Genomic DNA, 57,671 nt, shown 5'->3' on the forward strand with positions numbered 1-57,671 from the left:
ATGGCCTCCGAAAACAAAACACCCTGCGAAAGCGTAGCCCTCGCAGGGTGTGGGGGTGACCATCTCATTAAGCCGCCCGGACAAGGGGCGGCTTTTTCATTCGCTAAGCCTTACAACTGCGGCCCAGCAGCCTTGATCGCGTCGCTCACATCGAACTTCTTGAAGTTCTCGGTGAACAAGCCGGCCAGCGCCTTGGCAGCTTCATCGTAGGCAGCCTTGTCAGCCCAGGTATTGCGCGGGTTCAGCAAGCCAGTCTCAACGCCAGGAACAGCCAGCGGCACGTCCAGGTTGATGATGTCCAGGTGCTCGGTTTCAGCACCGATCAGCGCGCCGCTCTGGATGGCCGCGATCACCGCACGGGTGGTCGGGATGTTGAAGCGCTTGCCGACGCCGTAGCCACCGCCGGTCCAGCCGGTGTTGACCAGGTAGACCTTGGAGCCGAAGCCACGGATACGCTTGATCAGCAGCTCCGCGTACTCACCGGCAGGGCGCGGGAAGAACGGGGCGCCGAAGCAGGTGGAGAACGTCGACTTGATGCCGCTGCCCGAGCCCATTTCGGTCGAGCCCACCAGAGCGGTGTAGCCGGACAGGAAGTGGTAGGCGGCTTGTTCTTCACTAAGGATCGACACAGGTGGCAGTACGCCGGTCAGGTCGCAGGTCAGGAAGATCACGGCATTGGGCTCGCCGCCGAGGTTTTTCTCCGAACGCTTCTCGACGTGCTCCAGCGGGTAGGCGGCACGGCTGTTCTGGGTCAGGCTGCCATCGGCGTAGTCAGCCTTCTTGGCAGCATCCAGTACAACGTTTTCCAACACCGCACCGTGCTTGATGGCTTTCCAGATGACCGGCTCGTTCTTCTCGGACAGGTCGATGCACTTGGCATAGCAACCGCCTTCGATGTTGAACACCACGCCCTCGCCCCAACCGTGCTCGTCGTCACCGATCAGGTAACGGCTTTCATCGGCGGACAGGGTGGTCTTGCCGGTGCCCGACAAACCGAAGAACAGGGTAACGTCACCTTCTTCGCCGATGTTGGCGGCGCAGTGCATCGGCAGCACGTCGGCGGCCGGCAGCAGGAAGTTCTGCACGGAGAACATGGCTTTCTTCATTTCACCGGCGTAGCGCATACCAGCGATCAGCACTTTCTTCTGGGCGAAGTTGAGGATCACGCAACCATCGGAGTTGGTGCCGTCACGCTCTGGAACGCATTCGAAGTTGGCAACGTTGAGCACCTGCCATTCTTCACGGCCAGCCGGGTTGTACTGGGCCGGGTTGATGAACAGGCAACGACCGAACAGGTTCTGCCAGGCAGTCTGGGTGGTCATCTTCACGGCCAGGTAGTGCTCTTGGGCAGCACCTACATGCACATGGGAAACAAAATGCTCTTGCGCGTTGTTGAACGCCTCGACGCGAGCCCACAGGGCATCGAACTTGTCGGCCGGGAACTTGCGGTTGATCGGGCCCCAAGCGATAGCATCCTGGGTGGTTGGCTCTTCCACGATGAAACGGTCGACTGGCGAGCGACCGGTACGGTGACCGGTACGGACAACCAGCGCGCCAGTATCGGCAAGCTCGCCTTCACCGCGATTCAGGGCTTCTTTGACCAGTTCATCGACACTCAGATCGGTGTACACGGTGTTATTGGCTTGCGTCATGAGATTCCCCGTCGGCCCTTGGCCGAGTGCTCCAAACGTTTTGTAGTAGGAAGTCGCGCACTACTACCCGAAAAAAGTGGGCCGGATTATGCCAGAAACGCCCAAAAAAAGTAGGGCCCTCCCGTCAGTACGGCGTAAATCCGGCGTTTGACAGGAGATTTACCTGCGCTGAACCGTTTTAGTGACGAGTATCTGACGGTGCGTCGACACCCGCTCCGGCGAACAATTGAGCGACGTCCGCCGCATCGAACAGATAGCGCTCGTTGCAAAACTGGCAATCGATCTCGATGGCGCCGCCATGCTCGATCACCAGTTGCTGGGCATCTTCCCGCCCCAAACTGACCAACGCATTGCCAGAACGTTCACGAGAGCAACTGCATTGGAAGCGCAACGGCTGCCCATCGAACAGGCGAACGGCTTCCTGGTGGTAGAGGCGATGCAACACCGTTTCGTTGTCCAGGCCCAGCAGTTCATCGGCGCTCAGGGTGCTGGCCAGAGCGGTAACGTGTTGCCAACTGGCTTCACGTTCCTCGGGGTCACGCAGGCGTTCAGCGGGCAACTGTTGCAGCAGCAGGCCACGGGCGCGCCGTCCATCGGCGTAGAGCCAGAAGCCGGTGTTGGTCTGCTGGGACATGACGAAGTAATTGGTGAAGCATTCGGCGAGGGATGCACCGTCGAGATCGACGATGCCTTGGTAGCGCTTGCCGTGGGTCGGATCGACGGTCAGGGCCAACACGCCGTTGGGCATCAGCTCGGCCAGGGTCGCGTCCGGCGCGATCTGTTCGCCGTGATAACGGGCCAGGCCACGGATTTCACGCTCACTGGAGCACTCGATCATCAGCAGGGGCACCGGGCCTTCGGAACGTGCCTGGAGAATCAGCAAGCCATCGAACTTCAGGGTGCCGACCAACAACGCCGCGGCGGCCATCAGTTCGCCCAGCAACTGCGCAACAGGCTCCGGGTACGGGTGCTTGGCGAGGACCTCGGCGTAGCTACGCTCCAACGCAACCAGCTCGCCGCGCACGTCGCTGTCATCGAAGATGAAACGTTGGGTGTAGTCGGTGTCCGAAAAATCAGTCATAGAGTCTGGTATCTGAGGGGATGGCAAATGATGGCGCGCATTTTATGGGCATTCAGGGTGCGTTCCAAGCAAGGTGTGGGCTTGCCTGACGGGCAGGCGCTTACAACTCATCCGAATGGGTAGGCTGGCACATTGTGGCGAGGGCGCTTGTTCCCTCGCCACAGGAACGTCACTGGCCTCCAGCCAGCGATGCGCTACTCGCTGTTGCTGTCATGGAACTTGAACAGATCCCGGCGCTGCTTCTTGCTCGGCTTGCCATCGGTGCTGACACCCAGGGCACCGGCCTTGCGTTGCGCCGCCGCGGCTTCGCGCTTGGCAATGCTGGCTTCGGTTTCGCGATACAGGGCCTGTGCTTCGGGCGCGCCGCGACGCACGATCGACAATGCTTCAACCACCACGGTTTTCTCATCGAAACCGGTACGGATGACAAACTCATCGCCCACACGCGGTTCCTTGCCCGGCTTGCATCGCTCGCCCCGGTGATGGACCTTGCCGCTTTCGATGGCGGCCTTGGCGAGGGCACGCGTTTTGTAGAACCGCGCCGCCCACAGCCATTTATCAAGACGGACCTTATCGTCTTCTTCTTTTTTCTGCGCCACTGCACATCCTCTTTCTGCCAACCGTCAGAACTGTACTACCGTTTTTGTCGGGGGCACGAATCCGGTCCGACAGATAGAATGCCCGCCGAACCGCCTTCACCAGTACGGGTCGGCGCATCGAAGGTCACGAATGCAAACAGTCGAGTAGATAACTGTCGCCATTTTGTGATTATTCTGCGTGAATACCGCGACTCACGAAGTCCACGATCCGAAGTACCGATCGCAGGTTTTTTTCATTGAAGACTTTTGACCATCTGACCGTTGTCGGCCTACGCGAATGGGTGGCGCTCCCGGATCTGGGAGTTGCCGGCCTACGGGCAAAGATCGACACCGGTGCCAGCACCTCCAGCCTGCACGCCACCGACATCGAGCCGTTCGAGCGCGACGGGGAAAAGTGGGTGCGCTTCACAGCGCACCTCGGCACGGTGGTGCAATTGCGCCATCGCCGCTGCGAAGCCCCGTTGGTGACGCGCAAGACCATAAAAAGCTCCAATGGTCAGGCCCAGGTCCGCTACGTGATCAGTACCACGCTGGCACTGGGCGACCGGATCTGGCGAGTCGAGTTTACCCTTGCCTGTCGCAAATCCATGCGTTACCGCCTGTTACTGGGTTCCAAGGCTTTGATCGATGGCCAATTGGTGGTCAATCCAGGCGTCAAATATGTTCAAGACAAGCCGGTATTCCCGGTGTCCACTACCTCTGCCACAGGTGTTGCATGAAGATCGCTGTGCTGTCGCGTAATCCGCGTCTGTATTCCACTCGTCGCCTGGTTGAAGCCGGGACCGAACGTGGCCATGAAATGGTGGTGATCGACACCCTGCGCGCCTACATGAACATTGCCAGCCACAAGCCGCAGATCCACTACCGTGGCAAGCCGCTCGAGGGGTTCGACGCGGTGATCCCGCGGATTGGCGCATCGGTCACCTTCTACGGCTGCGCCGTGCTGCGTCAGTTCGAGATGATGGGGGTTTTTCCCCTCAACGAGTCCGTGGCCATCGCTCGTGCCCGGGACAAACTCCGTTCGCTGCAACTGCTGTCACGGCGCGGCATCGGCTTGCCGGTGACCGGCTTTGCCCACTCGCCCGACGACATCCCCGACCTGATCGCCATGGTCAACGGCGCGCCGCTGGTGATCAAGGTGCTGGAAGGCACCCAGGGCATCGGCGTGGTCCTGTGTGAAACCGCGACGGCAGCGGAATCGGTGATCGAGGCGTTCATGGGCTTGAAGCAGAACATCATGGTCCAGGAATACATCAAGGAAGCCGGCGGCGCGGACATTCGCTGTTTCGTGGTCGGCGACAAGGTGATTGCCTCGATGAAGCGCCAGGCCCGGCCCGGGGAATTTCGCTCCAACCTGCATCGTGGTGGCAGCGCCAGCCTGATCAAGATCACCCCGGAAGAGCGCATGACCGCCCTGCGCGCGGCCAAAGTCATGGGCCTGACCGTGGCGGGCGTGGACATCCTGCGCTCCAACCACGGGCCGCTGGTAATGGAAGTCAACTCCTCACCGGGCCTGGAAGGCATCGAGACCACCACGGGCAAGAACGTGGCGGGCATCATCATCGAGCACTTGGAAAAAAATGGCGGGCCGAACATGACTCGGACCAAGGGCAAAGGCTAAGAAGCAGCTGCCCCTAAACCGCATCCCGCGGCAGCATCAACCCCAACGGCAACCGCACCCGCGCTTCCAGGCCGCCACCGGCGCGGTTGCGCAGCTCGACGTTGCCGCCATGCATCGAGGCGATGCGCTTGACGATGGCCAGCCCCAGCCCCGTGCCCTTCCCGCCCCGGGCACGATCCCCCCGGGTGAAGGGGTTGAAAATGGCTTCCAACTCCGACGAATCGATTCCGGCACCCCGGTCCATGACGCTCAGCACCACATAAGGCGCATTGGTATCACCGGACACATACGCCGCCACTTCGACTCCCGTACCGGCATGGTTCAGGGCGTTGCCGATCAGGTTATTCAACAACCGCTTCATCGACACCCGGCGCAGTGGAAACGGCTGGATTGGCTCCAGGCGCAAGTGGACTTTTTCAGCATTCTGGTTGTAGGGCGCGACCACTTCCCGCACCAGTTCGCTGAGGTCCACCTCTTCGACGGACTCGTCACGGCCGTCACGAATGAACGCCAGGAACTGGTCGAGGATCGCATCCATGTCTTCAATGTCGCGGACCATGTCATCGGTCAGTTCGGTGTGCTCGCCCATCAGCTCCAGCGACAACCTCAGGCGGGTCAGCGGTGTGCGCAAGTCGTGGGAGACACCCGCCAGCATCAGTTCGCGCTCGCGCCCGGCCTGCTCGACGTCCTCGGCCATCTGGTTGAATGCGCGATAGACCTCGGTCATTTCGCTGGGCGTGTCGCTGATGGGCAGCCTCACGCTACGGCCCTGGCCCAGTTGACGGGCGGCGTAGACCAGGCGCTTCAAGGGCTGGTTGAGCTGGCTGACGAAGATCCACGCCGATGCCGTCGACAGCAGGCCGATGGCCAGGAACCAGCCGAGTACGTTCCAGATTTTCTGGCCGCGCAGCGGATGCGGGTACAACGGTACCTTCAGCCAGCCGTCCCCCAGACTTGGGGCCCGGACCCACAATGCGGGCGGTGAATGCATGCGCAGCCGGACCTCGGTATCGGCACCGAGCTCGGCCTGCATCTGGCGTTGGTAAATCTCGCTGTAGGGCCAGTGCTGCTCGCCTTCCGGCACACCGGCACCGACGACCCGGATCAGGGTCGCCGCTTCGGCGATCTTCGCCCGATTGTTCTCATCGGCAGCCCAATAGGCCCGCAGGGTCAAGGCAACACCATGGCTGTATTGCCGGTCCACCAGCACGTCTTCATTCATGAGCAGGTAGACGAGCGTCAGCGCCTTGGAGAAGAGCACGACGATCAGCACCAGCCAGAGGGTGCGGGAGAAGAAACTCTGGGGGAACCAAACCGGGGTTTTCATGAATAACCGCTACACACTTGCAGGAACGAGCGATGCTCGCACAATGACGGACTGCGAGTCGCCTGGAAGAAGGTTTTCACCCTCTCCCAAGCCACTCGCTCCTACAAATCGCCGATCATTTGCTGGCGGCGCCGTCCGGAACGAACACATAACCCACGCCCCAGACCGTCTGGATATAACGTGGCTTGGAAGGATCGGGCTCGATCATCCGGCGCAGACGGGAAATCTGCACGTCGATGGAGCGCTCCAGCGCATCCCACTCGCGACCACGGGCCAGGTTCATCAGCTTGTCGCGGGTCAACGGTTGGCGGGCGTTCATCACCAGGGCCTTGAGCACCGCGAACTCACCGGTGGTGAGCATGTGGACTTCATTACCGCGCTTGAGCTCGCGGGTGGCCAGGGACAGTTCATAGTCGCCGAAGGTCACGCTTTCATCTTCACTGCCCGGCGCGCCCGGTACCGGAGCCGACTGGCGACGCAGGACCGCCTTGACCCGGGCCATCAACTCGTCGGGGTTGAACGGCTTGGCCAGGTAATCGTCGGCGCCCAGTTCAAGGCCCTTGATACGGCTCAGTTCGTCGCCCTTGGCGGTGAGCATGATGATCGGGATCTGGTTGTTGGCGCCACGCAGGCGACGGCAGGCAGTGAGACCATCTTCACCGGGCAGCATCAGGTCGAGCACCACCAGGTTGAAGACTTCCCGGGCCAGCAGTCGATCCATTTGTTCGGTGTTCGGGACAGTGCGGGCGCGGTAGCCCTTGCTGACGAAAAAGCGCTCCAGCAGGCTGCTCAGCCCCGGATCGTCGTCAACGATTAGAATTTTTTCGCCTTCAGCAGTTTGTGCAGTGCTGCTCATAGGAAGCTCCTTTGATCTCGGCGCGCATTATGGCCTAGCTGCCGTTATACGCACCGTGTGCATTGTTAGCAGATTTTTCCTCTATCTCCATGAATTCGGGTATCTGGCCTACAGACCACGTCCCCCCCTCAAGACGGAACGCTGGTTATAATGCGCGGCCCTTTGTGCCAGGGAATACCGCTCCGTGCCGTCCCTGGCGTGCCAGTGCCTTGCGTTGGCCAGGCAGCACTTTTTGAATTTCGCAGGTCAAGGCAGCCTTTTGACCCAGGCAGCGGCGCGTGCCAGGCCGCTCAACCAGTCTCGCCGAGCCCCGTTCCCGCGGTGGCGAGCCTGATTTCACAATTTGTCAGGTGGTTTTATGGACAGCATCAACAGCCGCATTGCCGAAGAACTCGGCGTACGCCCACAACAGGTCGAAGCGGCCGTCGCGCTACTCGATGAAGGCTCTACGGTGCCTTTCATCGCCCGTTACCGGAAAGAAGTGACCGGCAGCCTCGATGACACTCAATTGCGTCATCTGGAGGAACGCCTGCGCTACCTGCGAGAACTCGACGAACGGCGCATCAGCATCCTGGCCAGTATCCAGGAACAGGGCAAGCTGACCCCCGCACTCGAACGCGACATCAAGCAGGCCGACACCAAGACCCGCCTCGAAGACTTGTACCTGCCCTACAAGCAAAAACGCCGCACCAAGGGTCAGATTGCCCTGGAAGCCGGCCTCGGCGAGCTGGCCGACGGCCTGTTCAACGACCCGACCCTGGCCCCGGAAACCGAAGCGACACGCTTCGTCGATGCCGAAAAAGGCGTGGCCGACGTCAAGGCTGCCCTGGAAGGCGCCAAGTACATCCTCATGGAGCGTTTCGCCGAAGACGCGAACCTGCTGGAAAAATTGCGCAACTTCCTCAAGCAGGAAGCCATCCTCAGCGCCCGCGTGATCGCTGGCAAGGAAGAGGAAGGCGCCAAGTTCCGCGACTATTTCGAACATGACGAACCGCTCAAGAGCGTGCCGTCCCACCGCGCCCTGGCGATTTTCCGCGGGCGCAACGAAGGCGTCCTCAGTTCTGCGCTGAAGGTTGGCGAAGAGTTGCCCGGCACCATGCACCCGTGCGAAGGCATGATCGGCCAGCAGTTCGGCATCCAGAACCAGAACCGCGCCGCCGACAAATGGCTGGGCGAAGTGGTGCGCTGGACCTGGAAGGTCAAGCTCTACACCCACCTGGAAACCGACCTGCTGGGCGAGTTGCGCGACAGCGCCGAGACCGAAGCGATCAACGTGTTTGCCCACAACCTGCATGACCTGCTGCTGGCCGCCCCGGCCGGCCCGCGCGCGACCCTGGGCCTGGACCCGGGCCTGCGTACCGGCTGCAAGGTGGCGGTGGTGGACTCCACCGGCAAGCTGCTGGACCACGCCACGGTCTACCCGCACGTGCCGCACAACAAATGGGACCAGACCCTCGCCGTGCTCGCTGCCCTGTGCGCCAAGCACTCGGTGGACCTGATCGCCATCGGCAACGGCACCGCCAGCCGTGAGACCGACAAGCTGGCCGCCGAGCTGATCAAGAAATACCCAGCGATGAAAATGACCAAGGTCATGGTCTCCGAGGCCGGCGCTTCGGTTTATTCCGCGTCGGAACTCGCCGCTCGGGAATTCCCCGACCTGGACGTGTCGATCCGTGGCGCGGTGTCCATCGCCCGGCGCTTGCAGGATCCGCTGGCGGAGCTGGTGAAGATCGATCCGAAGTCCATCGGCGTCGGCCAATACCAGCACGACGTTTCCCAATTGAAGTTGGCCCGTGGGCTGGATGCCGTGGTGGAAGATTGCGTGAACGCCGTGGGTGTGGACGTGAACACCGCTTCGGTGGCCCTGTTGGCACGTATTTCCGGCCTCAACGCCACCCTGGCGCAGAACATCGTCACCCACCGCGACGAGCACGGCGCCTTCAAAACCCGCGCCGCGCTGAAGAAAGTCCCGCGCCTGGGTGAAAAAACCTTCGAACAGGCCGCCGGCTTCCTGCGGGTCATGAACGGTGACAACCCATTGGACTCGTCCGCGGTTCACCCCGAGGCCTACCCGCTGGTGCAACGCATCGCTGCGCAGACCGACCGCGACATTCGCTCGCTGATCGGCGACGCCGCGTTCCTCAAGCGCCTGGATCCGAAGAAGTTCACCGACGAAACCTTCGGCCTGCCCACCGTGACCGACATTCTCCAGGAACTGGAGAAACCAGGCCGCGACCCGCGTCCGGAGTTCAAGACCGCCGAGTTCCAGGAAGGCGTCGAAGACCTCAAGGACCTGCAACCGGGCATGATCCTCGAAGGCGTGGTGACCAACGTCACCAATTTCGGTGCGTTCGTTGACATCGGTGTGCATCAGGACGGCCTGGTGCACATCTCGGCCTTGTCGGAGAAGTTCATCAAGGACCCGCGTGAGGCGGTGAAAGCCGGTGATGTGGTGAAAGTGAAGGTCATGGAAGTCGACATCCCGCGCAAACGCGTCGGCCTGTCGATGCGCATGAGCGACACGCCGGGCGAAAAAATCGACGGTGCCCGTGGCGCGCGTCCCGGCTCGACACCTCGTCAGCCGCAGAACAACGCACCACGCAAGGAAACCGCCACCGCAGCCCCAGCCAACAACGCCATGGCCTCGCTGTTCGCCAACGCCAAACAACTTAAGAAGCGCTGAGGCACGCGCCGGCCTGGTCATCCATCCGGGCCGGCGCACACAGGTGCTGATCCAAGACGACAAACTGGTCGCAAAAGCGCAAGGCACGTTCGCTGTCCTGTAGCTGCCTGTCATCGATTTGGGGTAATTTCGGTACAGTGGTGTCGCAACGCCCCACAAGGGAATTGCGGCGATCAATTCTTGCAGCAAAAACCAGGCGAAAACGCCAGTTTTAACTTCACCCTTGTAGACCGTCCTGCCCACCCCCATATTGGGGCGACTGACGCGTGAAGGAATTCAACTTGAGCGACCTTTTAAACCGCCGCCTGGCCCTGCTCGGCGAGCGCGCCAACCTCTCCCTGCTCGAACAATGCCTGCACGGCATCGAGCGTGAATGCCTGCGCGTCACGGCCACAGGGCGCTTGGCGCAGACTCCGCACCCGCAGGCCCTGGGTTCGGCGCTGACCAACGAGCAGATCACCACGGACTATTCCGAGTCGTTGCTGGAGTTCATCACCCCGGCCCTCGCCAACCCGGCCGACACCCTGCACAGCCTCGACAAGATCCACCGCTTTGCCTACAGCAAACTGGGCGACGAATACCTGTGGAGCCCTTCGATGCCGTGTCCGCTGCCGGCCGAAGAGGACATTCCGATCGCGTATTACGGCACGTCGAACATCGGTCGCCTCAAGTATGTCTATCGCAAGGGCCTGGCCCTGCGCTACGGCAAGACCATGCAATGCATTGCCGGGATCCACTACAACTTTTCCCTGCCGGAAAAGCTCTGGCCGCTGCTGCGACAGAACGAAGCCGCCGAGATGAGCGACCGCGATTTCCAATCGTCGGCCTACATCGCGCTGATCCGTAACTTCCGGCGCTACAGCTGGTTGCTGATGTACCTGTTCGGCGCCTCGCCAGCCTTGGATGTCGGCTTCCTGCGGGGGCGTGCGCACCAGTTGGAACAACTGGATCCGGACACCCTGTACCTGCCCTACGCCACCAGCCTGCGCATGAGCGACCTGGGTTACCAGAGCAACGCCCAGGCCGGCCTGACGCCGTGCTACAACGACCTGACCAGCTACACCGACAGCCTGCGCAAAGCGGTGGCAACGCCTTATGCGCCGTACGTCGAAATCGGCACGCACCAGGACGGCGAGTGGGTGCAGCTCAACACCAACATCCTGCAGATCGAAAACGAGTACTACTCCAATATCCGCCCCAAACGCGTGACCTACACCGGCGAGCGTCCGATCCAGGCATTGATGGCCCGGGGTATCCAGTACATCGAAGTGCGTTGCCTGGACATCAACCCGTTCCTGCCGATGGGCATCGACCTCACCGAAGCGCGGTTCCTCGATGCCTTCCTGCTGTATTGTGGCCTGAACGACAGCCCGCAGCTCGAAAACAACGAGTGCGGCAATGCCACAAGCAACTTCCTGAGCGTGGTCAAGGAAGGCCGCAAGCCGGGCTTGCAGTTGCAACGCGGGGGCGAATGGGTGGACATGCAGGCCTGGGCCACCGAATTGCTGGAGAAAATCGCACCGTTGGCCTCGTTGCTCGATCAAGCCCAAGGTGGCGACGCCCACCGCCAGGCGGTGGATGGGCAACTGGCGAAAGTCCGCGATCCATCCCTGACACCTTCCGCCCGGGTGCTCGCCGCCATGGCCGAGCACGGCGAAAGTTTCGCCCAGTTCTCCCTGCGCCAGAGCAAGGTCCACGCCGAGTTCTTCCGCGCCGAGCCTTTGCCCGCCCAGGACCAAACGGCGTTCGACGAAGCTGCCCGTGAGTCACTGGCCCAGCAAGCCGAGCTGGAGCAGAACGAGGTGGGTGATTTCGACGTGTTCGTGGGTTCGTATCAGGCGAGCATCCTGGCGATCAGTAACTGACGAGCTGTGGGAGCAAAGCTTGCTCGCGAAACAGGCACCTCGGTTTCTGAGAAACCGCATCGCCTCCGTCGCGGGCAAGCCTTGCTCCCACAGGCCGGAGACTTGAGCCTCGGACGATCGACGCGGCAAATTTTTCGCAGATAAGCTCATGCAAAAAAGTTATTTATTTTTTAATTCTTAGATCATTTAGTCTCCTCAAACGCCGACTTTCCGGCAGCCTGTTGAGGAGTCTTGCCATGACCTTGAGTTTCCCCCTTCGCCTTCTCGCGGCCGCCTCCCTGGCTGCCGCAAGTCTGTTTGCCCAGGCAGCCGACCTGACCGTCGCCTACCAGACCACCGTCGACCCGGCCAAAGTCGCCCAGGCCGACGGCGCCTATGAGAAAGCCACCCAGGCCAAGATCGACTGGCGCAAGTTCGACAACGGCGCTGATGTGATCACGGCCATCGCTTCGGGCGATGTGCAGATCGGTTACCTTGGTTCCAGCCCGCTGACCGCTGCCATCTCCCGCAAAGTGCCGGTGGAAACCTTCCTCATCGCCACCCAGATCGGCGCAGCCGAGGCCTTGGTGGTTCGCGACGGTGCCGGGATCAAGACTCCGCAAGATTTGATCGGCAAGAAAATCGCCGTGCCGTTTGTGTCCACCGGTCACTACAGCCTGCTCGCGGCGCTGAAGCATTGGAACATCGATCCCTCGAAAGTCACCGTCCTCAATCTCGCACCACCGGCCATCATCGCTGCCTGGAAACGCGGCGACATCGACGCCACCTACGTCTGGGACCCGGCCCTGGGCGTGGCCAAGGAAAACGGCAAGGTGCTGATCACTTCGGCAGAACTGGCCAAGTTCGGCGCGCCAACCTTCGACGCCTGGATCGTGCGCAAGGACTTCGCCCAGAAGCACCCTGAAATCGTCACGGCCTTCGCCAAGGTCACCCTCGACGCCTACGCCCAGTACCGCAAGGATCCGCAAGCCTGGCTGGCCAATGCGGCCAACGTCGACAAACTGGTCAAGCTCTCCGGAGCCAAGGCCAGCGATGTTCCCCTGCTGCTGCAAGGCAACGTCTTTCCCTTGGCGGCCGACCAGGTCGTGAGCCTCGGCGCACCCACCACCCAAGCCATCACTGACACCGCGGCGTTCCTCAAAGAGCAAGGCAAGGTCGAAGCCGTGCTACCGGACTACGCGCCTTACGTCAGCGCCAAGTACATCACTCGCTGATCAGCAAAGGGAGACACGCGATGGCCTTGCTACAACTGGAGCGCATCAGTGCCCAGTACCCCGGTGCGACGGAACCAGTGCTGGCGGATATCTCATTGAGCCTGGGCCCGAAGCAATTGCTGGTTGCCCTCGGCCCCTCCGGCAGTGGCAAGACCTCGCTGCTGAACCTGATTGCCGGATTCGTCGAGCCCAGCGCCGGGCACATCACCCTGGACGGCGTCCCCGTCAGCGGCCCAAACGCCGAACGCGGCGTGGTGTTCCAGGATGATGCGCTGTTGCCTTGGCAGGACGTATTGGCCAACGTTGGCTTTGGTCTGGAACTGGCCGGGATCCCCAGACAAGAGCGCGAGGCCCGCGCCCGGGAGATGCTGGCCCTGGTGGACCTGGCCGGTTTCGACCAGCGTCGCATCTGGCAGCTTTCCGGGGGGCAGAAGCAGCGTGTCGGCCTGGCCCGTGCGCTGGCGGCCGATCCGCGCGTGCTGCTGATGGATGAACCGTTCGGCGCACTGGATGCGTTCACCCGCGAACAAATGCAGGAGCTGTTGCTGCAAGTCTGGCAACGCACCGCCAAGCCGGTGTTCCTGATCACCCACGACATTGAAGAAGCCGTGTTCCTGGCAACCGACCTTATCCTGCTGGCGCCCAATCCGGGCCAGGTTGTCGAACGCCTGGCACTGGATTTCGGCCGACGCTACGGGGCCGGTGAGTCCGCACGGTCGATCAAATCCGACCCGCGCTTTATCGAAACCCGCGAGCATGTGCTCGCCAAGGTGTTCTCCCAACGCAGCACCACTCGGCCACAGGAGCGCCCATGAGCAGTTACGACATTCCAGTGGTGATCAGCGAGCCTGCGGCCAAGCGGCCCGCCGTCAACGCGAGACTCCACCTGAGCATCCGCGGGATCAGTGCCCTGACCCTGATCGTCTTGCTGGCCGTCTGGTGGGTCGTCACCGCCAGCGGCCTGATCGAGCCGCTGTTCCTGCCCTCGCCGTCCGCCGTCCTGCAAAAAGGCTGGCTGCTGGCAACCAGCGGCTATATGGACTCCACCCTCTGGCAGCACTTGGCCGCCAGCCTTGGGCGAATCGGCCTGGGCTTGTTGTTCGCGGTGCTGACAGCGGTGCCAGTGGGCATCGCCATCGGCGCCAACCGCATCGCCCGTGGCGTGCTCGACCCCTTGATCGAGTTCTACCGACCGATTCCACCGTTGGCCTACCTGCCGCTGATCGTGATCTGGTGCGGCATCGGCGAGTTGTCGAAAGTGCTGCTGATTTACCTGGCGATCTTCGCCCCGATCGCCATCGCCACCGCCACCGGCGTGCGCACCGTAGACCCGGCCAAGTTACGGGCCGCGCAATCGTTGGGCGCCACCCGGATCCAGCTGATTCGCCATGTGATCGTGCCCAGCGCCCTGCCGGACATCCTCACCGGCATTCGCATCGGCCTGGGCGTGGGCTGGTCGACATTGGTCGCCGCCGAACTGATCGCCGCCACCAGCGGCCTGGGATTCATGGTGCAATCGGCGGCGCAATTTCTCGTCACCGACGTCGTGATCCTCGGGATCCTGGTGATTGCACTGATTGCCTTCGCCATGGAAATGGGCTTGCGCGCCCTGCAACGCAAACTGGTGCCGTGGCACGGCCAGGTCCATTGAATGATCACGCCGAGGAATCGACGCCCAGGAAAAACCCGCTGCTGTCCGATCCAACGAACACACCACCCACCTGTGGCGAGGAGGCTTCGCTGGCCTGCAAAGCAGGCCCCTGCATGACGTCAGGCAGACCGAACCGGATTGTCGAGATGATCGTCAATTTCGTGGATCTGCGGCAGCGGCTCGCCGTCAGCTATCAGCCCCTCATAATGCAATGAGAGCGCTTCCTTCACATTCTCGAATGCCTGGCTCACGGTGCTGCCTGCGGAGAAACAATCCGGTACATCCGGGACAGTCACTCCGTATTCGGAATCGGCATCCTTGTGCAGAACGACCGGAAATTTCATGTGGGCGAATCCTTCCTCCAGATCCGGTAACCGCAGCGACAGCTCTGCCGGAAAACTCTAGCTGCGAAAGGTGATTTCGATACACACAATACACACCTTGAAAAAAGATTAGCGCATTTCAGCCTCCCGTCACCAACCGGTCATCGCGCCTGCGCAAACGCCTCCACTGGGCCCAGGCCGGCGATGGCCGAGGCGTTATTCCGATCAGCGCACTAAATGCAGGAACTGCATGTGTCGCTCGTACTGGTCGAGGATATCGTTGATGACCTGCTCGCGGCTGTAGCCCACCAGGTCGTAATCCTGGCTGCCCTCGCTCAAGTGCACTTCGGCACGGTAGTAACGACGGTTGTTCAGTTCCTTGGAACCCATGCCTCCCCGGGCGAACGACGGTGTGAAGTAACCGCACATCTGCACCTGGTAGATGAATGGATGCTGCTCGCCATGGCCGATCTCCAGGCTGACGCTGTCGTTGGCCGGGTCTGGCTGGGCGACCACCGTCAGGCCCTTCTCGACGAACACCGCCGTCACGTCTTCAATGGCTGGGCGCACCGTGCTGTCGAGGAAACGGTACACCTCGTCACGGGACGGAAAATGCACCGCCTGGCTCAAGCGCTGGCGCCAGCCACCCTTGCCCCGTCGCGACGCGGACACCGGCGCCAGGGAATGCATCTGCGCGATCCGCTTCTGGGATTCGAGATAGAACGCCTTGTGCAGGCCCCACATCATCAACAGCAGAATCAGCGAGAACGGCAGGGACGTCAGCACCACCGCCGACTTCAGGGCATCGATGCTGCCGGAGAACAGCAAGGCGCTGGTCACCAGGGCCGTCATCGCCCCCCAGAACACCCGCAGCCATTTCGGTCCGTCTTCATCAGGGTTGCCGCCCTTGGCCGACAGCGTCGAAAGCACCACGGTGCCGGAGTCGGCGGACGTGACGAAAAACACGAAGCTGATGAACACCGTGACGGCGATGACGGTCTTGCTCCACGGGTAGGTTTCCAGCAGCAGGTAAAGGCTCATCGACGGGTTATCCAGGGCGGACATGCCCAAGGCGCTCATACCGTGGTTCAACACCTGGTCGATGGCGCTGTTGCCGAAAATCGACATCCACGCCAGGGTGAAACCCAGGGGGATCAGCAGCACGCCAAAGACGAATTCGCGGATGGTGCGACCACGGGATATTCGCGCAATGAACAGCCCCACGAACGGCGACCAGGCGATCCACCAGGCCCAGTAGAACACCGTCCAGCCGCCCAGCCAGTCACTGGGTTCGTTGTAGGCGTACAGGTCGAAACTTTTCATCGGCAGGGCGCCGAGATAATCCCCGACATTCTGGATCAGGGTATTGAGCAAATGCTGGGTGGGACCTGCGAACAGCACGAACAGCAACAACGCACAGGCCAGCAGCATGTTGATGTCGGACATGACCCGCACGCCCTTGTCGACGCCGGCCACCGCGACGATGATCGCCGCCCCCATCATCAGCACGATCAAACCCACCTGGACCCACTGGGTGTGGTCGATGCCGAACAGATAATCGAGCCCGGAGTTGAGGTGCAGCACGCCAAAGCCCATGTCCGCGCCGAGGCCGAACACTGTCGCGATGATGCCAAAGCCGTCCACCGCGTAGCCGAGGGGGCCGTTGATGCGTTTGCCGATCAATGGGTACAGCGCCGAACGCAGAGCCAGCGGCAAATTGTGTCGATAGGCGAAATAAGCCAGGGCCATGCCGACGAAAGCGAACACGCCCCAGCCGTGCAGGCCCCAGTGCAAGAACAGAATCTGCATGGCCTGGCGTGCCGCCTGCGCGGTGCCGGCCTCGCCTTGGGGCGGCTGCACCATGTGGGTCAATGGTTCGGAGACGCAGAAGAAAAACAGCGTGATGCTGATCCCGGCGGCGAACAGCATGCCGGCCCAGGACAGGTAACTGAATTCGGGCTCGTCGTGGTCGGCACCGAGCTTGATCTTGCCGTAGCCGGACAAGGCGGTGACCACCACGAAGACCAGATACAGCGTCATCGCCAGCATGTAGTACCAGCCGACCGTATTGGCCGCCCAGTTCTGCGCCGCCAGCAACCACGCGCCGGCTTGCGTGGGCAGCATGATCACCACCAGGCCGAACAAGAGAATGAACGTCGCCGCGAAGTAGAACACTGGCCGGTTCATGCGGACCAGGCCGCTGGGAGGAAGGGACGAGGCATTCATGAACGAAGCACCTCGCAAAGCAACATCGGGACAATCGAAAACGGACTCGGCAAAGGCAAGCCTCCTGTTGTGAGCGGGCAGCAAACCAATGGTTTAACTTGAATGAGCGTTCAAGTTAAACATAGATAGGTGGCTAAGGACTAATCGCAAGGCTAGACGGTACGTTTCCTACGTCGACCTGCGGGAGGGTATGACGGTGCTGGGGAAGTATTCGTTCAGTTAGCGTAAAGCCCCTGGCCGAGCGAGCGGCTTCCACATGCCGGTTGCCCATGGATACCCACGTGCCTATAGTCCAGACATTTCCTACAACCAGTACGGACCCATGATCAAACAACAGCTGGCGCGTTTTAACCGTCTCGACCTGCTCGGCCACCCGACTCCCCTGGAAAAACTCGATCGTCTCTCTACCTGGCTCGGTCGCGACATCTACATCAAGCGTGACGACCTGACCCCGCTGGCGCTGGGCGGCAACAAACTGCGCAAGCTCGAGTACCTCGCCGCCGACGCCCTGGCCCAAGGTGCAGACACGCTGATCACCGCAGGCGCGATCCAATCCAACCATGTGCGCCAGACCGCTGCCCTGGCGGCCAAACTGGGCCTGGGCTGCGTGGCCCTGCTGGAAAACCCCATCGGCACCGAGGACAGCAACTACCTGGGCAACGGCAACCGGCTGTTACTGGAGCTGTTCGACGCCAAGGTCGAACTGGTGGAGAACCTGGACAACGCCGATGAGCAATTGCAGGCCCTGGCCAGTCGCCTGCGCAGCAATGGGAAAAAACCTTACCTGGTACCGATTGGTGGTTCGAATGCCTTGGGCGCGCTGGGGTATGTGCGCGCCGGCCTGGAGCTGGCCGAGCAGATCAAGGACACCGGGCTCGAATTCTCCGCCGTGGTATTGGCTTCGGGCAGCGCGGGCACCCACAGCGGCCTGGCGTTGGCCCTGAGCGAGACGCTGCCGCAGCTTCCGGTGATTGGCGTAACGGTTTCGCGCAGCGAGGAGGACCAGTTTCCGAAGGTCCAGGGTCTTGCCGAACGCATCGCCCAGTTGCTGGATGTGGCGCTCCCAGCCGCGTTCAAGGTCAACTTGTGGGACGAATATTTCGCGCCCCGCTACGGCGAGCCGAACGCCGGGACCCTGGCGGCGGTCAAGCTGCTCGCCAGCCAGGAAGGCCTGCTGCTGGACCCGGTCTACACCGGCAAGGCCATGGCCGGCCTGCTCGACGGCATCGGTCGCGACCGCTTCGACGACGGCCCGATCCTGTTCCTGCACACCGGTGGCGCGCCGGCGTTGTTTGCCTACAGCGCGGCGTTTTGAAAAGAGGGATGACTTCTTTAGTGGGAGCGAACAGGCTCGCTCCCACTAAAGAACGATAAATTCCATATTGGAATATAAGATTTAGTTAATATTATTTTCCAATCTATATCGGTCACCCTATAGTCTCGCCACAAGGCGCATTTGCCGCGAGACGCACGACCTGCTTTAAGGCAGGATGTGGCAATCTTTTCCAATCGCGGCTACGCCTTTCTATCCAGATAACGTCTTCATAAGAAAACACAGGGGCTTGTCATGAATTTTTCCGCATTACGTCGCAACCTGTTGGTGGGTTCGCTGGGCCTGGCATTGGGTGTCGGCTTGTTGGGGCAAGCGGTTGCCGGTGAGCAGCTGCAAACGATCAAAGACAAAGGCGTGATCAATATCGGCCTGGAAGGCACTTACCCACCCTTCAGCTTCGTCGATGCCGACGGCAAGCTGGCCGGTTTCGAAGTGGAATTCTCCGAAGCCCTGGCCAAGGAGCTGGGCGTGAAGGTCAAACTGCAACCGACCAAATGGGACGGGATTCTCGCAGCACTGGAATCCAAGCGCCTGGACGCGGTGATCAACCAGGTGACCATTTCCGAAGAGCGCAAGAAGAAGTATGACTTCTCCCAGCCCTACACCGTTTCCGGTATTCAGGCGCTGGTACTGACCAAGAACAAAGACACCTTCAAGACGGCTGCGGATCTGTCCGGCAAGAAGGTCGGCGTAGGTCTGGGCACCAACTACGAACAGTGGGTCAAAGCCAATGTACCCGGCGCTGACGTGCGTACCTATGAAGATGATCCGACCAAGTTCCAGGACCTGCGTGTCGGTCGCATCGACGCTATCCTGATCGACCGCCTCGCAGCACTGGAATACGCCAAGAAAGCCAAGGACACAACGGCCGCCGGCGAAGCGTTCTCCCGCCAGGAATCCGGTATCGCCCTGCGCAAAGGCGAGCCCGAGTTGCTGGATGCGATCAACAAGGCCATCGACAAACTGCGCGCCGACGGCACCCTCGCCAAGATCTCGCAGAAGTACTTCAACGCTGACGTCACGAAATAATGGAAGACGCTTTTCAACTTGCGCTGGACTCCGCGCCCTTCCTGCTCAAGGGCGCGTACTACACCGTCATCCTCAGCCTGGGCGGCATGTTCTTCGGTTTGCTGCTCGGGTTCGGCCTGGCGTTGATGCGTTTGTCACGCTTCAAACCGGTGAACTGGATCGCCCGCATCTACGTGTCGTTCTTTCGCGGCACACCGTTGCTGGTGCAGTTGTTCGTGATCTATTACGGGTTGCCGCAACTGGGCGTCGAACTCGACCCGCTACCGGCGGCCCTGATCGGCTTTTCGCTGAACATGGCCGCCTATGCGTGTGAAATCCTGCGGGCGGCCATCGGCTCCATCGAGCGCGGCCAATGGGAAGCGGCGGCGAGTATCGGCATGACCCGCGCCCAGACCCTGCGTCGGGCCATCCTGCCGCAGGCGGCGCGCACAGCCTTGCCACCGTTGGGCAACAGCTTCATCTCCCTGGTCAAGGACACCGCGCTGGCGGCGACCATCCAGGTGCCGGAGCTGTTCCGCCAGGCGCAGCTGATCACTGCCCGAACCTTCGAAATCTTCACCATGTATCTTGCCGCCGCGCTGATCTACTGGATTCTGGCGAGCGTGCTCGCGCATCTGCAGAACATCCTGGAAGCCCGGGTCAATCGGCATGACCAGGAGTCCTGACCCATGATTGTCGTGGAAAAACTGACAAAGCAGTTCAAGGGTCAGGTGGTGCTCAACGGCATCGACCTGAAGATCGAAGAAGGCGAAGTGGTCGCGATCATCGGCCCCAGCGGCTCGGGCAAGACCACGTTCCTGCGCTGCCTGAACTTCCTCGAAGAACCCAGCAGCGGCCGGATCAAGGTCGGTAACATCGAAATCGATGGCAGCCGCCCGCTGAACCAGCAGCAGGGGCTGGTGCGTCGCTTACGCCAGCAGGTGGGCTTCGTGTTCCAGAACTTCAACCTGTTTCCTCACCGCACCGCGTTGGAGAACGTCATCGAAGGTCCGCTGGTGGTGAAGAAAACACCGCGTGCCGAGGCCGAAAGCCTGGGCCGTAAGCTCTTGGCCAAGGTGGGCCTGGCCGGCAAGGAAGACGCCTATCCACGTCGCCTTTCCGGCGGCCAGCAACAGCGCGTGGCGATTGCCCGGGCGTTGGCGATGGAGCCTGCGGTGATCCTGTTCGATGAGCCGACCTCGGCCCTCGATCCGGAACTGGTGGGCGAAGTATTGGCGACCATCCGTGGGCTCGCGCAAGAGAAGCGCACCATGGTCATCGTGACCCATGAAATGGGTTTTGCCCGGGACGTGGCCAACCGCGTGGTGTTTTTTGACAAAGGCGTGATCGTCGAGCAAGGCGAAGCCAAGGCGTTGTTCGCCTCCCCCAAGGAAGAGCGTACCCGCCAATTCCTCAGCAAGTTCCTCTCGGCCTGATACGGCGTCGGGCAAATTATTGAGGGCGCTATCACTTCCAGGGATGGAAGTGAGGCAATGCGACCGTTATGGATATATCGCAACCTCCTCTTGCCTCGCGCTTCTGTGCGACCTGCACATATCTCCATAACAATTTCCCTTGTCCACGCTCGATCCAACTTCACTGACAGGCCTTTCGCTCAAAAGGCCTCACGCCTGGACGAGCCGAGGAAAAAGACGTTTGGCGCCGAGCATAATTAACGCCAGCGTGTAGGATATTTCTGAAGACTTGCACAATGTTTTATCCAGCAAGTGCCTCTATTGACACTGAAACTGTTGAGCCCTTATTTAAGGCCAACAGGCGATGCACATTATTTTTGTTCTGCGCGGCGGTCCACTGTCACCAAGGTTGATAACCGCGCAATTAAATATGTCGCGATGATTGAACGCCGTTGCTTTGCCCGAAATGGATTTCGCTTTCAAGCATCAAGGAGAACCGCATGACATGTACGTCGAACATCACCGCCCTGGCCGCACCCACCCTGGCCAATGCCCACCGCAGCGGCATCAGCATCAGCAGCGCCGCCCACCTGGAGGTCACCATCGCCGCCTATCCCGGCATGGACACAGGCGACTTGATCGAGCTGTTCTGGGACGACTGCTACGTCGGCTCGCACCTGGTGACGCCGCCGGATGTACAGGACAGCGTCACGTTACGAATACCGGAAAGCTTCATTGCCAACGGAACCTCATCCATCCATTACCGCGTAATGCAGGTCGGACGCGACCCCGCGCTGTCGGCCAAACGCCGGGTGCAGGTCAAGCTCGATTGCCCTGGCGGCCAGCCATCGGCCTTGAGTGGCGACGAGAACCAAGGGTTGGCACCCGTGCGGATTCCCGATGCCATTCGTCGCCATGGCGTGAACCCCAATCAGATCAAGCGCGGTGTACCGCTGACCATCGCCCCCTACCTGAACATGGCGGTTGGCGATGCGGTGACGCTGCGCTGGGGTGATGTGCGCATGGACCTGCCTGCGGTCACGACTGGCGAGGTCGGCCAGCCGATCAATATCTGGGTGCCGCCGGAGATCATTCTTGAAGCGGGAGAAGACCTGCGCCTGGAAGTGACTTACTGCATCCTCGACCGGGTGGGCAACAATTCCCAATGGGCGCCGCCGCGAACGTTGAAGATCGGTTGCGCCAATCCTTACCTCAAGAGCCGGTCGAAAGAGGCGCTCATGGTCGCCGAGCCGTACCGCACAAAAGCTTGATTGGGGCCCACTGCTGTTCATTCAAGAACAACGATGAACCTGTGGCGAGGGAGCCCCTCGCCACAAAGGCCTCTTCATCCCCATGAGCGCACAAAACCAACCTATTCATATTCCTAAAAGTTAGTTCAAAAACGGTTTATACACGTCTAGGGTATATACACCGGACCACCGGACATTCCTGTTTTTGTTCGCCGCAAAACGCGGCGTCTTAGAGATGTGAGGTGGGTATGGTACGGAACACGAACACCCCAGCGCAGGGCGCCAAGGCGCTGCCAGCAGCCATGGAGCGGCGGTGATGTCGGACTTGGCGCAAGCAAAGGTCCAGAGCGACCTGGACATCGCCCCGCTGTTGTTGCCAGCCCAGGTGCTGCGCAACGATGCCGAGGCCATCAAGGCCGCCCGGGAACTGGCGCAAGTGGCCCGCCAGCAAGCCGCGCGGCGCGACCAGCAGCGCAAGCTGCCCTGGTCGGAGATCGAGCAATTCACTCGTAGCGGACTGGGGAGCATCGCCATTCCCCGGGCATACGGTGGCCCGCAGGTCTCGTTCGTCACCATCGCCGACGTCTTCGCGATCATTTCCGCTGCCGACCCGGCCCTGGGACAGATCCCGCAAAACCAGTTTGGCATTCTCCAGCTGATCTTCGGCACAGGCACCGAACGGCAGAAAAAACTCCTCCTGCAAAGCGTGCTCGAAGGCTGGCGCATCGGCAATGCCGGGCCGGAACGTGGCGTTCGCAATACCCTTGAACTCAAGACCCGAATCACCGCCGACGGCGACAGTTTTGTCATCAATGGCCAAAAGTTCTATTCCACCGGCGCGCTGTTCGCCCATTGGGTGGCGGTCAAGGCGCTCAACGACGAGGGACGGCAAGTGCTGGCGTTCGTGCGTCGCGGTACACCGGGCCTGCGTATCGTCGACGACTGGTCGGGCTTCGGTCAGCGCACCACGGCCAGCGGCACCGTGTTGCTCAACAACGTGCGCGTCGACGCCGACCTGGTGCTGGATAACTGGCGCATCAACGAAGCGCCGAATGTGCAAGGCGCGATCTCACAGCTGATCCAGGCCGCCATCGACGCCGGCATTGCCCGGGGTGCCATCGACGATGCCATCGCCTTCGTTCGCGAACGCGCCCGACCGTGGATCGACGCCAAGGTCGACCGGGCCAGCGACGACCTCTACGTGATCGCCGACGTCGGCAAATTGAAGATCGAACTGCACGCCGCCGAAGCACTGCTGCGCAAGTCCGCACAAGTGCTGGACGAAGTCAGCGCCGCCCCCATCACCGAGCAGTCGGCTGCACGCGCCTCGATTGCCGTGGCCGAGGCCAAGGTGCTGACCACAGAGATCGCCCTGCAGGCCAGCGAGAAACTCTTCGAGCTGGCCGGCAGCCGTGCCACCCTCGCCGAATTCAACCTCGACCGCCACTGGCGCAACGCTCGGGTGCACACCCTGCACGACCCGGTGCGCTGGAAATACCACGCGATAGGCGCCTATCGCCTGAACGGCACCTTGCCGGCCCGGCATTCCTGGATCTGACGACCCGACCTCTGGAGCAGCACATGACGCTTTCCCAACACGTCGCGGTGATCGCCAGCGATGAACAAGCCCTGATCGTGGCCAGCGACCTGGCCGATGACTTCAAGCGCGACAGCGCCCTGCGCGACCGCGAGCGTCGCCTGCCGCGCCCGGAGCTGGAGGCCTTTTCCCGCTCCGGCCTGTGGGGCATCAGCGTACCCAAGGCCTACGGCGGTGCCGGCGTTTCCAACGTTACGCTGGCCAAGGTCATCGCGCTGATCGCCCAGGCCGACGGTTCCCTCGGACAGATTCCGCAGAACCACTACTACGCCCTGGAAGTGCTGCGGGTGAATGGCAGCGAAGCGCAAAAGCAGCGCCTGTACGCCGAAGTGCTGGCCGGACAGCGATTCGGCAATGCCCTGGCCGAGTTGGGGACCAAGACCGCCCACGACCGCACCACCCAACTGCGCCGTGACGGCGCGGGCTATCGCATCAACGGTCGCAAGTTCTACGCCACGGGCGCGATCTATGCCCAGCGCATCCCCACGTCAGTGGTGGATGAGCACGGCGTGCAGCAACTGGCATTCGTACCCCGCAACAGTAAAGGTCTGACGGTAATCGACGATTGGAGCGGTTTTGGCCAGCGCACCACGGGCAGCGGCTCGGTGGTATTCGAAGATGTCTACGTAGCCGCCGAAGACGTCGTGCCGTTCCAGAGCGCCTTCGAACGCCCCACGCCCGTCGGGCCGCTGGCGCAGATTCTTCACGCCGCCATCGACACCGGCATCGCCCGCGCCGCCTATGAGGACGCCCTGCATTTTGTCCGGACTAAAACCCGACCGTGGATCGATGCCACCAGCGACATCGCCACCGAAGACCCCCACACCCTCAAGAGCTTCGGCCAACTGAGCATCCGCCTGCACGCCGCCGAAGCCTTGCTGGAGCGCGCTGGCGAGTTTCTCGACCAGGCCCAGGCCGCCCCGGATGCCGACACGGTCGCCGCCGCCTCGATCGCCGTGGCCGAAGCCCGCGCCATCAGCACCGAAACTTCCCTGGCTGCCGGCACCACCCTGTTCGAACTGGCCGGCAGCCAGGCGACCCTGGCCGAACACGGCCTCGATCGTCACTGGCGCAACGCCCGGGTGCACACGCTGCACGACCCGGTGCGCTGGAAATACCACGCGGTGGGCAACTTCTATCTCAACGATGAAAAGCCGCCGCTGCGGGGGACGATCTGATGGCGGCCGGCAAGAAAAAGATCCTGCTCAATGCGTTCAACATGAACTGCATCGGGCACATCAATCATGGCCTGTGGACTCATCCGCAGGATACCTCGACCCAGTACAACACCCTCGAATACTGGACGGAGCTGGCCACATTGCTCGAGCGCGGATTGTTCGACGGGTTGTTTCTCGCCGACATCGTCGGGGTGTACGACGTGTATCAGCAGTCGGTGGACGTCACGCTCAAAGAGTCGATCCAGTTGCCGGTCAACGATCCGTTGCTGCTGGTCTGCGCGATGGCCGCCGTGACGAAAAACCTCGGCTTCGGCCTCACCGCCAACCTCACCTACGAGCCGCCCTACCTGTTCGCCCGTCGCATGAGCACCCTCGATCACCTGAGTCGCGGTCGGGTCGGCTGGAACATCGTTACCGGTTATCTGGACAGCGCGGCCAAGGCCATGGGCCTGACCGCACAAGTCGAGCACGATCGCCGTTACGACCAGGCCGACGAATACCTGCAAGTGCTCTACAAGCTCTGGGAAGGCAGTTGGGAAAACGACGCGGTGGTCAACGACCGTGCGCAGCGGATTTATGCCCGGCCAGAGAAGGTGCATAAGGTCCGCCACCACGGCGAGTTCTACCAGGTCGAGGGCTATCACCTTTGCGAACCCTCGCCCCAGCGCACACCGGTGCTGTTCCAGGCCGGCAGTTCGGAGCGCGGCTTGCTGTTCGCCGGGCGGCATGCCGAGTGCGTGTTCATCAGCGGCCAGAACAAGCTGGCGACCAAGGCCCAGGTGGACAAGGTCCGCGCCAGCGCCGCCCGAGCCGGGCGCAACCCCGGGGACATCAAGGTGTTCATGGGCCTGAACGTGATCGTCGGCGAGACCGAAGCGGCCGCCTGGGCCAAGCATGTCGAGTATCGGGGCTACGCCAGCGCCGAGGCTGGGGTGGCGCATTTCTCCGCCTCCACGGGCATCGATTTCTCCGCGTACGAACTGGACGAGCCGATCCAGTACGTCAAGAGCAACGCCATCCAGTCCGCCACCAAGACCCTGCAAAACAACGATTGGACCCGGCGCAGATTGCTGGAGCAACACGCCCTGGGCGGCCGCTACATCACAGTGGTCGGTTCGCCCGAGCAGGTGGCCGATGAGCTGGAGTCATGGATCGCCGAAACCGGCCTCGACGGCTTCAACCTGACCCGCATCGTCACGCCGCAAAGCTATGTGGATTTCATCGAGCTGGTGATCCCCGAACTACAACGGCGCGGCTCGTACAAGACCGAATACGACAGCGGCACCCTGCGCGAGAAGCTGTTTCACGCAGAAGCTCATCTACCCGGACAACACACGGGGTCGACCTACCGGCACTGACCCCTGTGGGAGCAAAGCTTGCTCGCGATGCAGACACCTCATTTTTTGAGAGACCGCATCAACTTCATCGCGGGCAAGCCTTGCTCCCACATAGCTCCCTCGCCACAAAAACCTGTGGACCACCCATAAATGACTGGAGTATCCGACATGACCAAGCAATTCCTGACCCTGCCAGTCAAAACACTGGCCCTGGCCCTCGGCCTGTTCAGCTCGGCGCTGTTTGCCGCCGACGCGCCCTTGAAAATCGGCACCACCGCCGCGTTTGCCATCCCCCTGGAAGCGGCGGTGCAGGAGGCCGACAAGCAAGGCCTGAAAGTCGAGCTGGTGGAATTCAGCGACTGGATCGCCCCCAACGTCAGCCTCGCCTCCGGCGACATCGACGTGAACTACTTCCAACACATCCCCTTCCTGGAAAACGCCAAGACCGCCGCCGGGTTCGACCTGGTGCCGTTCGCGCCGGGAATCATCAACAACGTCGGTCTCTATTCGAAGAAATACAAAAGCTTCGACGAGTTGCCAGAGGGCGCGAGCGTCGCCATTGCCAACGACCCGATCAACAGCGGTCGCGGCTTGCAATTGCTTGCCAAGGCCGGCCTGATCAAGCTCAAGCCGGGCGTGGGCTACAAGGCCACCGAAGACGACATCGTCGCCAACCCAAAGAAGCTCAGGATCCTGCAAGTCGAGGCCGTGCAACTGGTGCGCGCCTATGACGACGCCGACCTGGTGCAGGGTTATCCGGCCTATATCCGCCTGGCCAACACCTTCGATGCAACCTCGGCCTTGCTGTTCGACGGCCTCGATCACAAGGAATACGTCATCCAGTTCGTGATCCAGCCCAAGAGCAAGAACGACCCGCGGCTGATCAAGTTCGTCGACATCTACCAGCACTCGCCCGCCGTGCGTGCCGCCTTGGACAAGGCTCACGGCAAGCTCTACCAGGCCGGTTGGGAAGGTTGACCATGAACGCCGTCAACGCACGCCTGCAACATGAAACACCTCTACGCCAGAGTGCCGACCAGACCGAGCTGCGCCCGGAACTGAACCGAGCCCACGTGCGCTTCATCGGCCTGGGCAAGACCTACGACGGCGCCCAGGTGGCGGCGTTGCAGGGTATCGACCTGGCGATCCAGCGCGGCGAGGTATTCGGCATCATCGGCCGCAGCGGCGCCGGCAAGTCGTCGCTGATCCGCACCATCAACCGACTCGAACAACCCAGCAACGGGCGGGTGTTGATCGACCACGTGGACATCGGCGACTACGACGAAGACCGCCTGGTGGAACTGCGCCGGCGCGTCGGCATGATCTTCCAGCATTTCAATCTGATGTCGGCCAAGACCGTGTGGCAGAACGTCGAGCTGCCCTTGAAAGTGGCCGGCGTGCCCAAGGACCTGCGCCAGCGCAAGGTTCGCGAACTGCTGGAACTGGTCGGCCTGCAAGGCAAGCACAAAGCGTATCCGGCGCAGCTCTCCGGCGGGCAGAAGCAGCGGGTCGGGATCGCCCGGGCGCTGGTCCATGACCCGCAGATCCTGTTGTGCGACGAGGCCACCTCGGCCCTGGATCCGGAGACCACCCAGTCGATCCTCGCCCTGCTGCGCGAGATCAACCAGCGACTGGGCCTGACCATCGTGCTGATCACCCATGAAATGGCGGTGATCCGCGAAGTCTGCGACCGGGTGGTGGTGCTCGAACAAGGGCGGATCGTCGAGCAGGGTCCGGTCTGGGAAGTGTTCGGCAACCCGCAACACGAGGTCAGTCGAACGCTGCTGGCGCCGTTGCAACACGCCATCCCGCAAGAACTGCAAGAGCGCTTGCAGGAGCAGCCTGCATCGGCCGATGCCGCCACCGTGCTGCGCCTGCAATTCACCGGAATCGGAGGTGATGAACCGGATCTCGCCGCGCTGTTCAGTGCCCTCGGTGGACGGGTGCGCCTGCTGCACGGCGGTATCGAGCGGATCCAGGGCCACGGGTTGGGACAACTGCTGCTGGCGGTAAGCGGCTCGTCATGGGGCGCCGAGGAACTGCGGCAACGTGCGGGCAATTGGGCGCAACGGGTGGAGGTGCTGGGTTATGTGGTTTGATCGATTGCTGCAAGGCTTCATCGACACCTTCCTGATGGTGGGCGTGTCGTCGCTGATCGCGCTGCTGGCGGGTATTCCGCTGGCGGTGATCCTGGTCACCAGCGGCAAGGGCGGCATCTATGAAGCGCCGGCCTTGAACCGGGCCCTGGGGGCGTTCGTGAATCTGTTCCGTTCGATCCCGTTCCTGATCCTGATGGTGGCGCTGATTCCGTTCACCCGCCTGGTCGTCGGCACCACCTACGGCGTATGGGCCGCGGTAGTTCCGCTGACCATCGCCGCCACGCCGTTCTTCGCCCGCATCGCCGAAGTCAGCCTGCGGGAGGTCGACCATGGGCTGATCGAAGCCGCCCAGGCCATGGGCTGCCGGCGTTGGCACATCGTCTGGCATGTGCTGCTGCCTGAAGCCCTGCCAGGCATCGTTGGCGGCTTTACCATCACCTTGGTGACCATGATCAACTCCTCGGCCATGGCCGGGGCAATCGGTGCCGGCGGCCTGGGGGACATCGCCTACCGCTACGGCTACCAGCGCTTCGACAGCCAGATCATGCTCACGGTGATCGTGTTGCTGGTGGCGCTGGTGGCATTGATCCAACTGGGCGGGGACCGCCTGGCGCGGGGTTTGAACAAACGGTAATCCGTGGGAGCAAAGCTTGCTCGCGATAGCAGGCTTGCATCGAACATGGATGCCAACTGGACGACTGCAATCGCGAGCAAGCTTTGCTCCCACAGGTACACCACAGGCAGACCTCGGATCTTGCGGTATAGTCGGCGGACGTCCCCCACTCCAGCCAATGCCCATGAAACGCACCGCCGACGACCTGCACACCATTACCGCCACGACCCTGGGCCACTACAACGCCGTGGCCGAAAGTTTTCGCGAAGGCACCCGCGATCACGATGTCAGCCAGAACATCGATGCCTTGCTGCGGCATATCCAGGGCCAGGCACCGTTGCACATCCTCGATTTCGGCTGCGGTCCCGGGCGGGATTTGCGCACCTTTACCGGGATGGGGCATGTGGCGATCGGCCTGGACGGTTCGGCGGAATTCGCCCGGATGGCTCGCCAGGACAGCGGTTGCGAAGTATGGCAACAGGATTTCCTGAACCTCGACCTGCCCTCTGAACGCTTTGATGGGATCTTCGCCAACGCAGTGCTGTTCCACATTCCACTCCAGGAATTGCCCCGGGTGCTCATGCAACTGCGCGCCACGCTCAAGCCCGGCGGGGTGCTGTTCAGCTCAAATCCGCGGGGCGAAAACCAGGAGGGTTGGAACGGCCAGCGCTTCGGTGCCTACCACGACCTGACGGCCTGGCGCACGCTACTCACCGAAGCGGGATTCACGGAGCTGGAACATTACTACCGGCCGGCGGGACTGCCGCGTGAGCAACAGCCTTGGCTGGCGAGTGTCTGGCGTAAAGCTTGAAATCCCCTCGCCACAAAGAACCGCTTGAGTCTGATTTCCAATCGCCTGTCACTCCTGCCTGCCCAACCACTTCTGCGACAACTGCTCCAATCGCCCATCCTCCTTGATACGCGTCAGTGCGTTGTCCAGGCTGGCCTTGAATGCCGGGTTGCCCTTTTGGAACGGGATCACCAGGTTCGGTGCCGGGCTGCTCTTTGCTTCCGGCTGGAACGATTGGGCCAGGACCAGCGGACGCGGCTCCGGTTCCTTGCTCGCCAGCAGTTGCGCATCCGGATTGCTGTAAACGGCGCTGGTGTCGAAACGTTCAGCCAGTTCCGGGGTCATTGCTATGTGGTTGATGGCGACGTCGTACTTGCCGCTCTCCACACCGGTCAGCAGGTCCCCCGCCTCGGTGACCACGAAATCGGCACGAACATCGAGTTCAGCGGCCAGCATTTCACCCAGTTCCACTTCGAACCCGGTGAGCTTGCCGTCCTCCTTGAAGTTGAAGGGCGCCGTATTGCCCTCGAGGGCGATGCGCAGTTCGCCACGGTCATTGATGTCATCGATCAGTTCGGCATGGGCCAGGGGGCTCAAAAGGGGTAGCAGGCAGATCAGGCCAGGCAGAAAACGCATGGTCACTCCTTTGTATTTGTACAAGCGACGCTCGTTTCAGGTTCGCTTTGCTATGGTTATTGCAGGCTTCGACAACGATTGGTCATGAAGTTGTCATGGCCTCGCGGATTTCACGGAAAAAACTGGAGAAAAAAATGAAAAGTTTTATGTCTCGTGCTGCGTTGGCCAGCCTGCTGCTGGGCGCTTCGATGCTGGCGACAGCCGCGACCCCGGCCCCCAAAGGCGCAGAAGTGTTCATTGTAGCGCCAGAGGACGGTGCCACCGTCAGCCAGGATTTCACCGTCAAGTTCGGCGTCAAGGAAATCGCCCTGGCTCCGGCGGGTGATATAACCAAGAACACCGGACATCATCACCTGTTGATCGATGTCGACAAACTGCCGGCCGCCGGCGCGGCGATTCCAAATGACCCCAATCACATGCACTTCGGCAAGGCGCAGACCCAGGCCGAGATCAAGCTGGCCCCCGGCAAGCACACCTTGCAACTGGAACTGGGCGACAGCGGCCATATGCCGTTCGATCCACCGATCGTCTCCAAGAAGATCACTGTCATCGTGAAGTAACCCAACAACACGAAACCCTGTGGGTTTTGCACAGGGCAGAAAAAACGGGAGCCCCCTGCGGGGCTCCCGTTTTTTTTTGCAAGCCAGGCCTGCTTAGAACAGCACTCGGGAACGAATAGTGCCTTTGATGTGTTGCAGCTTCTCTTGCGCCAGGTCCGAGTATTCGGCGTCGACGTCGATCACGACGTAGCCGACTTTCTCGTTGGTCTGCAGGAACTGACCGGAGATGTTGATGCCGTTTTCGGCGAAGACCTTGTTGATCTCGCTCATCACGCCCGGAATGTTCTCGTGGACGTGCAACAGGCGATGCTTGCCAGGGTGTGCCGGCAGAGCCACTTCCGGGAAGTTCACCGACGATACCGAAGTACCGTTATCGCTGTACTTGACCAGTTTTTCCGCGACTTCCAGGCCGATGTTGGCCTGGGCTTCAGCGGTGGAACCGCCGATGTGCGGAGTCAGGATCACGTTGTCCAGGCCACGCAGCGGGCTTTCGAAAATGTCGTCGTTGGAGCGCGGCTCCACCGGGAACACGTCGATGGCCGCGCCGATCAGATGCTTGTCCTTGATCGCTTCGGCCAGGGCATCGAGCTTGACCACGGTGCCGCGAGCGGCGTTGATCAGGATCCCGCCTTTCTTGATGGCACGGATTTCCTTCTCGCCGATCATCCATTGGGTGGCCGCGGTTTCCGGCACGTGCAGGGTGACGATGTCGGACATGCCCAGCAATTCGTGCAAGTCGTTGACCTGGACGGCGTTGCCCAGTGGCAGCTTGGTCACGGTGTCATAGAAGAACACCTGCATGCCGAGGCCTTCGGCCAGTACCGACAACTGGGTGCCGATCGAACCGTAGCCGACGATACCCAGCTTCTTGCCGCGGATCTCGAAGGAGTTGGCCGCGCTCTTGATCCAGCCACCGCGGTGGCAGGAAGCGTTTTTCTCTGGAATGCCACGCAGCAGCAGGATCGCTTCGGCCAGCACCAGCTCGGCAACGGAACGGGTGTTGGAGTATGGCGCGTTGAACACCGCGATACCGCGCTCGCGCGCCGCGTTGAGGTCGACCTGGTTGGTGCCGATGCAGAAACAGCCGACAGCGACCAGTTTCTTGGCGTGGTCGAAGATCTCTTCGGTCAGTTGAGTGCGGGAGCGAATGCCGATGAAGTGAGCGTCGGCGATCTTTTCCTTGAGCTGGGCTTCCGGCAGAGAACTGGTGATGTACTCGATGCTGGTGTAGCCCGACGACTTGAGGACGTCGACAGCCGATTGGTGGACGCCTTCGAGAAGAAGGAACTTGATCTTGCTCTTATCGAGAGAAGTCTTGCTCATCTGCGTAACCTGTATCCCAGAGAAAAATGGCAGGGAAGTGGGCAACGCCAGGCTGCCCGCGCGGCGGATTTCGCCGGCCCCGCAGCTCGGCCTGTTAGCACGTCTCTGCGGGGGGCGTATGCTAGCATATGCGACCTCCAAACACTCATTCTGCGACGTGAAGCGTCTTCAGGGTGACCATGAATTGTGTGAGAGTTCTGTCGATGACCATCGCTGCCCTGATTGAAGAGCTGAAAACCCTGGTCGAGCCTGGCAAGGTCCTGACCGATGCAGACTCCCTGAACGCTTATGGCAAGGACTGGACCAAGCATTTCGCCCCGGCACCGGTGGCCATCGTCTTTCCGAAAACCATCGAGCAAGTCCAGGCCATCGTGCGCTGGGCCAACGCGCACACGGTCGCGCTGGTGCCATCGGGCGGGCGCACCGGGCTCTCCGCCGCAGCCGTGGCGGCCCATGGCGAAGTGGTCGTGTCGTTCGACTACATGAACCAGATCCTCGACGTGAACCTCACCAACCGCACAGCGGTGTGCCAGCCCGGCGTAGTCACCGCACAACTGCAAAACAAGGCCGAAGAACATGGCCTGTACTACCCGGTCGACTTCGCCTCGGCGGGCTCCAGCCAGATTGGTGGCAATATCGGCACCAATGCCGGCGGGATCAAGGTCATTCGCTATGGCATGACCCGCAACTGGGTGGCCGGCATGAAGGTCGTCACCGGCAAGGGCGACCTGCTGGAACTGAACAAGGACCTGGTCAAGAACGCCACCGGCTACGACCTGCGCCAGTTGTTCATCGGCGCCGAAGGCACCCTGGGCTTCGTGGTCGAGGCCACCATGCGCCTGGATCGTGCCCCGAAAAACCTCACCGCCATGGTACTCGGCACCCCGGACTTCGATTCGATCATGCCGGTGCTGCACGCCTTCCAGGGCAAGCTCGACCTGACCGCCTTCGAATTCTTCTCCGACAAGGCCCTCGCCAAGATCATGGGCCGTGGCGACGTGCCAGCACCGTTCGACACCGACTGCCCGTTCTACGTGCTGCTGGAATTCGAAGCCACCACCGAAGCAGTCGCCAACCACGCGCTGGAAACCTTCGAGCACTGCGTGGAGCAAGGCTGGGTGCTGGACGGCGTGATGAGCCAGAGCGAAACCCAGTTGCAGAATCTGTGGAAACTGCGCGAGTACATCTCCGAAACCATTTCCCACTGGACGCCGTACAAGAACGACATTTCGGTGACCGTCTCGAAAGTCCCGGAATTCCTCAAGGAAATAGACGCGATCGTCGGCGAACACTACCCGGACTTCGAAGTTGTCTGGTACGGCCATATCGGCGATGGCAACCTGCACCTGAACATCCTCAAGCCGGAAAACCTGAGCAAGGATGAGTTCTTCGCCAAGTGTGCGACCGTGAACAAATGGGTCTTTGAAACCGTCGAGAAGTACAACGGTTCGATTTCCGCCGAACATGGCGTGGGCATGACCAAGCGCGACTATCTGACTTATAGTCGCTCGCCAGTGGAGATCGAATACATGAAAGCGGTGAAAGCCGTGTTCGATCCGAACGGCATCATGAACCCAGGCAAGATTTTCGCGGTTTGATGCAAAAAACACCTGAACCCAAAAAGCAGGAGTCGGTAATGAGCTATCAGCACCAATATGTCGACGGTACCCGTATTCATTTCCCGGTAGGGAAATTGGTGTGCATTGGCCGTAACTACGCCGAACATGCAAAGGAACTGGATAACCCTGTGCCCACCGAGCCCTTGCTGTTCATCAAGCCGGGCAGTTGCGTGGTGCCACTGGAAGGTGGTTTCAGCATCCCGACCGAACGGGGCTCAGTGCACTACGAGGCAGAAATCGCCGTGCTGATTGGCAAACCCCTGTCGACCCGGCCGAGCGCCGAAGAAGTCCTGGACGCCATTTCCGGTTTCGCCCCGGCCCTGGACCTGACCCTTCGGGACAAGCAGGCCGAGCTCAAGGCCAAGGGCCTGCCCTGGGAAATCGCCAAGTCCTTCGACGGCGCGGCGGTGCTCGCGCCGTTCGTATCGAGCAGCACCTTCGCCGACCTGACAGACATTCCCGTCCGCCTGACCATCAACGGTGAAGTGCGTCAGGACGGTAACAGCAACCTGATGCTCAACCCCATCGTGCCGATGATCCAGCACATGGCCGGCTGCTTTTCGCTGCAGGCCGGCGATGTGATCCTCACCGGCACCCCGGCAGGCGTCGGACCGTTGAACGTGGGCGACGAGCTGGTGCTGGAGCTGCCCGGGACGAGCCGCTTCGAGAGCCACGTTCGCTGATCGCAACACGCATACCCGGTAGAAGCGAGCCTGTTCGCGCCTACCGGGTTATCCATGGCGCCTCCATCCTTTACCGTTTTTTTCACATGCCATCCGGATAATTCCGGGGTTTGCGGTATCTGAACCAGTCATTCCCCCTCGCTGAATTTCCTGGAACGCATCGCCAATGGACAAAACCCAAACCCTATCGCCAGCCAAACCTGCCCGGCGCTTTCGCTTCGCCCTGCCCTGGTACACCGGGTTAACGCTGGTGGCGGCTGCGGCCTACGGCCTGGCATTCGCGATGCATTGGGATGACCGGGGCCTGCTCTGGGTAGCGGAGCAATTCGAAAGCCCGGCCCAACGCCAGGAAAGCGTCTGGCTGCCGGATTACCACGCCGTGATCGACGCCAAGCCGCTGCCCGGCATGGAGAAGGACGAAGCGTCCGATGTGACCTACAACCCACAGACCAAAACCCTGTTCGCCGTCATGGGCAAGAACCCATTCCTGGTGGAACTGACCCTGCAAGGCGACGTACTGCGCAAAATGCCACTGGTGGGCTGGAGCAACCCCGAAGGCGTGGCCTCCACGACCAATGGCCTGCTGGCGATTACCGACGAGCGTGATCACACGCTGTCGATCGTCCAGATCGATGCCAACACCCGCGAACTGAACCGCGCGGACTTCCCGACCTACGATCTCGGCCCTTCGCAGAACCAGAACAAGGGGTTCGAAGCGATTGCCTGGGACCCGCGCAATCAGCAATTGATCCTCGGCGAGGAACGCCCGCCGGCCCTGTTCACCTGGAAAAGTAACGGCAGCCAGTCGCTCGAGGGCAGTAAACAGCGCCATGCCAGCGATGAACTTGACCTGCGTAACCTCTCGGCCCTGGCGATCGATCCGCGCACCGGCCACATGCTGGCGCTTTCAGCCGACTCCCACCTGCTGCTGGAACTGGACGAAGAAGGCAAGCAGGTCAGCTTCATGACGTTGCTGGGTGGCTTCAATGGCCTTAAGGGAACGATCCCCCGCGCCGAAGGCATCGCCGCCGATGAGGCTGGCAACCTCTACATGGTCAGTGAGCCGAACCTGTTCTATCGTTTCGAAAAGCAACGCTAACGACAGTCCCTCTGTAGGATTATTCTTCCTTCGTTGTAGGGTGTGGCATACAGCCATTAAGCTTCAGTTCAGGCGGTCGTGGTATTTCCCACCGCCCTGATCCTATCCGAGCCCACCCCACATGCGTCGACTCGCCCGCCCCAAGCCCTTGATCCTGTTGTTAACGACAATCGCGTTGATCATCCTGATCGCCGCAGGGCAACACCTGCGCCTGTTCGAACGCGCCTGGTTCAACCTTGGCACCCTGTGGAAAACCACTCACGAGCAAGCCATCGCCCTGGACCAATACCGGGTTGCGGTCGAGGCGCAGGTGATCGACGGCCTGGACGACGACGTGTCGGCGCTGACGTTCGATCCGGTACGCCAAAGCCTGTTCACCGTCACTAACAAGAATGCCGAATTGGTCGAGCTGTCACTCGACGGCAAGATCCTGCGGCGCATCGCCTTGATCGGCTTCGGCGATCCCGAGGCGGTGGAATTCATCAGCGAAGATATCTATGTCATCTCCGACGAGCGCCAGCAGCGGCTGATCAAGGTTCGCCTGGAAGACGACACGCGCTTCCTCGACGCGGCCGATGCCGAGCAAATGACCCTCGGCCTGCACATGACCCGCAACAAGGGGTTCGAAGGGTTGGCCTACGATTCCGTGGGCAAGCGGCTGTTCGTGGCCAAGGAGCGCGACCCGATGCTGATCTATGAAGTGCACGGGTTTCCTCATCACAATCCAGAAAAATCCTACGCGGTCCATGTCATCAACAACCCCAAGCGCGATGCCGGGCTGTTCGTGCGCGATCTTTCGAGCCTGCAATATGACGAGCGCAGCGGCCATCTGCTGGCGCTGTCCGAGGAGTCACGGTTGATTATCGAGCTGGATATCGACGGCCGGCCGTTAAGCACCCTGTCGCTGAGCAAGGGCCGTCACGGCCTGCGGCAAACCGTGCCCCAGGCTGAAGGCCTGGCCATGGACGACGATGGCAACCTGTATCTGGTGAGCGAGCCGAATCTGTTCTACGTCTTCAAGAAGACGCAGCTCGATTGATAAGAAGGCATCCCTGTGGCGACAGCGCCGATCATTCAAGCATCGCCCGAATTACCGTGACAAGGGAGCTTGCTCCCTCGCCACAAATGCATCCGTCACACCACCGGATCAAGCCTTGAGAGTCTTAACCCCTTCAGCGGTCCCCAACAGCAGCACGTCCGCCGGGCGAGCCGCGAACAGGCCATTGGTGACCACGCCGACGATGGCGTTGATCTGGCTTTCCAGTTCAACCGGGTTAGTGATCTGCAAGTTGTGCACATCCAGGATGATGTTGCCGTTATCGGTCAGCACGCCTTCGCGATACACCGGATCGCCACCCAGCTTTACCAACTGGCGGGCCACATGGCTGCGCGCCATCGGGATGACTTCCACGGGCAGCGGGAACGTGCCGAGCACCGGCACCAGCTTGCTGGCGTCGGCGATGCAGATGAAGGTCTTGGCCACGGCGGCGACGATCTTCTCGCGGGTCAGGGCCGCGCCTCCGCCCTTGATCAGGTTCAGGTGGGCGTCGCTTTCGTCGGCGCCGTCGATGTAGAACTCCAGGTCGCTCACGGTGTTGAGCTCGTACACCGGGATCCCGTGGCCCTTGAGGCGTGCGGCGGTGGCTTCGGAGCTGGCGACGGCGCCGTCGAATGCCCCCTTGTGTCGCGCCAGGGCGTCGATGAAGCAATTGGCCGTGGAGCCGGTGCCGACCCCGACGATGCTCTTGTCATCCAGTTTCGGGAGGATGAGGTCGACAGCAGCCTGGGCCACGGCCTGTTTGAGTTGATCCTGGGTCATGCGGGCTCCGAAAGCGGGCAAGGAGTATGGAGGGGCGCGAGTATAACCCAACAAAACCTCGGGATTCGTGTGGTCGCCCGGCCAAAAGCCGGGTTAGACTCCTTGGCCCTGCCCAACCCGCTCAGTGATGCTTTCCGATGCTCGAACAGTACGTCAAGAAGATCCTCACCTCGCGCGTCTACGACGTTGCCGTAGAAACCCCATTGCAGAGCGCTCGCCAGCTCTCCGAACGGCTGGGCAACAGCATCTGGCTCAAGCGCGAGGACCTGCAACCGGTGTTCTCGTTCAAGATTCGCGGGGCCTACAACAAGCTCACCCAGCTCAGCGACGAAGAACGCGCCCGGGGCGTGGTCACGGCTTCGGCGGGCAATCACGCACAAGGCCTGGCCCTGGCGGCCAAGGTGCTGGGCGTCAAGGCCACCATCGTGATGCCCAAGACCACCCCGGAAATCAAGGTCGAAGGCGTGCGCTCGCGTGGCGGCAAAGTGGTGCTGCACGGCGATTCGTTCCCCGAAGCCCTGGCCTATTCGCTGAAACTGGTCGACGAAAAGGGCTACGTCTACATCCACCCTTATGACGATCCCCACACCATTGCCGGGCAGGGCACGGTGGCGATGGAGATCCTGCGCCAGCACCCGGGTCGCCTGGATGCGATCTTCGTCCCGGTGGGCGGTGGCGGGTTGATCGCCGGGATCGCGGCCTACGTGAAATACCTGCGCCCGGACATCAAGGTCATCGGTGTCGAACCGGATGACTCCAATTGCCTGCAAGCGGCCATGGCCGCTGGCGAGCGCGTGGTGCTGCCAACCGTGGGGCTGTTCGCCGACGGCGTCGCCGTGGCGCAGATCGGCCAGCACACCTTCGATATCTGCAAGCACCATGTGGATGAAGTGATCACCGTCAGCACTGACGAGATCTGTGCCGCCATCAAGGATATCTACGACGATACCCGCTCGATCACCGAACCTGCCGGTGCACTGGGCGTGGCGGGGATCAAGAAGTATGTCGAGTCGCGAGGCATCAGCGGCCAGACCCTGGTGGCCATCGATTCCGGCGCCAACGTCAACTTCGACCGCCTGCGCCACGTCGCCGAACGCGCCGAGCTGGGCGAGGGTCGCGAGGCGATCATCGCGGTGACCATTCCCGAGAAACCGGGCAGCTTCAAGGCGTTCTGCGAAGCCATCGGCAAGCGCCAGATCACCGAATTCAACTACCGCTACAACACCGGCAGCGAAGCGCATATTTTCGTCGGCGTGCAGACGCACCCGGAAAACGACCCGCGCGGCAAGCTGATCGCCAGCCTGACGGAACAAGGCTTCCCGGTGCTGGACCTGACCGACAACGAACTGGCCAAGTTGCACATCCGCCACATGGTGGGCGGGCATGCGGCCCACGTCATCGACGAAGTGGTGCTGCGCTTCGAATTCCCGGAACGCCCGGGCGCGCTGTTCAACTTCCTCAACAAGCTGGGTGGGCGCTGGAACATCTCGATGTTCCATTACCGCAACCATGGCGCGGCGGATGGCCGTGTGGTCGCAGGCCTGCAAGTGCCCCACGAGGAACGCCACCTGGTGCCGGCGGCTCTGGAAGAAATCGGCTATCCATATTGGGATGAGAGCGATAATCCGGCCTATCAGCTGTTCCTGGGTTGAGAAAGCCGGCTAGGCTGTGAGCAAGACGTAAGGAAATCGAACAATGGAAACGTTGACTGTGTTGAAGCTCGCTCACGTCATCGCCACCGCGCTCTTGCTGGCCGGCGCCCTGGGGCTGTCCGCCTGGGTCTGGCGCACGCGGCGCAATGGCGATGCCACGGCGGCCGCCCGCACACTGCAACGCCCGCGGTCGTTCATCTGGCTGGTGATGATCCTGGCATTGGTCAGCCTGCCCTTTACGGGCTGGTGGATGGTGCATCAGGTGGGTTGGCCGCTGGGACAGACCTGGTTGCTGGCCTCCAGCGTGCTCTACACCGTTGCAGCGCTGGCCGGCTTTTGGCTGCTGGCGCGGTTGAACAAGCTGCGCAAGGCACCCGCAGGTGGCGGGAAGTTCAGCTTTGCCTTGGCGCTGTTCAGCGTTGCCTGCTTTATCGCCATTGCGGGGCTGATGGGGGCCAAGCCGGTTTAAGGTTCAGTGGAAGCAAGGCTTGCCCGCGATTGATTGTGGGAGCAAAGCTTGCTCCCACAATCAATCGCGCAACGAAATCACCGGCCAACCACGCTTCTGGGCCTCGGCCCGAAGATTCGGATCCGGATCCACGGCCACCGGATGCGTCACCACTTCCAACAGCGCCAGATCGTTCATCGAATCGCTATAGAAATAACTGCCGTCGAGGGAATGGCCGGTCTCTTCCAGCCAGCGATTCAACCGGTGCACCTTGCCCTCGCGAAAACACGGGATGTCGGTGCTGCGTCCGCTGTAGCGTCCATCGATCATTTCGCACTCGGTGGCGATCAGGGTCTCGACCCCCAGGCGCTCGGCAATCGGTCCGGTGACGAAGCGGTTCGTGGCGGTGATGATCACCAACTTGTCCCCGGCGTCGCGGTGCTTTGCCAGCAACTCGATGGCCTGGGGCAGAACGATCGGCTCGATGCAGTCGCGCATGTAGTCCAGATGCCACTTTGCCAGCACCTCCATCTCGGTACGGCCAAGGATCTCCAGGCAGAAATTCAGGTACTCGGCGTTATCGAGCTTGCCGGCCAGGTAATCCTGGTAGAACTCGTCGTTGCGCGCCTTGTAGGTGACGGCGTCGAGGAACCCGCGCTCGCACAGGTAATCGCCCCACGCATGATCGCTATCGCCGCCCAGCAAGGTGTTGTCCAAGTCGAATAAAGCCAGCCGCATTGCAGTTACTCGCTGAAATTTCTGAAGAAAGGCGTCCAGAATACGGACTTTTCACAAGAGTGCACATAAGCTAGGCAGGCGCGTTGCTGCTTTCACAACCTTTGTGGAACAATGCGGCGACATGCGTTTGCGAGGTTGTTGCCGTGATCGACCCCGATGGTTTCCGCCCCAATGTGGGGATCATTCTCACGAATGATGCAGGGCAGGTGCTATGGGCTCGCCGTATCAATCAAGACGCCTGGCAGTTTCCTCAAGGCGGGATCAACCCCCAGGAGACGCCGGAAGAGGCCTTGTACCGCGAGTTGAACGAAGAAGTGGGGCTGGAGCGAGAAGATGTCGAAATACTCGCCTGCACCCGCGGCTGGTTGCGCTATCGTTTGCCGCAACGCCTGGTCAGGACGCACAGCCAACCGCTGTGCATCGGCCAGAAGCAGAAATGGTTTCTCCTGCGCCTGATCTCCAATGAGCAGCGGGTGCGGATGGATTTGACCGGTAAACCGGAGTTCGATGGCTGGCGTTGGGTCAGCTATTGGTATCCGTTGGGCCAGGTGGTGACATTCAAGCGCGAGGTGTACCGGCGCGCCCTCAAAGAGCTTGCCCCGCGCCTGCTGACGCGCGACTGACGACGGAGTTCGACCCCGAGCCATGCTCAATACGCTGCGCAAGATCGTCCAGGAAGTTAACTCCGCCAAGGATCTCAAGGCGGCGTTGGGGATTATTGTATTGCGCGTCAAAGAGGCCATGGGCAGCCAGGTCTGCTCGGTCTACCTGCTGGACCCCGAGACCAACCGTTTCGTGCTGATGGCCACCGAGGGCTTGAACAAGCGCTCGATCGGCAAGGTCAGCATGGCGCCCAATGAAGGTCTGGTCGGCCTGGTCGGCACGCGCGAAGAACCCCTGAACCTCGAGAATGCCGCGGATCACCCGCGCTACCGCTACTTCGCCGAAACCGGGGAAGAACGCTACGCCTCGTTCCTCGGGGCACCGATCATCCACCACCGCCGCGTCGTCGGCGTGTTGGTCATCCAGCAAAAAGAACGCCGCCAGTTCGACGAAGGTGAAGAAGCCTTCCTCGTGACCATGAGCGCGCAACTGGCCGGGGTTATCGCCCATGCCGAGGCCACTGGCTCGATCAGCGGCCTGGGGCGCCAGGGCAAGGGCATCCAGGAAGCCAAGTTCGTTGGCGTGCCGGGCTCGCCGGGCGCGGCAGTGGGCACGGCGGTGGTCATGTTGCCGCCCGCCGACCTCGACGTGGTGCCGGACAAGGCCATCACCGACATCGAGGCCGAGCTGGGCCTGTTCAAGACCGCCATCGAAGGCGTGCGGGCCGACATGCGCGCCCTGTCGACCAAGCTGGCGACGCAACTGCGCCCGGAAGAGCGCGCGCTGTTCGACGTTTACCTGATGATGCTCGACGATGCCTCCCTGGGCAGCGAAGTGACCACCATCATCAAGACCGGCCAATGGGCCCAAGGCGCGCTGCGCCAAGTGGTGACCGACCACGTCAACCGTTTCGAACTGATGGACGACGCCTACCTGCGCGAGCGCGCGTCCGACGTCAAGGATCTCGGTCGCCGGCTGCTGGCCTACTTGCAGCAGGAGCGCCAACAGACCCTGGTCTACCCCGACAACACCATCCTGGTCAGCGAAGAGCTGACCCCGGCCATGCTCGGCGAAGTGCCCGAAGGCAAGCTGGCGGGGCTGGTCTCGGTACTGGGTTCAGGCAACTCCCACGTGGCGATCCTGGCCCGGGCCATGGGCATCCCGACGGTGATGGGCCTGGTGGACCTGCCGTACTCCAAGGTCGACGGCATCCAGATGATCGTCGACGGCTACCACGGCGAGGTCTACACCAACCCCAGCGACGTGCTGCGCAAGCAGTTTGACGATGTGGTCGAGGAAGAAAAGCAACTGTCCCTGGGCCTCGACGCGCTGCGGGACTTGCCATGCGTAACCCTCGATGGCCACCGCATGCCGCTGTGGGTCAACACCGGTCTGCTGGCCGACGTGGCCCGGGCACAGAAGCGCGGCGCCGAAGGCGTGGGGCTGTACCGCACCGAAGTGCCGTTCATGATCAACCAGCGCTTCCCCAGTGAAAAGGAACAGCTGGCGATCTACCGCGAGCAACTGGCCGCCTTCCATCCGCAACCGGTGACCATGCGCAGCCTGGACATCGGCGGCGACAAAGCCCTGTCCTACTTCCCGATCAAGGAAGAAAACCCGTTCCTGGGCTGGCGCGGCATTCGCGTGACACTCGACCACCCGGAGATCTTCCTGGTCCAGGCGCGCGCCATGCTCAAGGCCAGCGAAGGTCTGAACAACCTGCGCATCCTGTTGCCGATGATCTCCGGCACCCATGAGCTGGAAGAGGCCCTGCACCTGATCCACCGCGCCTGGGGCGAAGTGCGCGACGAAGGCACCGACGTGCCGATGCCGCCGGTGGGCGTGATGATCGAGATTCCGGCGGCGGTGTACCAGACCCGGGAACTGGCGCGGCAGGTGGACTTCCTGTCGGTCGGTTCCAACGACCTGACCCAGTACCTGTTGGCCGTGGACCGCAACAACCCTCGGGTCGCCGACCTGTACGACTATCTGCACCCAGCCGTGCTGCAAGCCCTGCAGACCGTCGTGCGCGACGCCCATGCCGAAGGCAAGCCGGTGAGCATCTGCGGTGAAATGGCCGGCGACCCGGCGGCGGCGGTGCTGTTGATGGCGATGGGCTTCGACAGCCTGTCGATGAACGCCACCAACCTGCCGAAAGTGAAGTGGATGCTGCGCCAGATCAACCTCAGCAAGGCCCAGGAGTTGCTGGCCGAAGTGATGACCATCGATAACCCGCAGGTGATCCACAGTTCCCTGCAACTGGCGTTGAAGAACCTTGGGTTGGCGCGGATGATCAATCCGGCTTCGAGCAAGACGCTCTGAGAACCCGCAGCCCTTTCGCGAGCTTACTCGCGAAAGGGCCGGCACAAACACCACAAAACTAAACCCGGATCTCGACCTCCCCCAAATGCCCCCCATGGGGTCCGAAACTGCGCTCGACCATGTGCCGCGTCCCATCGGCATGGACGATCAACGCGGTGCTCGCCCGGGTCCCGTAGGCCGGGCTGGCAATGAACACACTCGACAACAACGTCTCGGTCGCGAGGCCGACACCGGTGTCCGGCAATTCGGCCACTGGCGCCGGTTGCGGGTCATTCAGTAATGCCAGCAACGCTTGGGGCCGGGGGTCGTCCAACACCTCGCCGAGCGCCGCCCGGGCCTTGAGCAACTTGGGCCAGGGCGTGTTCAGGCCGGCGTTCGACAGCCCATAGAGCCCCTCGGCCAACTGTTGCGCTCGGGTATCGCGGGCGTTGTGGTGCCACAGCTCGATGCCGTCGCCGAGCAGCAGGTTGAACCCGCCGTACTCGTTGGCACGCGGGACGACCTCGCTCAAATAATCGGCAATCGAAAGATTCCCGGCCAAAAACCGCGCCACCAGTTCACCCCGCGACTTGAACGCCGGCAACTGGCCCGGGTCGCGAATGTTGGTCAGCGCCGCGAAACGCCCCTCGGCGCCGATGCCGAGCCAGGTGCCACCGGCCTCCAGATCGCGGCCGGCATGGACATGGGGTGCGTCAGGCCACTGTGCCAGGGGCAAGGTCGGCCGGGCGTAGAACTCATCACGATTGGCCGCCACGATCAGCGGTTGGGCATGGCCGGGTCGCCAGGCGAATACGATCAGGCACATCGGGTTGTCCCGTTAAAGAATTAAGCCGAACACCACTTGGTTGGGGTGATCACTGTGTGGGAGCAAAGCTTGCTCGCGAAACAGACGACTCGATTTCACAGACCGCAGCGCGTCCATCGCGGGCAAGCCTTGCTCCCGCACAGCATTCCTCAGCACAGATTTGTGTCGGAGCGGGTTCTACTCTACCCACACATCCCCCACGCTTCCATCGCCTTGAGTAGAGCCCAAGGCCATGGATCCGTTACCATGCCGCTCTTGTTTTGGGGATGGGTGGGGAGACGCTGGTGGAATTTGTGCTCTATCTGCTGCTGGGTGCCTGCGCCGGGATACTGGCCGGGCTGTTTGGCGTGGGTGGCGGGATGATCATTGTCCCGGTGCTGGTGTTCAGCTTCACCTTGCAAGGTTTCGACCCGCAGGTGCTGACGCACCTGGCCGTCGGCACATCCCTGGCATCGATCATCTTCACCTCGGTCAATGCCGTGCGCGAACACCAGCGCAAAGGCGCGGTACGCTGGCCGATTTTCGCCTGGATGACCGTCGGCATCCTGCTCGGTGCCGGTGTCGGCGCCATCACCGCCGAGGCGATCTCCGGCCCGAACCTGCAAAAAATCATCGGGGTGTTCGCCATGGTCGTTGCCACGCAACTGGCCCTGGACCTCAAGCCCAAGGCCAGTCGCACCGTGCCCGGCAAGGCCGGGCTGACCCTGGCCGGCAGCGTGGTCGGCTGGGCGTCGGCGATCTTCGGTATCGGCGGCGGTTCGCTGACCGTACCGTTCCTGACCTGGCGCAGCGTGCCGATGCAGCAGGCCGTAGCGACATCATCCGCCTGCGGGCTGCCCATCGCCGTGGTCAGTGCAATAAGTTTCATGATTCTGGGCTGGCACGATCCGCTGCTCCCGGCCCATAGTCTCGGTTTTGTGTACTTACCGGCGCTGCTGGGCATCGCCCTGACCAGCATGGTCTTCGCCCGCTTCGGCGCGCGCCTGGCCCATCGCTTGTCACCGCGCTTGCTCAAACGGCTCTTCGCAGCTTTGCTGTTCTGCGTCGGCTTGAGTTTTCTGCTCTGACGCAATCCTGGCTTAATCCCGAGGTGCCAGCGTCGCCCGGGTATTTTTGACGTTTACGAGGAATATCAATGCTGCCTTACCCGCAGATCGATCCGGTGGCCCTGGCCATCGGTCCGCTGAAAATCCACTGGTACGGCCTGATGTACCTGGTCGGCATCGGCGGCGCCTGGCTGCTGGCGTCGCGCCGGCTCAACCGCTTCGATCCGACCTGGAACAAGGAGAAGCTCTCCGACCTGGTGTTCTGGTTGTCCATGGGCGTGATCGTCGGCGGCCGCCTGGGCTATGTGCTGTTCTACGACCTGAGTGCCTACCTGGCCAACCCGACGCTGATCTTCGAGGTCTGGAAGGGCGGCATGTCGTTCCACGGCGGCTTCATCGGCGTGATGCTCGCGGCGCTGTGGTTCGGCAAGAAAAACGACAAGTCGTTTTTCCAGCTGATGGATTTCGTCGCGCCGATGGTGCCGATCGGCCTGGGTGCCGGGCGCATCGGCAACTTCATCAATGCCGAGTTGTGGGGCAAGCCGACCGACGTGCCATGGGCGATGATCTTCCCGCCGTTCAGCGACCCGGCACAACTGCCGCGCCATCCGTCGCAGTTGTATCAGTTCGCCCTCGAAGGTGTGGCATTGTTCCTGATTCTCTGGCTGTTCTGGCGCAAGCCGCGGCCCACCATGGCAGTGTCCGGGATGTTCGCGCTTTTTTACGGCATCTTCCGCTTTATCGTCGAGTTCGTCCGCGTACCGGATGCCCAGCTCGGCTATCTGGCCTGGAACTGGCTCACCATGGGCCAAGTGCTGTGCCTGCCGATGATCGTCGGCGGCCTGGTGCTGATCTGGCTGGCTTATCATCGTGCGCCGGATGCGGCGGCCAAGGCTTAAAAAATTCGAACCCCGAGGCCCCGGCCTCGGGTTCAAGGACACAGGTAACCCATGAAGCAATATCTCGATCTGGTGGCACACGTCATCGAGAACGGCACCAAGCAAGCCAACCGCACCGGCGTGAACACCATCAGCTTCCCCGGGGCCATGCTGCGCTATGACTTGAAGGAAGGCTTCCCGGCCATCACCACCCGCAAACTGGCGTTCAAATCGGCCATCGGCGAGATGTGCGGTTTCCTCCGTGGCGTGAACAACGCCGCCGAATTCCGCGCCCTGGGCTGCAAGGTCTGGGACCAGAACGCCAACGAAAACAGCCAATGGCTGGCCAACCCGTTCCGCCAGGGCGAGGACGACCTGGGCGAGATCTACGGTGTGCAGTGGCGTAAATGGCCGGCCTACAAGCAAATCCCCCGGAGCAACCTGGCGGCCATCGAGCAGACCCTGGCCCAGGGCTACCGGCAGATCGCCGAAGGCGAGGAAAACGGCCAGGCCTACGTGGTGCTGTACAAGGCCATCGACCAGGTGCGCCAGTGCGTCGACACGATCATCAACGACCCGGGCAGCCGGCGCATCCTGTTCCACGGCTGGAACTGCGCCCAGCTCGATGAAATGGCCCTGCCGCCGTGCCATCTGCTGTACCAGTTCCACCCGAATGTCGAGACCAGGGAAATTTCCCTGACCCTCTACATCCGCTCCAACGATCTGGGCCTCGGCACCCCGTTCAACCTCACCGAAGGCGCCGCGTTGCTTAGCCTGATCGGCCGCCTGACCGGCTACACGCCGCGTTGGTTCACCTATTTCATCGGTGACGCCCACGTCTACGAAAACCACCTGGACATGCTCAAGGAGCAGCTCAGGCGCGAGCCGTTCCCGATGCCCAAGCTGGTGATTTCCGATCGGGTACCGGAGTTCGCCAAGACCGGCGTGTACCAGCCCGAATGGCTGGAGCGGGTGGAACCGGGCGACTTCTCCCTGGAAGGCTACCAGCACCACGCGCCAATGACGGCGCCGATGGCGGTCTGAAAGAATCCCGCCATGCCCCCTGTGTGCGGGCCTGTGGGAGCAAAGCTTGCTCCCACAGGCCCAGCCCATAGACCTCTGTGCATTTGGATTGACGGCGAGGGTTCAATGCCCATGACTGCGCCCCACATGCGAATGCTCCACCTCCGGCGCCACCGCCCCACTCACCTCAAGACGCTGCAAGATCCCGCATTGCTCCGGGTCCGGCCCTTCGCCACAGCGGCGGCGCAGGTCGATCAGTTGTGCCTGTAAGGCCAGCAGGCCGTCGATACGGGCCTTGACGTGGAGGATGTGTTCGTCCACCAGCGCGTTGACGCTTTCGCACTGGTCCTGCGGGCTGTCGCGCAGGGCCAGGAGGCTGCGGATTTCTTCCAGGGTCATGTCCAGGGTGCGGCAGTTGCGGATGAACGTCAGCCGTTCGGCATGGGCCTGGGTGTAGAGCCGGTAATTGCCGTCGCTGCGGGCCGGTTCCGGCAGCAGCCCTTCGCGTTCGTAATAGCGGATGGTTTCGACCTGGCAGTCGGTGATTTTTGCCAGTTCTCCGATTTTCATAGCGTGATCTCCAGACAGGCGCTTGACCCTATAGTGGCTACAGGGTCTTTACTGTGCAACAGGCACTTTTCACGGACGTAACCGATGAGCGATTCCCTCCATATCCACAAGCCCAACCACGACCATGGCCACGATCATGGCCACGCCTGTTGCGCTTCCAAAGCGGCGCCGTCCGTGGTCGAGCTGGGTAAAACCCCGACCGACGGTGCACGGCTGCGCAGCTTTCGCATCGAAGCCATGGACTGCCCCACCGAACAGACGCTGATCCAGAACAAACTGGGCAAGCTCGACGGCGTCCAGCGCCTGGAATTCAACCTGATCAACCGCGTGCTGGGCGTGACCCACGACTTGCCCGACGACGCGCCGATCATCAAGGCCATCGAGTCCTTAGGCATGCAGGCCGAGCCGCTGACGCAGGGCCAGGACAAAGCAAGCAACAATCGACCCGCCCCGGCCAAGCCCTGGTGGCCGCTCGCGCTGTCGGGTGTCACCGCGTTTGCTGCCGAGGTCATCCACTTCACCAATGCCGCGCCGAACTGGGTGGTCGCGCTGGTGGCGCTGGTGTCGATCCTCAGTGGTGGCCTGGGCACCTACAAGAAGGGCTGGATCGCCCTGAAGAACCGCAACCTGAACATCAACGCGCTGATGAGCATCGCCGTGACCGGCGCCGTGCTGATCGGCCAGTGGCCGGAAGCGGCGATGGTGATGTTCCTGTTCACCGTGGCCGAATTGATCGAAGCCAAGTCCCTCGACCGCGCACGCAACGCGATCAGCGGCCTGATGCAGATGGCCCCGGAACAAGCCACCGTGCAACAGGCCGACGGCAGTTGGCAGGTGCAGGCGGTCAAGTCCGTTGCCCTCGGTGCCCGGGTGCGGGTGCGTCCTGGCGAGCGTGTGGGGCTGGACGGCGAGGTGCTTGCCGGGCGCTCGACCATCGACCAGGCGCCGATCACTGGCGAGAGCCTGCCGGTGGAAAAAACCGTGGGCGACAAAGTCTTCGCCGGCACCATCAACCAGGCCGGTGAGCTGGAATACCGTGTGACCGCAGCGGCCGACCACTCCACCCTGGCGCGGATCATCCATGCCGTGGAACAGGCCCAGGGCTCCCGGGCGCCGACCCAGCGCTTCGTCGACCGATTCTCGGCCATCTACACCCCGGCGGTGTTTGCCCTGGCCCTGGCCGTAGCCGTTATCCCACCGCTGCTCATGGGCGCGGCGTGGTTCGACTGGATCTACCGCGCGCTGGTGCTTCTGGTGGTGGCCTGCCCTTGCGCCTTGGTGATTTCCACACCGGTGACCATCGTCAGCGGTCTCGCCGCCGCCGCGCGCAAAGGCATCCTGGTCAAGGGTGGCGTGTACCTGGAAGGCGGCTACAAGCTCGACTACCTGGCCTTGGACAAGACCGGCACGATCACCCACGGCAAACCGGTGCAGACCGATTACGTGGCGCTGGACCCGAGCGTAGAGACCAGCGCCCCGGCCCTGGCCGCCAGCCTTGCCGCCCGCTCCGACCACCCGGTGTCCAGGGCGATTGCCGATGCGGCTGTGGATAAGCAACTGGCGCAGCAAGCTGTGGATAACTTCCAGGCGCTGGCCGGGCGAGGCGTGCGCGGTGACATCGGCGGCCATACCTATCACCTGGGCAATCACCGTCTCGTGGAAGACCTGGGCCTGTGCTCCCCAGAACTGGAAGCAAAACTCTTCGCCCTGGAAAAACAAGGCAAGTCCGTGGTGCTGCTGCTCGACGGCACAGGCCCCTTGGCACTGTTTGCCGTGGCCGACACGCTGAAGGACTCCAGCCGCGACGCCATCCGGCAGTTGCATGAGCTGGGCATCAAGACCCTGATGCTCACCGGCGACAATGCCCACACCGCCGACGCGATTGCCGCGCAGGTGGGCATGGATCAGGCCCGGGGCGACCTGTTGCCGGAAGACAAGCTGCAAGCCATCGAAGACCTGTACGCCCAAGGGCATCGGGTCGGCATGGTGGGCGACGGCATCAATGACGCCCCTGCCCTGGCCCGCGCCCAGATCGGCTTCGCCATGGCGGCGGCCGGCACCGACACCGCCATCGAGACTGCCGATGTCGCCCTGATGGACGATGATCTACGCAAGATCCCGGCCTTCATTCGTCTGTCGCGCCAGGCTTCGAGCATCCTCAAGCAGAACATCGCCCTGGCGCTGGTGATCAAGGCGATCTTCCTGGGAGTGACCTTCACCGGGTTCGCGACCTTGTGGATGGCGGTGTTCGCCGACATGGGGGTGAGCTTGCTGGTGGTGTTCAATGGGTTGCGGTTGTTGCGCAAGTAACGACTTTCCCCGCCAAACCCCGTGGGAGCAAAACTTGCTCGCGATAGCGGCAGACCAGCCAATATCCATGTTGCCTGGCTTACCGCAATCGCGAGCAAGCTTTGCTCCCACGGGCTTTTCGCCTGGCGACAGATGTCCTCATCAATCGCGCTTGGGCTCGCGGATCTTGTACCAGGCCACATACAACGCCGGCAGGAACAGCAACGTCAGCAGGGTGGCGATGATGATTCCGCCGATCATCGCGTAGGCCATCGGCCCCCAGAACACTTCCCGGGCGATGGGGATCATCCCCAGGCTCGCCGCAGCCGCCGTCAACAGGATTGGCCGGCGGCGGTGTTCGGTGGCTTCCACCACCGCATCCCAGGGTTCATACCCATCACGCTCATACTCGTCGATCTGGGTCACGAGGATCACCGAGTTGCGGATGATGATGCCGATCAACGCCAGGATCCCGAGGATCGCCACGAACCCCATGGGCGTGCCTGTCGGCACCAGCGCCAGCACCACACCGATCAACCCGAGGGGCGCGACGCTGGTCACCAGGAACAGTTTCTGCACGCTGTGCAGTTGGATCATCAGGAAGGTCGCCATCAAGAACAGCATCAGCGGCACGACACTGGCGATCGGCCCCTGGGCCTTGCTGCTCTCTTCCACGGTACCGCCCGTGGCGATCTGGTAACCCGCCGGCAGGCCGGCGGCGAACTTGTCGATTTCAGGTTTTAGCTGCCTGACCAGGTCCGTGGGCTGGATCTCGTCGCGCACGGCGGCCTTGATGGTGATGGTCGGCTTGCGGTCGCGGCGCCATACCAGTGGTTGCTCCAATTCATAACGCACCGTGGCGAATGCCAGCAGCGGAATCGAGATGCCGCCCGGGGTGACGATCTGCAGGTTCTGCAGCGTCTGCGGCGAACCGCGCTCGGCATCTTCGGCACGGCCTACCACGTCAATCAGGTAAATATCGTCGTTGACCTGGGTCACGGTCGAGCCGCTGACGATGCTGTTCATCAGCCTGGCCACGTCATCGGAAGACAAGCCCAACTGCCGCGCCTTGTCTTGGGCGATGTCGATGCGCAGCACCTTGCCCGGCTCGTTCCAGTCGTAAGTGATCTCGCCGATGTGCGAGTTCTTGTCCAGCTCGGTGGCCAGATCGATCGCATGCTTGCGCACCTGGTCGATGTCCTTGCCGCTGACCCGGTACTGCATCGGCCGACCGACCGGCGGGCCCATTTCCAGGGCCTGGACGAAACTGCCGATGCCAACGAAATCCTCGCGCAGACGCTTTTGCAAGCGCTCGGTGAGGGCCGCGCGCGACTCCAGGCCTTTGCTGACGATGACCAGTTGCGCGTAATACGGGTTCTGCAATTGCTGGTCCAGCGGCAGATAGAAACGGATCGCACCTTCGCCGATGTAGCTGCTCCAGCGTTCGATGTCCGGGTCGCCTTTGAGGGTGGCTTCCAGGCGATCGACCGCCTTGCGGGTTTCATCCATAGAAGCGTTTTGCGGCAGGTTGAGATCCACGAGGATCTCCGGGCGGTCCGAGGACGGGAAGAACTGGTTCTGCACGAAACGCATGCAAAACACCGACAGGGCGAACAGCAACACCGTGATCCCGATGGCCCACCAGCGATTGCGCATCGCCCACAGCAAGCTGCCGTTGAAGGCCCGGCCGATCCGTCCCGGCTCGGCGCTGTGGGGTTTGATGTTGCTGCTCAGGATGTGCACGCCGATCACCGGGGCGAACAACACGGCCACGATCCACGACACCAGCATCGCCACGGCGATCACCGCGAACAGGGTAAAGGTGTACTCGCCGGCGGAACTGGCGTTCAGGCCGATGGGCACGAAACCGGCCACGGTCACCAGGGTCCCGGTGAGCATCGGGAACGCCGTCGAGGTGTAGGCGAACGTCGCCGCCTGATCCTTGCTATCGCCTTTTTCCAGGCGCGTGACCATCATCTCGACGGTGATCATCGCGTCGTCCACCAACAAGCCGAGGGCGATGATCAAGGCGCCGAGGGAAATCCGCTGCATGGTGATGCCGCTGTATTCCATGAACAGGAAGACCATCGCCAGCACCAGCGGAATCGAGCAGGCCACCACCAGCCCGGCCCGCATGCCAAGGCTGACGAAGCTGACCACCAGCACGATGACCACCGCCTCGAACAAAGCGCTGGTGAAGCCACCGACGGCTTCCTTCACCACTTCCGCCTGATCCGACACGGAGTGCACGCCTACGCCCACCGGCAGATCGGCGGTCAGCTCGATCATGCGCGCATGCAGCACCTTGCCGAACTCCTGGATGTTGCCACCCTTCTTCATCGCGATGGCGAGCCCGATGGCCGGCGTTCCGTTGAAGCGGAACATCGGCGTGGCGGGGTCGACGTAACCGCGACGGATGTCGGCGATGTCAGCCAGTCGATAGAAGCGGTCATTGAGCCGCAGGTTGACGTTGGCCAGGTCCTTTTCCGACTGGAACTGCCCGGAGGTGCGCACGGAAATCCGCTCGGGGCCGGCATCGATCACCCCCGCCGGAGTCACGGCGTTCTGGGTTTGCAGGCTCTGCACCACCTCGCGCTGGTCGATCCCCAGCGCGGCGAGTTTGCGCGTGGAGAAATTCAGGTACAGCACTTCGTCCTGTTCGCCGATCATCTCGACCTTGCCCAGGCCGGGCACATCGCGGACCTCGGCACGGACCTGTTCCACGTAGTCGCGCAACTGGCGCATCGACAGGCCGTCGCCGGTGAAGGCGTACACCGAACCGTAGACATCGCCGAACTCGTCGTTGAACCCGGGTCCTTGCAGGCCTGTGGGAAAGTCGCCGCGAATGTCGTCGATTTTCTTGCGCACCTGATACCAGATCTCGGGGATTTCCTTGGCCCCGGTGGTGTCGCGCAGGTACACGAACACCGTCGATTCCCCTGGCCGGGTGTAGCTTTTGACGTAGTCGAGGGCGTCGAGCTCTTCGAGTTTCTTCTCGATGCGGTCGGTGACCTGCTTGAGGGTTTCTTCCTGGGTCGCGCCGGGCCAGCGGGTCTGGATGACCATGGTCTTGATGGTGAACGAGGGGTCTTCTTCGCGCCCCAGGTTCAGGTAGGAAAACACCCCCATCAGCAACGCGACGAACATCAGGTACCAGACGAACGACTGATGCCGCAGGGCCCATTCGGACAGATTGAAAGGCTCCTTCATCGTACATCCTCGTCAAGTTTCACTTTCTGTCCCGGCTGTAGGCTGTTAACACCGGCACTGACCACGCGATCGCCGGCCTTGATGCCGTTGGCCACCAGCACCGTGCTGTCCGAACGCTCTAGAATCCGCACATCACGGGGCGAGACGGTCTGGCTTTGCGGGTCGATCAGCCAGATCCGCGCCTTGCCATCGACCTCTTGCAGCGCACTGAGGGGCAACTCGATGCGCGGTTCGATGGCCGAGCTCAGGGTGACGCTGATGGCCGTGCCCAAATGAAAACCAGGCGGTGTATCGGTCAGCGTCAGGCGGGCACGGCGAGTGCGGGTGGCGCTTTGAGCCAGGGGTTCGATCTCGCGCACGATGGCGGTGGTGTGCAGGGTCGGGTCCAGTTGCGCGGCGACTTCGAACACCACGTCGTTGGGCAGGCGCTCGACCAGGCCGGCCGGCAGGTCGATCACCGCTTCCTTGATGTCCGGCCGGGCCAGCGTCACAACTTGCTGGCCGGCGCTGACCACTTGCCCGGCTTCGGCACTCCAGGCGGTCACGACAGCGTCGTGATCGGTGTGCAACGCGCTGTAGTTGAGTTGATCGCGAGCCCTTGCCACCGCCGCCCTGGCCTGTTCAAGGGTGGCCGCAGTGGTTTGCAGGTCGGTGTGGGCAATGTCCAGTTGAGCCTGGGCACCAACGCCGCGATCGAACAGCTCCTGTTGGCGCCGGGCATTGGCCTGGGCATTGATGTACTGCGCCTCGACCCGCGCCTGATCACCCTGGGCCACGCGCAGTTGGTTCTGTTGATCGGTCGGATCGAGGGTGGCGAGCAGATCGCTCTTTTTCACCTGCGCGCCGACATTGACATTGCGACTGGCGATCCGCCCCGCCACACGAAAACCGATGTTGCTTTCAAAACGCGCCTGGATACTTCCGGCGAACCGCCCGAGTGCCTGCTGGTCGAGCGCCCGGACTTCAACCGACAACACCGGGCGCACCGGTTCGGGTGGCGCCTGTTCCTCGGAGCACGCGACCAGCAAAAGGCCGACCGAGGCTATCCAAAGACGCTTCATGGCTGGGCCCCTGGCGTGGATTTTTCGGAGGTGTTTCCAGCGATCTCGACACGTACGCCGGGGTGCAGCAATTGCCCGCCGGCGGTGACGACTTTCTCCCCGCCCTGGAGGCCATCGCTGATGACCACCTTGCCGGTCAGGTATCGGCCGACGGTGACCGTGTGCAACTGCGCCCTGCCCTCGCCATCCACCAGCCACACGGCCGGGTCGCTGAGGTTCTTGGTCAACGCCGACCACGGCAGTTCGACGGCGGTCTTGCCGGCGGACCTGGCAGTAGCGCTGACCACCGAGCCCAGGCGCATGCCTTCGGGCAAATCCTTGAGGCTGACCTTGACCTGCACGGTCCCGGTCTGGGCAGACACCGCCGGAGTGATCTCGCGCACTTTGCCGGTGGTCTGGATGGTGGGGTCGTCCAACAAGCTGATGGTGATTGCCGGATCCGAGGGCGGTTCACGCAACAACGATTCGTAGATGTTGAACACCGCGTCACGTTCACCGTCGCGGGCCAGGCTGAAAATCGGCTCGGTGGCCTGCACCACCTGGCCGACCTCCGCCTGGCGCGCCGTGATGAGGCCTGGCGCCTCGGCAATCAGTGCCGTGTAGCTCAGTTGTTCACGGGCATTGGCCAACTGGGCCTGGGCCGCGCTCAGCGCACTCTGGCTGCTGCGCAGTTGGGCCTGGGCCGTGTCGTATTCACTTTGGCTGGTGTAACCCTTGGGCAAGAGTTTCTGCTGGCGCACGAATGCCGCCGCGCTTTGCTTGACCCGCGCCTGTTCGGCGGCCACCTGGGCCTCGGCGGAATCGACCTGGGTCTGCAAGTCCCGTGGATCGAGGCGGGCCAGCACCTGCCGGGCCGACACCCGGTCACCGATATCCACCTTACGCTCGATGATCTTGCCACCCACGCGAAACGACAGATCGGCCTGCACCCGCGCCTGGACATCGCCAGTCAAAGTCACCGAGGCGGCGTACTCGCTGGGTACGACGGTCTGCACGAAAACCCGTGGCAAGGCTTTCTCCCCGGGAGTGCGATCACCGCACCCGACCACCGCCACACACAACCCCAAGCCAACGAGCAGTTTGATTGGAAAAACAGCCATGCCGACTCCTTCGCGCCGTACTACCTGTGACGGTACGAATGTGAGCTTAGAACAGCGATTCAACACACGCGCAGGATTAAAAGGGATGTGTTTATCCAGACAGCGCGGCGCAGGCCAATGGATGGACGGTATTTGCAGAGACCGTGGAAGGGGGCTACTTTTCCTGGCGCTGCTGGGCAGGTTTTGTGTTTCAAAGGACCGCGCCAAGGAATCGCAGCCGATGGCCGAAGCCCGGCCAAACCCTCACAAGGACGAGAACATGAATGACGAAAAGGCACCGCAGCGACTGGAACCGCAGGAAGTGTTGAAGTTGCTGGTGGCGTTGAACAGGGCGTTGAAGGCCCAGGTTGCCTGAGCGCTTTTGTAGCCAGGGAATCGAACGTGTGGGAGCAGAGCTTGCCCCCACACATCGCCCTTCGAATCAGAACGCCGGCAGAACCGCGCCGCTGTATTTCTTCTCGATGAACGCCTTCACTTCAGGGCTGGTCAAGGCCTTGGCCAGTTTCTGGATGGCCGGGCTGTCCTTGTTGTCAGGACGGGCCACCAGGAAGTTGACGTAAGGCGAGTCGGAACCTTCGATCACCAGTGCGTCCTTGGCCGGGTTGAGACCCGCTTCCAGGGCATAGTTGGTGTTGATCAGGTCCAGGTCGACCTGGTCCAGGACGCGCGGCAGCATGGCCGACTCCAGTTCCTTGAACTTGAAGTTGTGTGGGTTCTTGGCGATGTCCTTCGGGGTCGCCAAGGCGTTTTTCGGGTCTTTCAATTCGATCAACCCGGCCTTTTGCAGCAGCAACAAGGCACGGCCACTGTTGCTCCCTTCGTTGGGCAGCGCGATGGTCGCGCCGTTTGGCAGATCAGCCAGTTGCTTGTATTTCTTCGAGTAACCACCGAACGGTTCGACGTGGACACCGATCACGGTTTCCAGGTGAGTGCCTTTGCCTTCGTTGAAGTTCTTCAGGTACGGCAGGGTCTGGAAGTAGTTGGCGTCCAGGCGCTTCTGGTCCACTTGGACGTTGGGTTGCACGTAGTCGGTGAAGACCTTGATCTGAAGGTCCACGCCTTCTTTGGCGAGGGCTGGCTTGATCAGCTCGAGGATTTCTGCGTGGGGTACCGGAGTGGCCGCCACCACCAGTTTTTCCGCGGCCTGGGCCAAGCCCGAGGTCAGGGCTGCCGCCAATGCGGTGAACAACAGAACCTTTTTCATGCAGTGTCCTTATCGAAAATCACAGTCGTCATGAGGGCGACGGCCTGAGAGAAAGTGCCAGCGAAGTGCTATCGGTGGCGTGAGGGGGACGATACCGGGATTTTTTATTCCTTAAAAATATCTTTTATTCACGTTCATATTCATTTCTCTCATATAGAACATAACTGTGTAACTTGGGGATACATCTGTGGGAGCGAGGCTTGCCCGCGATGGCAGCGATAAGGATTTCAAGAGTCGAGGCGCCTGTTTCGCGAGCAAGCTTTGCTCCCACAAAGTTAGAGGGTTTGGCTCAATTGATTGAGCCGCGCCTTGAGGGCTATGCGTTCGGCTTCCGTGCCCTTGGCAACGACTTGCGCCACTTGATGGTCGATCAATTCCAGGGCCGATGGCCGGGACGGCAGGTTCAGATGCTCCGGCAAAATCTCGTCCCCGGTGCTCACCAGCAACGCAAAATGAATCACGTTCTCCAACTCCCGGGTATTGCCCGACCAGTCGTGTCGTTCAAGGGCGTGTTGCGCCGCTTCGCTGATCAACGGCACGGCCAGGCCCAGGCGTTGGGTGTAGATACCGAGGAAATACTCGGCCAGCGAGAGAATATCGCCCACCCGCTCACGCAAGGCCGGCAGTTCGAGGCGGCCTTCGCTGAGGTAATGGAAGAGCCGCTCGTGAAACTTCCCCGCCGCCACCGCTTGCGCCAGGTCGATGCTGGTGGCCGCGACCAGGCGCACATCCACCGGGCTGGGCTGGTGGGCACCGACGCGGGTGACCTCGTGATTTTCCAGTGCCGCCAGCAACTTGACCTGGATCGGCAGCGGTAAATCGCCAATCTCATCCAGGTACAGCGTGCCGCCGTTGGCCGAACCGAACCAGCCGGCCCGGCTGCTGGCCGAACCGCTGTAGCTGCCGGCGGCGTAGCCGAACAATTCGGCGTCAGCGTAGGTCGGGCTGATGGCGCCGCAATTGACCGAGACGAACAGCCCGCCACGCTCGCTTTCGCGGTGGATATGCCGGGCCAGCAATTCCTTGCCGGTGCCGGTTTCACCGCGTATCAACACCGGGATCCCACGCGGCGCCAGTTGTTCCAGTTCCTGGCGCAACTGCCGTGAACGCGGGTCGACGAACACCAGCGCCTTGGCGCGAATGCTCAGGGGGCTCTTTTCCGCATCGGGAAAGGTCAACAAAGGCTGACCGAAGGTTTCATGCAAGCTCATGGCAGACTCCCCGCCCCCGACCGTCGGGAGACGGGAGGGCGCAAAAAAATTCAG

General features: G+C 61.8%; 50 protein-coding genes and 2 pseudogenes (1 of these 52 running past the window's edge). 33 read left to right on the plus strand and 19 right to left on the minus strand.

What is annotated here, in order from left to right:
• Window positions 1-110: 110 nt before the first annotated feature.
• The 3 genes from N4Q37_RS20825 to N4Q37_RS20835 all read right to left on the minus strand — a co-directional run bounded on the left by N4Q37_RS20825 (window position 111) and on the right by N4Q37_RS20835 (window position 3,332).
• On the minus strand, window positions 111-1,652 hold the full coding sequence (locus N4Q37_RS20825) for a phosphoenolpyruvate carboxykinase (protein WP_260961478.1): 1,542 nt from the start codon (window positions 1,650-1,652) through the stop codon (window positions 111-113).
• Between the two features lie 178 nt (window positions 1,653-1,830).
• Entirely contained in the window at window positions 1,831-2,733 is a 903-nt protein-coding gene (gene hslO / locus N4Q37_RS20830; RefSeq protein ID WP_260961479.1) for an Hsp33 family molecular chaperone HslO, read from the minus strand.
• Window positions 2,734-2,927: 194 nt separating this feature from the next.
• Window positions 2,928-3,332, minus strand: a complete 405-nt coding sequence (locus tag N4Q37_RS20835; protein ID WP_260961480.1) for an RNA-binding S4 domain-containing protein — start codon at window positions 3,330-3,332, stop codon at window positions 2,928-2,930.
• Window positions 3,333-3,568: 236 nt separating this feature from the next.
• Between N4Q37_RS20835 and rimB the strand changes: the two genes are divergently transcribed.
• The gene (gene rimB / locus N4Q37_RS20840; RefSeq protein WP_449301167.1) at window positions 3,569-4,051 is read left to right on the plus strand and encodes a retropepsin-like aspartic endopeptidase RimB; all 483 of its coding nucleotides are present in this window, start codon (window positions 3,569-3,571) and stop codon (window positions 4,049-4,051) included.
• The gene (rimK, locus tag N4Q37_RS20845; protein ID WP_260961481.1) at window positions 4,048-4,953 is read left to right on the plus strand and encodes a 30S ribosomal protein S6--L-glutamate ligase; all 906 of its coding nucleotides are present in this window, start codon (window positions 4,048-4,050) and stop codon (window positions 4,951-4,953) included. The genes rimB and rimK overlap by 4 nt, the downstream gene beginning before the upstream one ends.
• Window positions 4,954-4,966: 13 nt before the next feature.
• On the opposite strand, the gene N4Q37_RS20850 is transcribed toward rimK, so the two are convergent.
• Both N4Q37_RS20850 and ompR read right to left on the minus strand, forming a co-directional pair.
• Complete coding sequence (locus tag N4Q37_RS20850) at window positions 4,967-6,280, minus strand: ATP-binding protein (RefSeq protein WP_260961482.1); 1,314 nt, start codon at window positions 6,278-6,280, stop codon at window positions 4,967-4,969.
• A gap of 115 nt (window positions 6,281-6,395) precedes the next feature.
• A complete protein-coding gene (gene ompR / locus N4Q37_RS20855; RefSeq protein WP_260961483.1) occupies window positions 6,396-7,136 on the minus strand; it encodes an osmolarity response regulator transcription factor OmpR in 741 nt (246 codons plus the stop codon).
• Between the two features lie 358 nt (window positions 7,137-7,494).
• Here ompR and N4Q37_RS20860 point away from each other — a divergent pair, with 358 nt between their 5' ends.
• The 6 genes and pseudogenes from N4Q37_RS20860 to tauC all read left to right on the plus strand — a co-directional run bounded on the left by N4Q37_RS20860 (window position 7,495) and on the right by tauC (window position 14,549).
• Window positions 7,495-9,819 (plus strand): Tex family protein, encoded by a 2,325-nt coding sequence (locus tag N4Q37_RS20860; protein ID WP_260961484.1) that lies wholly within the window; start codon window positions 7,495-7,497, stop codon window positions 9,817-9,819.
• Between the two features lie 16 nt (window positions 9,820-9,835).
• A pseudogene (locus N4Q37_RS20865) lies at window positions 9,836-9,922 on the plus strand (PaaI family thioesterase); the annotation flags it as partial.
• A gap of 178 nt (window positions 9,923-10,100) precedes the next feature.
• Window positions 10,101-11,684 carry a glutamate--cysteine ligase gene (gene gshA / locus N4Q37_RS20870; RefSeq protein WP_260961485.1) on the plus strand — a complete coding sequence of 528 codons (1,584 nt, stop codon included), beginning with the start codon at window positions 10,101-10,103 and terminating at the stop codon, window positions 11,682-11,684.
• Window positions 11,685-11,920: 236 nt separating this feature from the next.
• Window positions 11,921-12,898 (plus strand): taurine ABC transporter substrate-binding protein, encoded by a 978-nt coding sequence (tauA, locus tag N4Q37_RS20875; protein WP_260961486.1) that lies wholly within the window; start codon window positions 11,921-11,923, stop codon window positions 12,896-12,898.
• Between the two features lie 20 nt (window positions 12,899-12,918).
• The gene (gene tauB / locus N4Q37_RS20880) at window positions 12,919-13,713 is read left to right on the plus strand and encodes a taurine ABC transporter ATP-binding subunit (RefSeq protein WP_260961487.1); all 795 of its coding nucleotides are present in this window, start codon (window positions 12,919-12,921) and stop codon (window positions 13,711-13,713) included.
• Window positions 13,710-14,549, plus strand: coding sequence for a taurine ABC transporter permease TauC (gene tauC, locus N4Q37_RS20885; RefSeq protein WP_260961489.1), 840 nt, complete (start codon window positions 13,710-13,712; stop codon window positions 14,547-14,549). The genes tauB and tauC overlap by 4 nt, the downstream gene beginning before the upstream one ends.
• Window positions 14,550-14,683: 134 nt before the next feature.
• Here tauC and N4Q37_RS20890 read toward each other — a convergent pair.
• Both N4Q37_RS20890 and betT read right to left on the minus strand, forming a co-directional pair.
• Window positions 14,684-14,893: pseudogene (locus N4Q37_RS20890) on the minus strand (type II toxin-antitoxin system HicB family antitoxin); the annotation flags it as partial.
• A gap of 204 nt (window positions 14,894-15,097) precedes the next feature.
• Window positions 15,098-17,059 carry a choline transporter BetT gene (betT, locus tag N4Q37_RS20895; RefSeq protein WP_260961572.1) on the minus strand — a complete coding sequence of 654 codons (1,962 nt, stop codon included), beginning with the start codon at window positions 17,057-17,059 and terminating at the stop codon, window positions 15,098-15,100.
• 361 nt (window positions 17,060-17,420) lie between these two features.
• On the opposite strand from betT, the gene N4Q37_RS20900 reads away from it, so the two are divergent.
• From N4Q37_RS20900 to N4Q37_RS20955, 12 genes are all read left to right on the plus strand, one after another.
• Window positions 17,421-18,413 carry a D-cysteine desulfhydrase gene (locus N4Q37_RS20900; protein WP_260961490.1) on the plus strand — a complete coding sequence of 331 codons (993 nt, stop codon included), beginning with the start codon at window positions 17,421-17,423 and terminating at the stop codon, window positions 18,411-18,413.
• Between the two features lie 252 nt (window positions 18,414-18,665).
• The gene (gene tcyJ, locus N4Q37_RS20905) at window positions 18,666-19,460 is read left to right on the plus strand and encodes a cystine ABC transporter substrate-binding protein (protein WP_260961491.1); all 795 of its coding nucleotides are present in this window, start codon (window positions 18,666-18,668) and stop codon (window positions 19,458-19,460) included.
• Window positions 19,460-20,125: a cystine ABC transporter permease gene (gene tcyL / locus N4Q37_RS20910; protein ID WP_260961492.1), complete on the plus strand. Its 666-nt coding sequence runs from the start codon at window positions 19,460-19,462 to the stop codon at window positions 20,123-20,125. The genes tcyJ and tcyL overlap by 1 nt, the downstream gene beginning before the upstream one ends.
• Before the next feature lie 3 nt (window positions 20,126-20,128).
• Window positions 20,129-20,875 carry an L-cystine ABC transporter ATP-binding protein TcyN gene (tcyN, locus tag N4Q37_RS20915; RefSeq protein WP_260961493.1) on the plus strand — a complete coding sequence of 249 codons (747 nt, stop codon included), beginning with the start codon at window positions 20,129-20,131 and terminating at the stop codon, window positions 20,873-20,875.
• Between the two features lie 479 nt (window positions 20,876-21,354).
• Window positions 21,355-22,125 (plus strand): hypothetical protein, encoded by a 771-nt coding sequence (locus tag N4Q37_RS20920; protein WP_260961494.1) that lies wholly within the window; start codon window positions 21,355-21,357, stop codon window positions 22,123-22,125.
• Between the two features lie 295 nt (window positions 22,126-22,420).
• Window positions 22,421-23,662, plus strand: coding sequence for an SfnB family sulfur acquisition oxidoreductase (locus N4Q37_RS20925; protein ID WP_260961495.1), 1,242 nt, complete (start codon window positions 22,421-22,423; stop codon window positions 23,660-23,662).
• A gap of 23 nt (window positions 23,663-23,685) precedes the next feature.
• A complete protein-coding gene (locus tag N4Q37_RS20930) occupies window positions 23,686-24,879 on the plus strand; it encodes an SfnB family sulfur acquisition oxidoreductase (RefSeq protein WP_260961497.1) in 1,194 nt (397 codons plus the stop codon).
• Entirely contained in the window at window positions 24,879-26,237 is a 1,359-nt protein-coding gene (locus N4Q37_RS20935) for an LLM class flavin-dependent oxidoreductase (protein WP_260961498.1), read from the plus strand. The genes N4Q37_RS20930 and N4Q37_RS20935 overlap by 1 nt, the downstream gene beginning before the upstream one ends.
• A 147-nt stretch (window positions 26,238-26,384) precedes the next feature.
• Window positions 26,385-27,194: a MetQ/NlpA family ABC transporter substrate-binding protein gene (locus N4Q37_RS20940; protein ID WP_260961499.1), complete on the plus strand. Its 810-nt coding sequence runs from the start codon at window positions 26,385-26,387 to the stop codon at window positions 27,192-27,194.
• Between the two features lie 2 nt (window positions 27,195-27,196).
• The gene (locus N4Q37_RS20945; RefSeq protein ID WP_260961500.1) at window positions 27,197-28,315 is read left to right on the plus strand and encodes a methionine ABC transporter ATP-binding protein; all 1,119 of its coding nucleotides are present in this window, start codon (window positions 27,197-27,199) and stop codon (window positions 28,313-28,315) included.
• On the plus strand, window positions 28,305-28,949 hold the full coding sequence (locus tag N4Q37_RS20950; protein ID WP_232777048.1) for a methionine ABC transporter permease: 645 nt from the start codon (window positions 28,305-28,307) through the stop codon (window positions 28,947-28,949). Before N4Q37_RS20945 ends, N4Q37_RS20950 begins: the two co-directional genes overlap by 11 nt.
• A 163-nt stretch (window positions 28,950-29,112) precedes the next feature.
• Complete coding sequence (locus N4Q37_RS20955) at window positions 29,113-29,739, plus strand: class I SAM-dependent methyltransferase (RefSeq protein ID WP_260961501.1); 627 nt, start codon at window positions 29,113-29,115, stop codon at window positions 29,737-29,739.
• A gap of 48 nt (window positions 29,740-29,787) precedes the next feature.
• Here the strand turns inward: N4Q37_RS20955 and N4Q37_RS20960 are convergent, their stop codons facing one another.
• Entirely contained in the window at window positions 29,788-30,354 is a 567-nt protein-coding gene (locus tag N4Q37_RS20960) for a transporter substrate-binding domain-containing protein (protein ID WP_260961502.1), read from the minus strand.
• Between the two features lie 134 nt (window positions 30,355-30,488).
• Here N4Q37_RS20960 and N4Q37_RS20965 point away from each other — a divergent pair, with 134 nt between their 5' ends.
• Window positions 30,489-30,914, plus strand: coding sequence for a DUF4399 domain-containing protein (locus N4Q37_RS20965; RefSeq protein WP_260961503.1), 426 nt, complete (start codon window positions 30,489-30,491; stop codon window positions 30,912-30,914).
• Window positions 30,915-31,007: 93 nt separating this feature from the next.
• Here N4Q37_RS20965 and serA read toward each other — a convergent pair whose 3' ends face one another.
• Window positions 31,008-32,237, minus strand: a complete 1,230-nt coding sequence (gene serA / locus N4Q37_RS20970) for a phosphoglycerate dehydrogenase (RefSeq protein ID WP_260961505.1) — start codon at window positions 32,235-32,237, stop codon at window positions 31,008-31,010.
• 203 nt (window positions 32,238-32,440) lie between these two features.
• Here serA and N4Q37_RS20975 point away from each other — a divergent pair, with 203 nt between their 5' ends.
• From N4Q37_RS20975 to N4Q37_RS20990, 4 genes are all read left to right on the plus strand, one after another.
• Window positions 32,441-33,835 (plus strand): FAD-binding oxidoreductase, encoded by a 1,395-nt coding sequence (locus N4Q37_RS20975; protein ID WP_260961506.1) that lies wholly within the window; start codon window positions 32,441-32,443, stop codon window positions 33,833-33,835.
• 38 nt (window positions 33,836-33,873) lie between these two features.
• Window positions 33,874-34,539: a fumarylacetoacetate hydrolase family protein gene (locus N4Q37_RS20980; protein ID WP_260961508.1), complete on the plus strand. Its 666-nt coding sequence runs from the start codon at window positions 33,874-33,876 to the stop codon at window positions 34,537-34,539.
• 166 nt (window positions 34,540-34,705) lie between these two features.
• Entirely contained in the window at window positions 34,706-35,638 is a 933-nt protein-coding gene (locus N4Q37_RS20985) for an SdiA-regulated domain-containing protein (RefSeq protein ID WP_260961509.1), read from the plus strand.
• A 121-nt stretch (window positions 35,639-35,759) separates the two neighbouring features.
• Entirely contained in the window at window positions 35,760-36,677 is a 918-nt protein-coding gene (locus N4Q37_RS20990) for an SdiA-regulated domain-containing protein (RefSeq protein ID WP_260961511.1), read from the plus strand.
• 108 nt (window positions 36,678-36,785) lie between these two features.
• Here the strand turns inward: N4Q37_RS20990 and rpiA are convergent, their stop codons facing one another.
• Window positions 36,786-37,457, minus strand: a complete 672-nt coding sequence (gene rpiA / locus N4Q37_RS20995; protein ID WP_260961512.1) for a ribose-5-phosphate isomerase RpiA — start codon at window positions 37,455-37,457, stop codon at window positions 36,786-36,788.
• Window positions 37,458-37,594: 137 nt separating this feature from the next.
• Between rpiA and ilvA the strand changes: the two genes are divergently transcribed.
• Both ilvA and N4Q37_RS21005 read left to right on the plus strand, forming a co-directional pair.
• Window positions 37,595-39,109 carry a threonine ammonia-lyase, biosynthetic gene (ilvA, locus tag N4Q37_RS21000; protein ID WP_260961513.1) on the plus strand — a complete coding sequence of 505 codons (1,515 nt, stop codon included), beginning with the start codon at window positions 37,595-37,597 and terminating at the stop codon, window positions 39,107-39,109.
• A 43-nt stretch (window positions 39,110-39,152) separates the two neighbouring features.
• Window positions 39,153-39,578, plus strand: a complete 426-nt coding sequence (locus N4Q37_RS21005) for a DUF2269 domain-containing protein (RefSeq protein ID WP_260961514.1) — start codon at window positions 39,153-39,155, stop codon at window positions 39,576-39,578.
• Between the two features lie 60 nt (window positions 39,579-39,638).
• On the opposite strand, the gene N4Q37_RS21010 is transcribed toward N4Q37_RS21005, so the two are convergent.
• Entirely contained in the window at window positions 39,639-40,295 is a 657-nt protein-coding gene (locus N4Q37_RS21010) for a histidinol-phosphatase (RefSeq protein WP_260961515.1), read from the minus strand.
• 143 nt (window positions 40,296-40,438) lie between these two features.
• Here N4Q37_RS21010 and N4Q37_RS21015 point away from each other — a divergent pair, with 143 nt between their 5' ends.
• A complete protein-coding gene (locus N4Q37_RS21015) occupies window positions 40,439-40,918 on the plus strand; it encodes an RNA pyrophosphohydrolase (protein ID WP_003186867.1) in 480 nt (159 codons plus the stop codon).
• 22 nt (window positions 40,919-40,940) lie between these two features.
• Window positions 40,941-43,220: a phosphoenolpyruvate--protein phosphotransferase gene (ptsP, locus tag N4Q37_RS21020; RefSeq protein WP_260961517.1), complete on the plus strand. Its 2,280-nt coding sequence runs from the start codon at window positions 40,941-40,943 to the stop codon at window positions 43,218-43,220.
• 58 nt (window positions 43,221-43,278) lie between these two features.
• On the opposite strand, the gene N4Q37_RS21025 is transcribed toward ptsP, so the two are convergent.
• Window positions 43,279-44,025, minus strand: coding sequence for an NRDE family protein (locus N4Q37_RS21025; protein ID WP_260961519.1), 747 nt, complete (start codon window positions 44,023-44,025; stop codon window positions 43,279-43,281).
• Between the two features lie 284 nt (window positions 44,026-44,309).
• On the opposite strand from N4Q37_RS21025, the gene N4Q37_RS21030 reads away from it, so the two are divergent.
• The 3 genes from N4Q37_RS21030 to N4Q37_RS21040 all read left to right on the plus strand — a co-directional run bounded on the left by N4Q37_RS21030 (window position 44,310) and on the right by N4Q37_RS21040 (window position 46,993).
• Window positions 44,310-45,092: a sulfite exporter TauE/SafE family protein gene (locus tag N4Q37_RS21030; RefSeq protein WP_260961520.1), complete on the plus strand. Its 783-nt coding sequence runs from the start codon at window positions 44,310-44,312 to the stop codon at window positions 45,090-45,092.
• A 68-nt stretch (window positions 45,093-45,160) separates the two neighbouring features.
• On the plus strand, window positions 45,161-45,970 hold the full coding sequence (gene lgt, locus N4Q37_RS21035) for a prolipoprotein diacylglyceryl transferase (RefSeq protein WP_260961522.1): 810 nt from the start codon (window positions 45,161-45,163) through the stop codon (window positions 45,968-45,970).
• A 51-nt stretch (window positions 45,971-46,021) separates the two neighbouring features.
• Window positions 46,022-46,993, plus strand: coding sequence for a thymidylate synthase (locus tag N4Q37_RS21040; RefSeq protein WP_260961524.1), 972 nt, complete (start codon window positions 46,022-46,024; stop codon window positions 46,991-46,993).
• Window positions 46,994-47,095: 102 nt separating this feature from the next.
• Here N4Q37_RS21040 and cadR read toward each other — a convergent pair whose 3' ends face one another.
• Window positions 47,096-47,542 (minus strand): Cd(II)/Pb(II)-responsive transcriptional regulator, encoded by a 447-nt coding sequence (gene cadR, locus N4Q37_RS21045; protein WP_260961526.1) that lies wholly within the window; start codon window positions 47,540-47,542, stop codon window positions 47,096-47,098.
• Between the two features lie 84 nt (window positions 47,543-47,626).
• Between cadR and N4Q37_RS21050 the strand changes: the two genes are divergently transcribed.
• A complete protein-coding gene (locus tag N4Q37_RS21050; protein WP_260961528.1) occupies window positions 47,627-49,852 on the plus strand; it encodes a heavy metal translocating P-type ATPase in 2,226 nt (741 codons plus the stop codon).
• A 141-nt stretch (window positions 49,853-49,993) separates the two neighbouring features.
• Here N4Q37_RS21050 and N4Q37_RS21055 read toward each other — a convergent pair whose 3' ends face one another.
• The 6 genes from N4Q37_RS21055 to N4Q37_RS21080 form a co-directional block, all read right to left on the minus strand.
• Entirely contained in the window at window positions 49,994-53,041 is a 3,048-nt protein-coding gene (locus N4Q37_RS21055) for an efflux RND transporter permease subunit (RefSeq protein ID WP_260961529.1), read from the minus strand.
• On the minus strand, window positions 53,038-54,102 hold the full coding sequence (locus N4Q37_RS21060; RefSeq protein WP_260961530.1) for an efflux RND transporter periplasmic adaptor subunit: 1,065 nt from the start codon (window positions 54,100-54,102) through the stop codon (window positions 53,038-53,040). Before N4Q37_RS21060 ends, N4Q37_RS21055 begins: the two co-directional genes overlap by 4 nt.
• Window positions 54,099-55,202, minus strand: a complete 1,104-nt coding sequence (locus N4Q37_RS21065; protein WP_260961531.1) for an efflux RND transporter periplasmic adaptor subunit — start codon at window positions 55,200-55,202, stop codon at window positions 54,099-54,101. The genes N4Q37_RS21060 and N4Q37_RS21065 overlap by 4 nt, the downstream gene beginning before the upstream one ends.
• A gap of 421 nt (window positions 55,203-55,623) precedes the next feature.
• Complete coding sequence (locus tag N4Q37_RS21070) at window positions 55,624-56,406, minus strand: MetQ/NlpA family ABC transporter substrate-binding protein (RefSeq protein WP_260961532.1); 783 nt, start codon at window positions 56,404-56,406, stop codon at window positions 55,624-55,626.
• Between the two features lie 275 nt (window positions 56,407-56,681).
• Window positions 56,682-57,617 (minus strand): sigma 54-interacting transcriptional regulator, encoded by a 936-nt coding sequence (locus tag N4Q37_RS21075; RefSeq protein WP_260961533.1) that lies wholly within the window; start codon window positions 57,615-57,617, stop codon window positions 56,682-56,684.
• A gap of 50 nt (window positions 57,618-57,667) precedes the next feature.
• Window positions 57,668-57,671, minus strand: partial view of an alpha/beta hydrolase gene (locus N4Q37_RS21080; protein ID WP_260961534.1) — the 3' portion only. The gene runs 578 nt beyond the window's last position; the window shows 4 of its 582 coding nt (coding positions 579-582); its start codon lies off the right edge, out of view; it ends in the stop codon at window positions 57,668-57,670.

The sequence above is a fragment of the Pseudomonas citri genome (assembly GCF_025336485.1).
Classification (GTDB): domain Bacteria; phylum Pseudomonadota; class Gammaproteobacteria; order Pseudomonadales; family Pseudomonadaceae; genus Aquipseudomonas; species Aquipseudomonas citri.

Coding starts and splice junctions, on each gene's coding strand:
- N4Q37_RS20825 (WP_260961478.1), bottom strand. CDS start 1,652: ATGACGCAAGCCAATAACACCGTGTACACCGATCTGAGTGTCGATGAA.
- hslO (WP_260961479.1), bottom strand. CDS start 2,733: ATGACTGATTTTTCGGACACCGACTACACCCAACGTTTCATCTTCGAT.
- rimK (WP_260961481.1), top strand. CDS start 4,048: ATGAAGATCGCTGTGCTGTCGCGTAATCCGCGTCTGTATTCCACTCGT.
- N4Q37_RS20850 (WP_260961482.1), bottom strand. CDS start 6,280: ATGAAAACCCCGGTTTGGTTCCCCCAGAGTTTCTTCTCCCGCACCCTC.
- ompR (WP_260961483.1), bottom strand. CDS start 7,136: ATGAGCAGCACTGCACAAACTGCTGAAGGCGAAAAAATTCTAATCGTT.
- N4Q37_RS20860 (WP_260961484.1), top strand. CDS start 7,495: ATGGACAGCATCAACAGCCGCATTGCCGAAGAACTCGGCGTACGCCCA.
- tauA (WP_260961486.1), top strand. CDS start 11,921: ATGACCTTGAGTTTCCCCCTTCGCCTTCTCGCGGCCGCCTCCCTGGCT.
- tauB (WP_260961487.1), top strand. CDS start 12,919: ATGGCCTTGCTACAACTGGAGCGCATCAGTGCCCAGTACCCCGGTGCG.
- tauC (WP_260961489.1), top strand. CDS start 13,710: ATGAGCAGTTACGACATTCCAGTGGTGATCAGCGAGCCTGCGGCCAAG.
- betT (WP_260961572.1), bottom strand. CDS start 17,059: ATGAACCGGCCAGTGTTCTACTTCGCGGCGACGTTCATTCTCTTGTTC.
- N4Q37_RS20900 (WP_260961490.1), top strand. CDS start 17,421: ATGATCAAACAACAGCTGGCGCGTTTTAACCGTCTCGACCTGCTCGGC.
- tcyJ (WP_260961491.1), top strand. CDS start 18,666: ATGAATTTTTCCGCATTACGTCGCAACCTGTTGGTGGGTTCGCTGGGC.
- tcyL (WP_260961492.1), top strand. CDS start 19,460: ATGGAAGACGCTTTTCAACTTGCGCTGGACTCCGCGCCCTTCCTGCTC.
- tcyN (WP_260961493.1), top strand. CDS start 20,129: ATGATTGTCGTGGAAAAACTGACAAAGCAGTTCAAGGGTCAGGTGGTG.
- N4Q37_RS20920 (WP_260961494.1), top strand. CDS start 21,355: ATGACATGTACGTCGAACATCACCGCCCTGGCCGCACCCACCCTGGCC.
- N4Q37_RS20925 (WP_260961495.1), top strand. CDS start 22,421: ATGTCGGACTTGGCGCAAGCAAAGGTCCAGAGCGACCTGGACATCGCC.
- N4Q37_RS20930 (WP_260961497.1), top strand. CDS start 23,686: ATGACGCTTTCCCAACACGTCGCGGTGATCGCCAGCGATGAACAAGCC.
- N4Q37_RS20935 (WP_260961498.1), top strand. CDS start 24,879: ATGGCGGCCGGCAAGAAAAAGATCCTGCTCAATGCGTTCAACATGAAC.
- N4Q37_RS20940 (WP_260961499.1), top strand. CDS start 26,385: ATGACCAAGCAATTCCTGACCCTGCCAGTCAAAACACTGGCCCTGGCC.
- N4Q37_RS20945 (WP_260961500.1), top strand. CDS start 27,197: ATGAACGCCGTCAACGCACGCCTGCAACATGAAACACCTCTACGCCAG.
- N4Q37_RS20950 (WP_232777048.1), top strand. CDS start 28,305: ATGTGGTTTGATCGATTGCTGCAAGGCTTCATCGACACCTTCCTGATG.
- N4Q37_RS20955 (WP_260961501.1), top strand. CDS start 29,113: ATGAAACGCACCGCCGACGACCTGCACACCATTACCGCCACGACCCTG.
- N4Q37_RS20960 (WP_260961502.1), bottom strand. CDS start 30,354: ATGCGTTTTCTGCCTGGCCTGATCTGCCTGCTACCCCTTTTGAGCCCC.
- N4Q37_RS20965 (WP_260961503.1), top strand. CDS start 30,489: ATGAAAAGTTTTATGTCTCGTGCTGCGTTGGCCAGCCTGCTGCTGGGC.
- serA (WP_260961505.1), bottom strand. CDS start 32,237: ATGAGCAAGACTTCTCTCGATAAGAGCAAGATCAAGTTCCTTCTTCTC.
- N4Q37_RS20975 (WP_260961506.1), top strand. CDS start 32,441: ATGACCATCGCTGCCCTGATTGAAGAGCTGAAAACCCTGGTCGAGCCT.
- N4Q37_RS20980 (WP_260961508.1), top strand. CDS start 33,874: ATGAGCTATCAGCACCAATATGTCGACGGTACCCGTATTCATTTCCCG.
- N4Q37_RS20985 (WP_260961509.1), top strand. CDS start 34,706: ATGGACAAAACCCAAACCCTATCGCCAGCCAAACCTGCCCGGCGCTTT.
- N4Q37_RS20990 (WP_260961511.1), top strand. CDS start 35,760: ATGCGTCGACTCGCCCGCCCCAAGCCCTTGATCCTGTTGTTAACGACA.
- rpiA (WP_260961512.1), bottom strand. CDS start 37,457: ATGACCCAGGATCAACTCAAACAGGCCGTGGCCCAGGCTGCTGTCGAC.
- ilvA (WP_260961513.1), top strand. CDS start 37,595: ATGCTCGAACAGTACGTCAAGAAGATCCTCACCTCGCGCGTCTACGAC.
- N4Q37_RS21005 (WP_260961514.1), top strand. CDS start 39,153: ATGGAAACGTTGACTGTGTTGAAGCTCGCTCACGTCATCGCCACCGCG.
- N4Q37_RS21010 (WP_260961515.1), bottom strand. CDS start 40,295: ATGCGGCTGGCTTTATTCGACTTGGACAACACCTTGCTGGGCGGCGAT.
- ptsP (WP_260961517.1), top strand. CDS start 40,941: ATGCTCAATACGCTGCGCAAGATCGTCCAGGAAGTTAACTCCGCCAAG.
- N4Q37_RS21025 (WP_260961519.1), bottom strand. CDS start 44,025: ATGTGCCTGATCGTATTCGCCTGGCGACCCGGCCATGCCCAACCGCTG.
- lgt (WP_260961522.1), top strand. CDS start 45,161: ATGCTGCCTTACCCGCAGATCGATCCGGTGGCCCTGGCCATCGGTCCG.
- N4Q37_RS21040 (WP_260961524.1), top strand. CDS start 46,022: ATGAAGCAATATCTCGATCTGGTGGCACACGTCATCGAGAACGGCACC.
- cadR (WP_260961526.1), bottom strand. CDS start 47,542: ATGAAAATCGGAGAACTGGCAAAAATCACCGACTGCCAGGTCGAAACC.
- N4Q37_RS21050 (WP_260961528.1), top strand. CDS start 47,627: ATGAGCGATTCCCTCCATATCCACAAGCCCAACCACGACCATGGCCAC.
- N4Q37_RS21055 (WP_260961529.1), bottom strand. CDS start 53,041: ATGAAGGAGCCTTTCAATCTGTCCGAATGGGCCCTGCGGCATCAGTCG.
- N4Q37_RS21060 (WP_260961530.1), bottom strand. CDS start 54,102: ATGAAGCGTCTTTGGATAGCCTCGGTCGGCCTTTTGCTGGTCGCGTGC.
- N4Q37_RS21065 (WP_260961531.1), bottom strand. CDS start 55,202: ATGGCTGTTTTTCCAATCAAACTGCTCGTTGGCTTGGGGTTGTGTGTG.
- N4Q37_RS21070 (WP_260961532.1), bottom strand. CDS start 56,406: ATGAAAAAGGTTCTGTTGTTCACCGCATTGGCGGCAGCCCTGACCTCG.
- N4Q37_RS21075 (WP_260961533.1), bottom strand. CDS start 57,617: ATGAGCTTGCATGAAACCTTCGGTCAGCCTTTGTTGACCTTTCCCGAT.